This is a genomic window from Thermodesulfobacteriota bacterium (assembly GCA_040754335.1).
Lineage (GTDB): Bacteria > Desulfobacterota_D > UBA1144 > Nemesobacterales > UBA2774 > 2-12-FULL-53-21.
This window is the reverse complement of the sequence record JBFMCV010000006.1, coordinates 1-57,671: the sequence shown is the minus strand read 5'-3', so window position 1 is coordinate 57,671 and position 57,671 is coordinate 1. Positions and strand designations below refer to the sequence as shown.

General features: G+C 51.3%; 56 protein-coding genes (1 of these 56 running past the window's edge). 26 read left to right on the top strand and 30 right to left on the bottom strand.

Annotated elements, in window-relative coordinates:
- A protein-coding gene (locus AB1598_12800; protein MEW6145886.1) for an ATP-binding protein crosses the window boundary here: on the top strand, nucleotides 1-1,607 show its 3' portion. Its footprint begins 835 nt before the window's first position; only the last 1,607 of its 2,442 coding nucleotides appear in the window; the start codon falls outside the window, past its left edge; it ends in the stop codon at nucleotides 1,605-1,607.
- A 10-nt stretch (nucleotides 1,608-1,617) separates the two neighbouring features.
- On the opposite strand, the gene AB1598_12795 is transcribed toward AB1598_12800, so the two are convergent.
- From AB1598_12795 to AB1598_12770, 6 genes are all read right to left on the bottom strand, one after another.
- Entirely contained in the window at nucleotides 1,618-2,364 is a 747-nt protein-coding gene (locus AB1598_12795; protein ID MEW6145885.1) for a gamma-glutamyl-gamma-aminobutyrate hydrolase family protein, read from the bottom strand.
- A gap of 137 nt (nucleotides 2,365-2,501) precedes the next feature.
- A complete protein-coding gene (locus AB1598_12790; protein MEW6145884.1) occupies nucleotides 2,502-2,825 on the bottom strand; it encodes a DUF962 domain-containing protein in 324 nt (107 codons plus the stop codon).
- 211 nt (nucleotides 2,826-3,036) lie between these two features.
- Nucleotides 3,037-3,492: an adenylyltransferase/cytidyltransferase family protein gene (locus AB1598_12785; GenBank protein ID MEW6145883.1), complete on the bottom strand. Its 456-nt coding sequence runs from the start codon at nucleotides 3,490-3,492 to the stop codon at nucleotides 3,037-3,039.
- A gap of 151 nt (nucleotides 3,493-3,643) precedes the next feature.
- The gene (locus tag AB1598_12780; GenBank protein ID MEW6145882.1) at nucleotides 3,644-4,279 is read right to left on the bottom strand and encodes an SGNH/GDSL hydrolase family protein; all 636 of its coding nucleotides are present in this window, start codon (nucleotides 4,277-4,279) and stop codon (nucleotides 3,644-3,646) included.
- A gap of 60 nt (nucleotides 4,280-4,339) precedes the next feature.
- Nucleotides 4,340-5,047 carry a leucyl/phenylalanyl-tRNA--protein transferase gene (gene aat, locus AB1598_12775; protein MEW6145881.1) on the bottom strand — a complete coding sequence of 236 codons (708 nt, stop codon included), beginning with the start codon at nucleotides 5,045-5,047 and terminating at the stop codon, nucleotides 4,340-4,342.
- Nucleotides 5,048-5,148: 101 nt separating this feature from the next.
- Entirely contained in the window at nucleotides 5,149-5,427 is a 279-nt protein-coding gene (locus tag AB1598_12770) for a SelT/SelW/SelH family protein (GenBank protein ID MEW6145880.1), read from the bottom strand.
- Between the two features lie 143 nt (nucleotides 5,428-5,570).
- Here AB1598_12770 and mscL point away from each other — a divergent pair, with 143 nt between their 5' ends.
- Nucleotides 5,571-5,996, top strand: a complete 426-nt coding sequence (mscL, locus tag AB1598_12765; protein MEW6145879.1) for a large-conductance mechanosensitive channel protein MscL — start codon at nucleotides 5,571-5,573, stop codon at nucleotides 5,994-5,996.
- 44 nt (nucleotides 5,997-6,040) lie between these two features.
- Here the strand turns inward: mscL and AB1598_12760 are convergent, their stop codons facing one another.
- On the bottom strand, nucleotides 6,041-9,367 hold the full coding sequence (locus AB1598_12760; protein ID MEW6145878.1) for an AsmA-like C-terminal domain-containing protein: 3,327 nt from the start codon (nucleotides 9,365-9,367) through the stop codon (nucleotides 6,041-6,043).
- Nucleotides 9,368-9,608: 241 nt separating this feature from the next.
- Between AB1598_12760 and AB1598_12755 the strand changes: the two genes are divergently transcribed.
- The gene (locus AB1598_12755; protein MEW6145877.1) at nucleotides 9,609-10,415 is read left to right on the top strand and encodes a dienelactone hydrolase family protein; all 807 of its coding nucleotides are present in this window, start codon (nucleotides 9,609-9,611) and stop codon (nucleotides 10,413-10,415) included.
- 15 nt (nucleotides 10,416-10,430) lie between these two features.
- Here AB1598_12755 and AB1598_12750 read toward each other — a convergent pair whose 3' ends face one another.
- Together AB1598_12750 and AB1598_12745 are read right to left on the bottom strand one after the other, a co-directional pair.
- A complete protein-coding gene (locus tag AB1598_12750; GenBank protein MEW6145876.1) occupies nucleotides 10,431-11,567 on the bottom strand; it encodes a carbohydrate porin in 1,137 nt (378 codons plus the stop codon).
- Nucleotides 11,568-11,816: 249 nt separating this feature from the next.
- Nucleotides 11,817-13,532 carry a carboxylesterase/lipase family protein gene (locus AB1598_12745; protein ID MEW6145875.1) on the bottom strand — a complete coding sequence of 572 codons (1,716 nt, stop codon included), beginning with the start codon at nucleotides 13,530-13,532 and terminating at the stop codon, nucleotides 11,817-11,819.
- A gap of 167 nt (nucleotides 13,533-13,699) precedes the next feature.
- Here AB1598_12745 and AB1598_12740 point away from each other — a divergent pair, with 167 nt between their 5' ends.
- Nucleotides 13,700-13,930 carry an antitoxin, RHH family protein gene (locus AB1598_12740; GenBank protein ID MEW6145874.1) on the top strand — a complete coding sequence of 77 codons (231 nt, stop codon included), beginning with the start codon at nucleotides 13,700-13,702 and terminating at the stop codon, nucleotides 13,928-13,930.
- Nucleotides 13,931-14,203: a type II toxin-antitoxin system RelE/ParE family toxin gene (locus AB1598_12735; protein MEW6145873.1), complete on the top strand. Its 273-nt coding sequence runs from the start codon at nucleotides 13,931-13,933 to the stop codon at nucleotides 14,201-14,203.
- A 41-nt stretch (nucleotides 14,204-14,244) separates the two neighbouring features.
- Here the strand turns inward: AB1598_12735 and AB1598_12730 are convergent, their stop codons facing one another.
- From AB1598_12730 to AB1598_12665, 14 genes are all read right to left on the bottom strand, one after another.
- Nucleotides 14,245-14,742: a zinc ribbon domain-containing protein gene (locus AB1598_12730; protein MEW6145872.1), complete on the bottom strand. Its 498-nt coding sequence runs from the start codon at nucleotides 14,740-14,742 to the stop codon at nucleotides 14,245-14,247.
- A 95-nt stretch (nucleotides 14,743-14,837) separates the two neighbouring features.
- Nucleotides 14,838-15,863: a metal-dependent hydrolase gene (locus AB1598_12725; protein MEW6145871.1), complete on the bottom strand. Its 1,026-nt coding sequence runs from the start codon at nucleotides 15,861-15,863 to the stop codon at nucleotides 14,838-14,840.
- 39 nt (nucleotides 15,864-15,902) lie between these two features.
- Nucleotides 15,903-16,664 (bottom strand): glucose 1-dehydrogenase, encoded by a 762-nt coding sequence (locus AB1598_12720; protein ID MEW6145870.1) that lies wholly within the window; start codon nucleotides 16,662-16,664, stop codon nucleotides 15,903-15,905.
- 387 nt (nucleotides 16,665-17,051) lie between these two features.
- A complete protein-coding gene (locus tag AB1598_12715; protein MEW6145869.1) occupies nucleotides 17,052-17,717 on the bottom strand; it encodes a glutathione S-transferase N-terminal domain-containing protein in 666 nt (221 codons plus the stop codon).
- An 83-nt stretch (nucleotides 17,718-17,800) separates the two neighbouring features.
- The gene (locus AB1598_12710) at nucleotides 17,801-18,430 is read right to left on the bottom strand and encodes an alpha/beta hydrolase (GenBank protein MEW6145868.1); all 630 of its coding nucleotides are present in this window, start codon (nucleotides 18,428-18,430) and stop codon (nucleotides 17,801-17,803) included.
- Between the two features lie 8 nt (nucleotides 18,431-18,438).
- Nucleotides 18,439-19,371 (bottom strand): ring-cleaving dioxygenase, encoded by a 933-nt coding sequence (locus tag AB1598_12705; protein ID MEW6145867.1) that lies wholly within the window; start codon nucleotides 19,369-19,371, stop codon nucleotides 18,439-18,441.
- A 26-nt stretch (nucleotides 19,372-19,397) separates the two neighbouring features.
- Complete coding sequence (locus AB1598_12700; protein ID MEW6145866.1) at nucleotides 19,398-19,748, bottom strand: hypothetical protein; 351 nt, start codon at nucleotides 19,746-19,748, stop codon at nucleotides 19,398-19,400.
- Between the two features lie 24 nt (nucleotides 19,749-19,772).
- Nucleotides 19,773-20,144 (bottom strand): nuclear transport factor 2 family protein, encoded by a 372-nt coding sequence (locus AB1598_12695; GenBank protein MEW6145865.1) that lies wholly within the window; start codon nucleotides 20,142-20,144, stop codon nucleotides 19,773-19,775.
- A 36-nt stretch (nucleotides 20,145-20,180) separates the two neighbouring features.
- Nucleotides 20,181-20,879 (bottom strand): DUF2461 domain-containing protein, encoded by a 699-nt coding sequence (locus AB1598_12690; protein MEW6145864.1) that lies wholly within the window; start codon nucleotides 20,877-20,879, stop codon nucleotides 20,181-20,183.
- Between the two features lie 94 nt (nucleotides 20,880-20,973).
- Nucleotides 20,974-21,585: a hypothetical protein gene (locus tag AB1598_12685; protein MEW6145863.1), complete on the bottom strand. Its 612-nt coding sequence runs from the start codon at nucleotides 21,583-21,585 to the stop codon at nucleotides 20,974-20,976.
- 3 nt (nucleotides 21,586-21,588) lie between these two features.
- Nucleotides 21,589-22,527, bottom strand: a complete 939-nt coding sequence (locus AB1598_12680) for an NAD-dependent epimerase/dehydratase family protein (GenBank protein ID MEW6145862.1) — start codon at nucleotides 22,525-22,527, stop codon at nucleotides 21,589-21,591.
- 657 nt (nucleotides 22,528-23,184) lie between these two features.
- Nucleotides 23,185-23,721 carry an RNA 2',3'-cyclic phosphodiesterase gene (thpR, locus tag AB1598_12675; GenBank protein MEW6145861.1) on the bottom strand — a complete coding sequence of 179 codons (537 nt, stop codon included), beginning with the start codon at nucleotides 23,719-23,721 and terminating at the stop codon, nucleotides 23,185-23,187.
- Between the two features lie 65 nt (nucleotides 23,722-23,786).
- Nucleotides 23,787-25,046 carry a hypothetical protein gene (locus tag AB1598_12670; GenBank protein MEW6145860.1) on the bottom strand — a complete coding sequence of 420 codons (1,260 nt, stop codon included), beginning with the start codon at nucleotides 25,044-25,046 and terminating at the stop codon, nucleotides 23,787-23,789.
- A 126-nt stretch (nucleotides 25,047-25,172) separates the two neighbouring features.
- Nucleotides 25,173-25,757, bottom strand: a complete 585-nt coding sequence (locus tag AB1598_12665) for an HNH endonuclease (GenBank protein ID MEW6145859.1) — start codon at nucleotides 25,755-25,757, stop codon at nucleotides 25,173-25,175.
- A 163-nt stretch (nucleotides 25,758-25,920) separates the two neighbouring features.
- On the opposite strand from AB1598_12665, the gene AB1598_12660 reads away from it, so the two are divergent.
- The 3 genes from AB1598_12660 (at nucleotide 25,921) to lnt (ending at nucleotide 28,716) form a co-directional block, all read left to right on the top strand.
- On the top strand, nucleotides 25,921-26,064 hold the full coding sequence (locus tag AB1598_12660; GenBank protein ID MEW6145858.1) for a hypothetical protein: 144 nt from the start codon (nucleotides 25,921-25,923) through the stop codon (nucleotides 26,062-26,064).
- Nucleotides 26,065-26,068: 4 nt separating this feature from the next.
- Entirely contained in the window at nucleotides 26,069-26,872 is an 804-nt protein-coding gene (lgt, locus tag AB1598_12655; GenBank protein ID MEW6145857.1) for a prolipoprotein diacylglyceryl transferase, read from the top strand.
- A 266-nt stretch (nucleotides 26,873-27,138) separates the two neighbouring features.
- Nucleotides 27,139-28,716 (top strand): apolipoprotein N-acyltransferase, encoded by a 1,578-nt coding sequence (lnt, locus tag AB1598_12650; protein MEW6145856.1) that lies wholly within the window; start codon nucleotides 27,139-27,141, stop codon nucleotides 28,714-28,716.
- On the opposite strand, the gene hisC is transcribed toward lnt, so the two are convergent.
- Nucleotides 28,678-29,781, bottom strand: coding sequence for a histidinol-phosphate transaminase (hisC, locus tag AB1598_12645; GenBank protein MEW6145855.1), 1,104 nt, complete (start codon nucleotides 29,779-29,781; stop codon nucleotides 28,678-28,680). The genes lnt and hisC overlap by 39 nt on opposite strands.
- Nucleotides 29,782-29,813: 32 nt before the next feature.
- Nucleotides 29,814-31,130 (bottom strand): histidinol dehydrogenase, encoded by a 1,317-nt coding sequence (gene hisD / locus AB1598_12640; protein ID MEW6145854.1) that lies wholly within the window; start codon nucleotides 31,128-31,130, stop codon nucleotides 29,814-29,816.
- Between the two features lie 207 nt (nucleotides 31,131-31,337).
- On the opposite strand from hisD, the gene AB1598_12635 reads away from it, so the two are divergent.
- The 7 genes from AB1598_12635 (at nucleotide 31,338) to AB1598_12605 (ending at nucleotide 40,451) form a co-directional block, all read left to right on the top strand.
- Nucleotides 31,338-31,802: an SRPBCC family protein gene (locus tag AB1598_12635; protein ID MEW6145853.1), complete on the top strand. Its 465-nt coding sequence runs from the start codon at nucleotides 31,338-31,340 to the stop codon at nucleotides 31,800-31,802.
- 141 nt (nucleotides 31,803-31,943) lie between these two features.
- Nucleotides 31,944-33,230 carry a hypothetical protein gene (locus AB1598_12630; GenBank protein ID MEW6145852.1) on the top strand — a complete coding sequence of 429 codons (1,287 nt, stop codon included), beginning with the start codon at nucleotides 31,944-31,946 and terminating at the stop codon, nucleotides 33,228-33,230.
- A 215-nt stretch (nucleotides 33,231-33,445) separates the two neighbouring features.
- Complete coding sequence (locus AB1598_12625; GenBank protein MEW6145851.1) at nucleotides 33,446-34,204, top strand: hypothetical protein; 759 nt, start codon at nucleotides 33,446-33,448, stop codon at nucleotides 34,202-34,204.
- Nucleotides 34,205-34,308: 104 nt separating this feature from the next.
- Nucleotides 34,309-35,304 carry an SLBB domain-containing protein gene (locus AB1598_12620; protein ID MEW6145850.1) on the top strand — a complete coding sequence of 332 codons (996 nt, stop codon included), beginning with the start codon at nucleotides 34,309-34,311 and terminating at the stop codon, nucleotides 35,302-35,304.
- Between the two features lie 32 nt (nucleotides 35,305-35,336).
- Nucleotides 35,337-37,715, top strand: a complete 2,379-nt coding sequence (locus AB1598_12615; protein ID MEW6145849.1) for a polysaccharide biosynthesis tyrosine autokinase — start codon at nucleotides 35,337-35,339, stop codon at nucleotides 37,713-37,715.
- A gap of 95 nt (nucleotides 37,716-37,810) precedes the next feature.
- Nucleotides 37,811-39,034 carry a tetratricopeptide repeat protein gene (locus AB1598_12610; protein MEW6145848.1) on the top strand — a complete coding sequence of 408 codons (1,224 nt, stop codon included), beginning with the start codon at nucleotides 37,811-37,813 and terminating at the stop codon, nucleotides 39,032-39,034.
- 310 nt (nucleotides 39,035-39,344) lie between these two features.
- The gene (locus AB1598_12605; GenBank protein ID MEW6145847.1) at nucleotides 39,345-40,451 is read left to right on the top strand and encodes an O-antigen ligase family protein; all 1,107 of its coding nucleotides are present in this window, start codon (nucleotides 39,345-39,347) and stop codon (nucleotides 40,449-40,451) included.
- A 40-nt stretch (nucleotides 40,452-40,491) separates the two neighbouring features.
- Here the strand turns inward: AB1598_12605 and AB1598_12600 are convergent, their stop codons facing one another.
- The gene (locus AB1598_12600) at nucleotides 40,492-41,967 is read right to left on the bottom strand and encodes a hypothetical protein (protein ID MEW6145846.1); all 1,476 of its coding nucleotides are present in this window, start codon (nucleotides 41,965-41,967) and stop codon (nucleotides 40,492-40,494) included.
- A 475-nt stretch (nucleotides 41,968-42,442) separates the two neighbouring features.
- On the opposite strand from AB1598_12600, the gene AB1598_12595 reads away from it, so the two are divergent.
- The 11 genes from AB1598_12595 (at nucleotide 42,443) to AB1598_12545 (ending at nucleotide 55,033) form a co-directional block, all read left to right on the top strand.
- Nucleotides 42,443-43,339: an ABC transporter permease gene (locus AB1598_12595; GenBank protein MEW6145845.1), complete on the top strand. Its 897-nt coding sequence runs from the start codon at nucleotides 42,443-42,445 to the stop codon at nucleotides 43,337-43,339.
- A gap of 1 nt (nucleotide 43,340) precedes the next feature.
- Nucleotides 43,341-44,645 (top strand): polysaccharide ABC transporter ATP-binding protein, encoded by a 1,305-nt coding sequence (locus AB1598_12590; protein MEW6145844.1) that lies wholly within the window; start codon nucleotides 43,341-43,343, stop codon nucleotides 44,643-44,645.
- A 239-nt stretch (nucleotides 44,646-44,884) separates the two neighbouring features.
- Nucleotides 44,885-45,706, top strand: coding sequence for a polysaccharide deacetylase family protein (locus AB1598_12585; protein ID MEW6145843.1), 822 nt, complete (start codon nucleotides 44,885-44,887; stop codon nucleotides 45,704-45,706).
- 1 nt (nucleotide 45,707) lies between these two features.
- Nucleotides 45,708-46,721, top strand: a complete 1,014-nt coding sequence (locus AB1598_12580; GenBank protein MEW6145842.1) for a glycosyltransferase — start codon at nucleotides 45,708-45,710, stop codon at nucleotides 46,719-46,721.
- Nucleotides 46,706-47,824, top strand: coding sequence for a glycosyltransferase family 4 protein (locus AB1598_12575; protein ID MEW6145841.1), 1,119 nt, complete (start codon nucleotides 46,706-46,708; stop codon nucleotides 47,822-47,824). The genes AB1598_12580 and AB1598_12575 overlap by 16 nt, the downstream gene beginning before the upstream one ends.
- 181 nt (nucleotides 47,825-48,005) lie before the next feature.
- Nucleotides 48,006-49,175, top strand: a complete 1,170-nt coding sequence (locus AB1598_12570; protein ID MEW6145840.1) for a glycosyltransferase — start codon at nucleotides 48,006-48,008, stop codon at nucleotides 49,173-49,175.
- Nucleotides 49,176-49,213: 38 nt separating this feature from the next.
- On the top strand, nucleotides 49,214-50,122 hold the full coding sequence (locus AB1598_12565; protein ID MEW6145839.1) for a glycosyltransferase: 909 nt from the start codon (nucleotides 49,214-49,216) through the stop codon (nucleotides 50,120-50,122).
- 58 nt (nucleotides 50,123-50,180) lie between these two features.
- Nucleotides 50,181-51,614: an O-antigen ligase family protein gene (locus AB1598_12560; protein MEW6145838.1), complete on the top strand. Its 1,434-nt coding sequence runs from the start codon at nucleotides 50,181-50,183 to the stop codon at nucleotides 51,612-51,614.
- A 131-nt stretch (nucleotides 51,615-51,745) separates the two neighbouring features.
- The gene (locus AB1598_12555) at nucleotides 51,746-52,927 is read left to right on the top strand and encodes a glycosyltransferase (GenBank protein ID MEW6145837.1); all 1,182 of its coding nucleotides are present in this window, start codon (nucleotides 51,746-51,748) and stop codon (nucleotides 52,925-52,927) included.
- 38 nt (nucleotides 52,928-52,965) lie between these two features.
- On the top strand, nucleotides 52,966-53,898 hold the full coding sequence (locus tag AB1598_12550) for a glycosyltransferase (GenBank protein ID MEW6145836.1): 933 nt from the start codon (nucleotides 52,966-52,968) through the stop codon (nucleotides 53,896-53,898).
- Nucleotides 53,899-53,914: 16 nt separating this feature from the next.
- Nucleotides 53,915-55,033 carry a glycosyltransferase family 4 protein gene (locus tag AB1598_12545; GenBank protein ID MEW6145835.1) on the top strand — a complete coding sequence of 373 codons (1,119 nt, stop codon included), beginning with the start codon at nucleotides 53,915-53,917 and terminating at the stop codon, nucleotides 55,031-55,033.
- Nucleotides 55,034-55,095: 62 nt separating this feature from the next.
- Here AB1598_12545 and AB1598_12540 read toward each other — a convergent pair whose 3' ends face one another.
- The 4 genes from AB1598_12540 to AB1598_12525 form a co-directional block, all read right to left on the bottom strand.
- On the bottom strand, nucleotides 55,096-56,247 hold the full coding sequence (locus AB1598_12540; GenBank protein ID MEW6145834.1) for a glycosyltransferase: 1,152 nt from the start codon (nucleotides 56,245-56,247) through the stop codon (nucleotides 55,096-55,098).
- Nucleotides 56,248-56,484: 237 nt separating this feature from the next.
- Nucleotides 56,485-56,748, bottom strand: a complete 264-nt coding sequence (locus tag AB1598_12535) for a hypothetical protein (GenBank protein MEW6145833.1) — start codon at nucleotides 56,746-56,748, stop codon at nucleotides 56,485-56,487.
- Nucleotides 56,749-56,859: 111 nt separating this feature from the next.
- Entirely contained in the window at nucleotides 56,860-57,051 is a 192-nt protein-coding gene (locus tag AB1598_12530) for a hypothetical protein (GenBank protein ID MEW6145832.1), read from the bottom strand.
- A gap of 284 nt (nucleotides 57,052-57,335) precedes the next feature.
- Entirely contained in the window at nucleotides 57,336-57,635 is a 300-nt protein-coding gene (locus AB1598_12525; protein MEW6145831.1) for a hypothetical protein, read from the bottom strand.
- Nucleotides 57,636-57,671 lie beyond the last annotated feature (36 nt).

The following is a 57,671-nucleotide window of genomic DNA, read 5'->3' as shown; positions in this document are numbered from 1 at the left end:
ACAACTTCCTCCCCGACAAGAGCGCACAGCCGGCCGGGCTGCCGTTCGCGTTCAGAATGCCGGCACAGCAGCAGCCGACGTTCACGGAATACAAGGTCAACGTGTTCATAGACAATTCGCTCACGGAGGGGGCGCCTGTAATATTCGAAACGCACCCTACGTACACGAACCTCTTCGGCTCTATAGAGAAAGAGGCGAGGTTCGGAGCGCTGTTCACGGACTTCACGATGATTCGACCGGGTTCTCTAGCCAAGGCGAACGGCGGCTACGTCGTGCTCGAAGCGCTCGATATGTTCAAATTCCCCTTCGTATGGGACTCGCTCAAGAAAGCCATTGAGAACCAGGAGCTGAGGATAGAGGATATATATCAGCAGTTCGGGTATTCGAGCACAATAGGACTGAGACCGGAGCCCATAAAGCTCGACGTGAAGGTGATAATCGCGGGAAACTCGTACCTCTATCAAATGCTGTACGCATACGATGAAGACTTCAGGAAACTCTTCAAGGTGAAAGCCGACTTCGACACCGTAGTCGACAGGAACGACGCTACGCTCTCCCAGTACTCCTGCTTCATAAAGTCGATATGCGAGAGAGACAACTTGAACCCGTTCGACAGGAGCGGACTCGAAACCGTGATCGAGTATTCATCGAGGCTGTCGGGGGACCAGCGGAAGCTTTCGGTACAGCTCGGCTCCATAACCAAGATACTGAAAGAAGCCGACTACTGGGCGAAGCTCGAAAGCTCGGACGGGCTCACAAAGCGCCCTCACGTGGAGAAGGCGATCGAGGAAAAGATCTACAGGTCGAATATGGTCGAGGAGAAAATCCAGGAGCTCATCGCGAAAGGGATATTGCTCGTCGATACGGAAGGCACGGTCACGGGTCAGATAAACGGCCTCGCGGTGTATAACATGGGGGACTATGCGTTCGGCAAACCGTCACGCATAACGTGCGAGACCTTCATGGGCACGGAAGGGGTCGTGAATATAGAAAGGAAATCGAGGATGAGCGGCAACATCCACGATAAGGGCGTCCTGATACTGAGCGGGTACTTAGGAGCCAAGTACGCGCAGAACAAGCCCTTGAGCCTTTCGGCAAGCATAGGGTTCGAGCAGAGCTACGAAACTATAGACGGGGACAGCGCGTCGGCCGCCGAGCTGATAGTGCTGCTGTCGAGCCTCTCGGGCGTCCCCATAAAACAGGGCCTTGCTATCACGGGCTCGGTGAACCAGAAGGGCCAGGTACAGCCCATAGGCGGTGTAAACGAAAAGGTAGAGGGGTTCTTCGACGTGTGCAAGGCTAAAGGCATCACGGGCGAGCAGGGGGTCGTTATCCCCTACCAGAACGTGAAGAACCTGATGCTCAAGAAGACCGTCGTGGAAGCGGTCAAGCACGGGAAATTCCACATTTACCCGGTCGAGACGATCGACCAGGCGATCGAGATCATGACGGGGAAAGAAGCGGGGGCGAGGGGGCCGAGCGGGAAGTTCAAAAGGGGCAGCATAAACTACCTCGTGGACAAGAAGTTGAGGGAGTTCGCCGAGGACTACAGGAAATTCGGGAAGCAGCTCGCGCCCAAGAAATCGAACAACTCGAACGAGAAATAGGCCGATATCATTATCTCGAAGGGAGGGTCTTCCGTTTTTTATTGAATCCGAAGAACCCGATGAACCCCGCAAACGCCCTGTCGCTGAGCTCCTTAAGGCGGGGAATGTATTCGGGGGTTTCCTTTCTTATCCTTTCAGGATCGATCTTCCCGTTTAATTCCTCGATCTCTTTTTTATTCCCCGGTATGCGGAGCCACCTCTCGACCATGGGCTCGTCGACCTCGAGATGGAACTGGAGGCCGTAGACGTTTTCCCCGTAACGGAAGGCCTGATTCCTGCAGAGGGGGGAAGAAGCGAGGAGAACCGCCCCTCCGGGTACGTCGAAAGTGTCGCCGTGCCACTGGAATATCTTCTCCGTGCCCGAGAAGTGAGAAATGAGCGGGTCCTTCCGGCCGGCCTCGGTCGGGGAAAGATCGTACCAGCCTATCTCCTTCTCACGGTTCTTATACACCCTGGCGCCGAGCGCTTTTGCAATAAGCTGCGACCCGAGGCAAATGCCCAGAACGGGCATGCCCGACCTCACAGCCTCGCGGATCATTTGCACCTCATAGGCGAGATTCGGATATCTGTCTACCTCGTCCACGTTCATAGGGCCTCCGAGCACGATAAGGCCGTCATAGCCCTCGAGGCTCGGCTCGAAGCCGGGATGCCGCTCGAAATTGACGTACTTGATCCTGAACCCGGAACCCCTCAGCAGGGGGTCGAGCGTTCCGAGAATCTCGTGAGCTACGTGCTGAAAGACAAGGAGTCTTGGCATTGCGGATATTTCGACACCCGGTCGCGGAAATAGAAACGGGTATGAATGATTCTACCCAGTCAAGCGCTGTTTTGTAAACAAGATATGCAGAATATCCGGCAAATAAGATATATAAGGAAAGCTGTCCGAGGGTGAAACTAGAGCTTCAATTTCCCTATCATGATGTCCTTGAACATGACCCAGTCGCCCATAAGGCTCCAGAGCGGGTGTTTGAACGTGGCAGGGCTGTTCTTCTCAACGAAATAATGCCCCGCCCACGCGAGGCCGTATCCGAATAGAGGGGCGAAAATGAGGAGGGTCGGCTCCCCGGCGAGGAGCGCCGTAAGGACGACTATCAGCACCAGAATACACCCCGCAAAGTGGAGGCGCCTGTTAAGAGGGTTCGCGTGCTCCGAAAGGTAATACGCGTAAAACTGATGAAAATTGCTGAATTCTTTTTCGTTACGATTAGACTCTGTCATCCGATTCACTCAAGTACTCCATTTTACATCAATATTATAATCTCGTTTTTTGGAACAGGGACACGGAACATTCAGTTCATCCTAAGGTAGCGGCAAGAGGAGGGCGTAGCTCCATTGAAGAAAAACCCGGAAAGGATAGCCGGGGGCCGTCCTTCCGGGTATTCAATCTCGATAATTATCAGAAGAATATAGAGGGGTTACGTAGTGAGCGTCAGCCTTTAAGATACCTGACGACGTCGTCCTGAATGGACTCGTCTACGAGCTTCCGCCAATCGTCATTGCCTTCGGATATTGCGTTCCTGATTTTTGTAGCCGAGATGAAGCCTATATCATCGGGCGGGAAGAATTCGTTCATCTCGTAACCGACTCCCCTTCCCCAGTTGACGGACTCTATATCCGGGATGATCATGACCACGACATCGTCCCCCTTGCTCGCATGGTATTTTCTTATCATGTCCACGGTCTGCTCGGTCGTGAACGGGTTCTGGGGGTCGGGCGGGATGTCCCTCACCATGATGAGGCAGGGAATGCCCTTGTCGAGCTTCTGCCTGACAAGGCTTATGTGACCCATGTGGTAGGGCTGATACCTGCCGATGAAGATGGCCCTTCTATCCTTTGAGGGTTTAATATCCGGGTGTCCGTGATTTACAACCTTCCAATCGCTCATTAAAGAACCTCCTTGCGCATATTAATCGATTCGCTGATTTCCGGATTTTAATTATTCAGGCTCTGGCCAGTTTTATATACCAAAAAACGGTGTTCATTATACATGCAGTCCGTCAATTTTCAATTTTAACGCACCGGGCCCAATGCCGTACTCATTTTCCAGCGAGAATCGAGAGGACTGACTTTTTCACCCCCAGGGCGAGCTTCCTCTGCCCGGGGGCGTCCAGGTGAACCCCGTCGATCCTGCTCGACTTCACGTATTTAGACGCGTCAAGGAAGTGACTGCCGGTAATACCGGCCGCTTTCCTGTACTCTCCAGCGAGCGCCCTCGAGACCTGCGCCCGGCCTTCGAAATAAAACTTCATAAAAGGCGAGAGCGGGCCAAGCGGCTGAGGGGCTATGAGCAGTATCTTAGGGACGCCGTACGCAGGCCCCGCCATTGCCTTCTGCACGGTCCATATAAGCGACATGCAGGACGCTGCTATGTCCGAGGCTGAGAGGCCGAGCGGTTTCCAGAGGTCGTTCGTGCCGAGCATCAATATGAAGAGATCGACGGGCAAGTGGCTCTCGAGCACGAGCGGGAGGGACTTTTTTCCGTTCCTGTCCGGGAGATAAGGGCTGTCTATGCTCGTCGTCCTGCCCGGCAGAGCTTCTTCTATTACCCTGTACGCCTCTCCGAGCTCCGTCTGCAATATCCCGGGCCACCTGTCCGCGAACGGGAACCTCGTCCCGTCTGCGGGGTTATAACCCCATGTTATGGAATCCCCGTAGCATAATATAGATTTCATACTCCTCCTCCTTGACGGATGATTTCGGCTCATGCCGGGAATAATCCGCAAAGATGTTACTCAGAGCCTCTCTAATTTCAAATTCCTGTTATCCGTCCACTTCCCGAGCGGGGTCTTTTTATTCACCGCATCCCGGAGCATTACAAGGAAGCTCTCTCTCCCGACCTCCCTTCCTCCCATCCTTTTCATATGAGTGTTGGGCACCTGGGAATCTATGAAATCGAAACCGAGCTCGCGGAGCTTCTCCACCAGGTGATAGAGCGCGACCTTCGACGTGTCGCTGACGATGTGGAACATGGATTCCCCGAAAAAGACTCCGCCTATCGCGACGCCGTAGAGCCCTCCCGCGAGCTCCCCCTCGTGATACGTTTCGACGGAGTGGGCGTAACCGAGTTCGTGGAGCTCCGTATAAGCGCGGATCATGTCTCTCGTGATCCAGGTCCCTGTCTGCCCCTTCCGGCTGACAGCGGAGCAGCTCCTTATGACATCGCCGAAAGCCGTGTCGAAGAAGACTTCGAATTGGGCTGATTTCAAGACCTTCTTTAACTTCCTCGAAACGTAGAGATCCTCAAGAGTGAGAACCAGCCGGGGGTCTGGGGAAAACCACAGGATCGGATTGTTTTCGGAGTACCAGGGGAAGATGCCGCTCCTGTATGCCAAGAGTAGCCTCGGGACGCTGAGGTCCCCTCCCACGGCGAGAAGCCCGTTCGGCTCCGCGTGCATGGGATCAGGGAAGACGAGCGAATCGTCGAGAAGGTATACGGGCATGGAGGAATATTATACACAGACGAGGAAACCTGGTGCACCAAACGAGCTACGGAACGAGGACAAAGGCAACACTACGTACACGAGGCGTTCCCGTATACGTTTTATCCGTCCGAGTGGCCGAGGTCCCTGCCGGGGGCTACCCTGTCTCTTACGAGCTGCTTGAGCTCTTTTATATCTGGGAACCTCCCCCTCTCCTTCCGTGACCAGACGAGCTCGTCCCCTACCCTGACCTCGAATATCCCGCCCGTGCCGGGCACGAGAGCTACCTCGCCGAGCTCGACGTCGAACGTCGTCAGAAGCTCCTGGGCCATCCAGGACGCCCTCAACAGCCAGCGGCACTGCCTGCAGTACGTAATTTCCACCCTCTTGCTGTCTTCCATATGAGACGCGGCCCTCAAGGCCTTTATTTTATCAGCCCGCTTATCCCGAGTCTAATTCCCGGCAGTCCGGGACGAATAAATCATTGATATTAAAAACGGCGTGTGAGATACTAGAACCAAGTCCCGGATAGCGGATATCAATTATGCTTAAGGAATTTAAAGAATTTGCCATGCGGGGGAATGTCGTCGATATGGCCGTCGGCATTATCATCGGAGCAGCATTCGGGACGATCGTCCAGTCTCTCGTTAACGACGTGATGATGCCCCCCATAGGGCTCGTCCTGGGCGACGTCGATTTTTCGAACCTGTTTTTTGTGCTCAGGGAAGGGACGCCCCCGGGCCCCTACCCCGCGCTTTCGGACGCCGCGAAAGCGGGTGCCGTGACCATAAATTACGGCAAGTTTATAAATACGATAATCAGCTTCCTCATAGTAGCTTTCGCTGTATTTATCCTCGTGAGGAATATCAACAAGCTGAGAGAAGAGAAAGAGACCGCGCCTGCCCCGCCCGTGCCTTCGAACGAGGAGAAGCTGCTAGCGGAGATCAGGGACATACTGAGAAACAAATGAACGATACCATACATCGCTGAATGCCGAACGGATGGTGGTATAACTCATCGGTTGAGTCCGTCGCTGTTTAATGACTCCGCCGGATGGCCGGTAGGTTGATTTTCGTCCGCCAGGTCTTTCCCGGAGCTCTCCTTTTTATCCCCCGCATCCCCGTTCCTGCTCACGGGTTTGAATATCGTTACGGGTATGTTGAGCGTTTGCTTTATGAGGCCGAGGAGCCCGAAGCTGACAGCAGTAGGGGATATCGTCGTCACATGGGGATCGGATATGTCCCCCGTCACCTTTATCGGTATAGAGACGAAGTTTTTCCCGAGGAGGAAATTCACGAGCGGTATCTTTTCGATCACCGAATCCACGGCCATCACGGGAATGACGAGGAGCTCAAGGTCGAGCCTCATGTTCACGAGATCGATGAACCCCTCGCATACGACTTTGATCGAAGGGCCGTCCATTACCGCCTCCCTGATCTGAATCTTTCCCTCCTCTACGTCCGCCTTGGCCGTGAGTTTATCGTAGGGGAAGCCGTGCTTTTCGAAATCCGGCCCGTCACCCCTGAACAGCTCGCCGAAATTGAGCACCGTAAAGAACTTCGCGAGACCGCCGTATTTCTCCACGCGACCGCTCCGCGAATTGAGCTCCACGGTGCCCTTGAGGTTATTGTATAGCTCCCGCCCGGGGCTGCCGTCGGAAGATATGGTTGCCTGGAGATCGAGGTCGCCCGAAATGATGCCGGCTTTATCGAGGAGGCATTTGATGACCGAAGCGATCTCGCCGCCGGTCGCAGCGGGCTTGAATTCGAACCTGAGCCCGGGCGGGTTTATCCGCAGAAGACCGGGCGTCGAGATACCGCATAGTTTAGCGCTGTTGACGTCTATATTGACACCATGGTCGAGGAACGTGATTACGGAATCCACGGAGTCCCAGTTGAGTTTTTTGAATTTAAAATTCTGCGATTTAAGGTTTACCGCCCCCAGTACCGGTGAATTCCACTCAGCGCTCCGCGGGGGCTGCTGATTCTGAGGGGCGTCCTTGGGGGAATCCTGCCATTCGAGGTTATCTGTCTCGATATTGAGGGTAAGGCTCAGTTTTTTGCCGGGATTTTTCACGGGAGTGCCCGAAGGACCGAGCGCGCCGGCTCCCGGTTTTTCTCTTCCGTTACCGAGTACGAGCGACGAGTCTTTCACCGAAAGCGGGCTCGTAAAAACGAGCTCCTCGGGCAGGTCGATGTAGCCCGACAATTCGTCCATGGCCGCGGGTTCGAGGGTCCCGGAGAAATCCACCCTCATCTGGAGCAGGTCGGTTAGGTAGTTGCTGAGTGCCATCTCCATCGTGACCACGCTCCCGCGGAGCGACACGGCGGCATTCGATATCGAAAATTGACCCGGGGTCGATCTGATATCGGCGCCGGTTACGGTTATCAAGTCGCCGAAACCCGCAAGCCCGAGGCTCACAGCCCTGAGCTCCCCTTCCCCGCTGACATCCCAACCTCCGGGATTGGAAGGCGCTCCTGAAAATTCGAGTGTTTTGAAGAAAGCCGTTCCGGAGGCGGATTGAATTTCCCCGAGGCCGGGTTTCAGGGAAGCGAACGACGAGAGCCACGGATGGAATTCGCCCAGGTCGAGCGAGGTGTCGGCCGATGCGACGCTGAAATAATCGTTGTCTCCCCATTCATAGGAACCGGACACCAGAGTAGAGCTCGATTTGCCCATATCCGCGGCGACGTTCGCGACAACGATCTTATTATTCTGATAATCGAATGTGCCCCCCTTCACGCGCACCGGAAAGGGGAAGCGGCCGTCGTATTCGGCTGTGAAGTCGAAGCCGGAAACACTGATCTTGGCCTTCGTTGCGCGCTTCTTCTCGCCTAGAACAAGCCTGCCCGTAGCCGTACCCCGGACATTCTTTATAAGCCGCATCTCGTTCTTAACACTCTCGTCACGGACGAACTGCTCGATAACCGGGGGAACCTGAGAGGGGTCGGCGTCTATCATTATATCGAGGGTGAAAGGCCCGTCAGGCGGCTCGCCGAGCCCTAAAAGGAGGGTCCCGTCATGGCCCTTCGAATTCCCTAGTTTGCCCGAGAGGTTCGTGCCCTTGAGCAAACCGCCCTCAATGACCGCGTGCCCGTTCGCTTCGACTATATCGAACTCGGCGGGGGGAATGTATATGCGGCCGTTCACCATATCGCCCTCAATCCTGAAATTACCTTTCTTCCATAACTCCCCGAATGAAGGCGCCTCCGCATCGAGCGTGACTTGCGGGACCGTTCCGCCCCTCACGACTTCGAATATTGAGTCGGTCACTTTACGCTCCCCCGCAATGAACAAAGCTCCATTCCTGACGGAGACCACGTCCACGTTCTTCCCCAGGAGCGACAGGCTTACCGTGGACAGTTTTTTATCGACGGTATATTTCCCGCTGAGGTCGAGACCGGGGTTTATGAGCTTTGCTGATTCGAGGGAGAGCACCTGCTTCACGTCGTCGAAATAAAGATCGGCGTCGATGTCCGAAGCGCTGAGGTCGAGCTCCTCGCCGCCGCCTGTCAATACCAGTTTAGGCACGGACGCACTGAGCGTGGAGTGGAATACATTCAAGTCCCTCGTGTCGAATTTCAAAGCAAGATTAAGGCCCGAGTCGGATACTATCTTTTTGTCAGGCAGGTAGAAGTCCATGAACCTGTGGGGTTTCCCGCCCCTGATGTGGAGGCTCCCCGAGCCCTGATGATTTTTCACGTCTATCCACGCCCTGAAGTCGAAGGAGTCCCAGAGATTGGATGCGCTCTTCACGCTTATCCTGAGCTTATCGTCCGGCAGCGTGAGATCGGCGTTCATACCGCTGAAGCTCAATGCGGGCGCAGAGTCCTTTTGCAATACGAGCGTCCCGTCCTCTATCCTGGCGTTGAGCCCGCTCCCGTGGGAATCGAGGTTGTCCAAGGCCCCTTTGAGGTTATCTTTCAAGATCCCGAACGAGAAAGAATCGTCCGACCCGGGGATTTCTTCGGCAGGCGGCTCATGTACGAAAATTTTAATTTCGGGCCTGATAATTTTCAGTCTCGATACTTCGACCCTCCCCTTCAGCAGGGGCAATACTTTCGGATAGACGATGAGGGTCTCGAAGCTCCCTTCCATCCTGCCGGGAACGGAGAATTGACCGTCTCTCAGCACGACGTGGGGACCGGGCATGTAATTTATCTCGACACCGCCGAATTCGACCGTCCCTCCGATCTTGAGAGAGAGATACGCACGCAAATCCTCTTTTACCCGCTCCGGGCTCACGAGCCTTTTGACGAACAGTAGAGAGAGGACCGCCAGGATTACTATTAACCCGAGACCGCCGACCAATAATGCAGATACTTTTCTATATTTATTCAATAAGGAAATCCGAGCCGCAATCAACTGCCGGCGTTAATGAGAATCAGAGGCGAATGTCGTCGTTACAGTAAGATTAACTAAATTATACGGCTTCCACAATGAATATTTGCAAGCTCCGGGGAAGGGACGACATTTGCGGATGATCAAGACACCCGCCGCTTTACCGGTAGAAGCGAATATTGACTTCCGTTTGCCGATCATTTATCTATGAATGCATATACAATACCACAGGGGGGAGAATATGATAAGAATATTCGGTTTGATGGTTATGTTGATTTTTGTGTCCCTCACGAGCCAGGCCAACTCGAAGGTTGTGGGTGAGGTGGTCGAGTACAAGGCGGACGGAACAGTTCTCAAGGGATACATCGCATACGACGACAGCATCAAGGGGCAGAGACCCGGCGTCCTTGTAGTGCACGAATGGTGGGGGCATAACGATTACGTCAGGAAGAGAGCGGACATGCTCGCGGGGCTCGGATACACCGCCCTCGCAGTCGACATGTACGGGGAAGGGAAAAACGCCGACCACCCGGAAAACGCGAACAAATTCATGACCGAGGTCATGAACAATATGGGAATAGGAGAGAAGAGGTTCAACGCCGCGCTCGAGCTGCTGAAACAGCAGAAAACCGTGAACCCCGAAGATATAGCGGCGATAGGGTACTGCTTCGGCGGGGCGATAGTACTTCACATGGCGCGCACGGGGGCCGACCTCGACGGCGTCACCAGCTTCCACGGGAACCTGGCCTCGATGCATACAGCCGCACCGGGAACGATAAAAGCCCGGATACTCGTGCTTACAGGCGGCAGCGACCCGTTCGTACCCCAAGAACAGATAGACGCCTTCAAGAAGGAAATGGATACGGCGGGCGCCGACTACGAGCTCGTCATTTATCCCGGAGTGAAACACAGTTTCACCAACCCGGACGCGGATAAATACGGCAAGCAGTTCGAACTGCCCCTCGAATACAACAAGGAGGCGGACGAAAAATCCTGGGCGCAGATGAAGGAGTTCCTTAAATCTGTTTTTCAGACAGGCGGTAATTGACGAGGCCGGTCCCGCTCAAATATCAACCGATACCTGCATTCCCGCGACGAGAGCATCGGGGATGCTTCCGCTCCCGCCGGGGTGCACTATGAGCTGCACGTCAGGCTGCAAGCCCAGCCAGGGCGTGACCTGAAAAATATATGTGCCTTCGAGTCCGATCTCGTAGTCCTGGTCTTCGAGATCCCGGCTTAATTTACCGTAGGCGAAGCTGAATCCCGCGACGTCTTTATCCCTCCACGCGAATACCCCTTCATAAGCGAACCCGGAGGCGATAAAGAAGGGGAAGACATTTATTTCCTCCTCCGGAGCGTAAGTTGCCGCGGCCCATAGAGTCAGGCCCTGGCTCTCTTTGCCTGGCTCGCGGTAAACCATCTGGTCGGCTATGAGATAGAAACCGTAATTTCCCTCTCGCGTGTTCTCACTGTCGGCAAGCTCATTAAATTCCCCGGTATCATAATATGCCCCGAACTTGTAATCCCCCGGGAGTCCGGCGGAACCCGCGTTACTTCCGGGCGTATAGCCTATTTCGCTTATCAGTATCACTCCGTCATCGAAACTGAAATCGACGTCTATCGACACCCTCCGATTGACGGCCGCGTCGGGGTCGGCGTTATACACACCGGCCGCGATGTAAAGATCATTAACAGGTTTTACGCGGAAACGCGTCCCCAGAGCGGCATCAGGGTTGCTGAGATACGCCGGAATATTGTAGGTCAGGCTTATAGGGTTCGCGTTTATGACGGAGCTGACGTAAATTCCAAACACGTCTGCCGTGCCGAAATCATCCCCTATCCCCATGCGCCCGACCGCAAAAGTAAGCCTGTCCATCCAAACATTCGATTCGATGAAGCACTGGTATAGGCCTATGAACTTACCGTTGAAGACATTCGAAACGGTGAAAAAATTCCCTATATCCTTAGCGCTGAGATTCTCTCCGTACGCCCATGCGCCTGATACGACGAGCCTGGTCCCGCCGAGCTTCAATAGTTTTTCGAGGTCGAAATCGAGATAAACGTTTAGGAGCCCGGCGTACTTAATGCCCTTCCTCATGCCTCCGACCGGGTTCCCCTGTAGTGTTGCGCTGTAATTAGCCGTGGGAGTGAGCCCCCAGTTGATCAGCCTGTCCCTGAGACCGCCCCAGTCGCCGGTCATGTATTCGCGGGAAGAAAGGTTTGAGAAGAACGAACCGGCATCTTCACCGGAACTTTCACCGGCCCGGACACCCGGCATACCCGTAAATATAGAGATACAGAATAAGAAGGCCGCAATATGCTTCATGCGTAAACGGTTCTGATTTTCCCTGAAACTTTAACGAGACAGATAGGACATTCTACTGCGCTTACCGGGTATCTGTAAATATCCGTATCGAGACTGACGAGTGCGACGTCTTCATGTCCTCATCTAAAATAACCCCCAGAATGAATCCTTGAGGTTATATCCGATACCGTCCCAGAATTCGCAGTCGGAAGTCGTGTCGGGCTTGGCTTCTATAGCGTTCACAGGGGTCACAAAAATGAGGTTCAGGGAATAAGGATTGAATTCGGGCCACGCGTTTGTATTCCCAGCCGGACGCAGGCTCTTAGCAAAACCTGTCCAGTATCCGATCATAAGGTTGGAAAGTTCGTTTTCCCGAGGCGTGAAGTTACCCCTCCTGCTCTCCGGTGTATGGAACACGAACGAGAGCTCCGCTGCATGGCACACGGCATCGGCGCAAGCCGGAACACCGGGCCAGACGTTGAACGACAGTACGTGGTCGAATATATAAGACCATGTCTCGGGGGAACCTTTGGAAGCTGCATAGAGATTGGGACACGTGAATAGATACTCCGTAAGCACCCTCGATATTAGTTCGGTGTTGTCCTTCACGTCAGGAGGGTGCTTCTCGTATATTTTCTCGCGCAGGCCATGATCGCGGAAAATGAAATCCATCGTAAGCCTGTAATCGAAATCTGATACAGATTTCCATCCGAGCGCATTTTTTGCAAGCTCGACGAAAATTAGCGCTTCGTCCGCGTTCGTGCCTATGATAACGGGCTTGTTCATCCCGCCGCCTGCGGCCGCTTCGACCGGCTGCTCTATCAATACTTCCCCGTCGATCACAGGGGCCCAGACGAGCATGTCCCTTATGCCGTGAAATAGCGCGGGCCACACGAAGTCTTTCTGCTGCTGCGCGACGAGCACCACCTCGGGGAGCGCCGCCCTCATGCACCCTACGTCGTCCTCCGCACAGCCGAGATTGGAGGCGAATTCTTTCGCTATCGCGTGTGACTGTTTAAGGCTCTTGTAAGGGAGCCCGAGGGGGTTGCTCTCCATGATGCCCGCGCGGAAGAGCGGCTCCGACCGGGGAGATGAAAGCATGTGGAGACCGACGCTCATCGCGCCCGCGCTCTCGCCGTATATAGTCACTTTGCCGGGGTCGCCGCCGAAAGCACCTATATTGTCGCGCACCCATTCGAGCGCGAGGATCTGGTCGAGTATGCCGAAGTTGCCGTTTATTTCTTCGCCCGTTTTCCTGTCCTTGATCCCCGACAGGAATCCGAGAGCGCCCAGCCTGTAGTTCATGCTCACGACTACGACGTCGCCGTACGCGGCCGTGTACGCGCCGTCGTAGAGAGGGTCGGCGTTATATCCGTATATGAACGCCCCGCCGTAGATGAAGACCATAACGGCCCGGGGCTCGTTATAGGCTTCAGCCGGCGTCCAGACGTTTATGCTGAGACAGTCCTCGCTCTGCGGGAACATGTTGTCCGTATTTTGGGGACACGCGGGACCGAGTCTTGTAGCCCTGAGCGTGCCGTCCCACGCGCCCTTTGGTACAGGCGGCTTCCAGCGGTTCTCCCCGCCAGCGGATTCGGCGAACGGTACGCCGAGATATGCGTTTACAGCCTTCCCGTCCGATGTGCCTATCAGACTCCCGCAGAGAGAACCTTGCTTAATCTTTATTTCCGGCGTCGAGCACGGAGGTTTTTCAAAATCCGATGTGTCCTGATATATAGGGGGAGTGGGCGGAATTTGGGGAGACGCCTTCGGCTTGGCTGCTTCCCTGTGCGGGGCGCAGCCGGAGTAAATAACCAGGAATAAAAGGGACGCTAATAAAACAGCAATACGCCTATTCATTTTGAGATAGAACAATACACCAAACGCCTGCGGATGTTAATATAACGCCGGACGGCGGAGAAATTCGTCGTCGGTACGAAATAGAAACGAGGGAGAGAGGCATTTAAAAAGTGCATCACTTATGATACACTTTCTGAATAATAAATAAAAGGAAAGGGGATAGAGAGATGCCTGCCAAAAACCCGCGTATCAATATTGTTCTTGAAAAACCTGTATATGAAGCGATAAAAAGGATAGCCAAAAAAGAAGGTATATCGATTTCGCTTAAAGCCAGGGACCTCCTTCGGCTGGCGCTCGAAATACACGAGGATACAATCCTTCAGGATTTTGCGTCCGAACGGGAGAAAACATTTAAGAAGGATAAAGCACTCAGTCATGAACAAATCTGGAAGAAATAGATGCGTTACCGGATCCTCTACCACCCCAAGGTGCGCGATGACATTAAATCTTTTGACAAGAAGCAGAAGAGAGCAGTTGAGCGGGCTATCGAAAGCAGATTGAGCGTAGAGCCCGAGAAATATGGGAAACCCCTTGAAAGTTCATTAAAAGGGTACTGGAAATTGCGCGTGGGAGATATAAGAATCGTATTTAAAATCGCTAAAAACGAAGTGCATATTTTAGGGATTCTCCACCGCAGAATGGTCTACGAAAGCATAATCAAAAGATTGTAAATGAGACTAATGCAGGTGGTCGCATCCTTAACCTCGCAGCGTCATAGCTCATAGAGTGTTTCGTCCACTCTGGGTCTGGGTGATGTTTTTTTCGCGCCCTTTTTCTTTTTGGACTCGAACTGGAACGAATCCTCCCCGAGAATATCGCCGAGCTCCTCCTCTATCTTATCCGGGTCCTCACCCCTCTCCATCCGGGCGAGAGCTTCTTCCAGCCCTTCGCCCATGGAGATGCCGGCCGCGTCGGTGAGCTTTCTCATGAGGTCCGCCGCCTGAGCGGGGTCGTTCTCGTCCATACCCTCCGCTTCCCTCTCTATCATGGCCATCGCTCTTTCGAACTTCGATTCGTCTATGTCCGGCATGCCGGCCTCAGGGCCGCATTCTTTATCCCGTTTGCTCAATGTAGCGAAAGAAGAAAATATCCTTTCTAGCTTTACTCTCTTGCATCTGGGGCATTTGGGGACGGTGGCCGTGTCAATCGTCCGGGAATAGAACTTATAGACCGTATTGCACTTCTTGCAGTAGAACTCGTAGATGGGCATGTCCGTTTTCCAGATACCAATTATAACTCGAAACAAAGCCAAAATTTAGATACTTTACACTATCGGGGGGATACTCTTAATCTGTCGGGATTTTTCTAGTCCGCAGCGCCTGAATTCAACTCCCATCCCCGCAGCATGGTCAAGAATGCGTGCCAGTCGGAAGGGGTCACGGCGCGGTCGTAATCCGACATCCTAACATGACGGCCCGGATTATCAGGATCCGCAAGAATGCCCCAGATGGGCTTGGTGCCGTTCGGCAATAACGAATACCTCAAGTCTCCGATGACGTTCGGATAGCCGGGATATAAAACGAGATAGCCGTCCGAGAAGTGATTAAAACGAAGTACGTCGCGGTAAAGCACCGATTGGGGGTCCAGCCCGTGCAGGTCGTTTTCGGGAGTAAATTTATCGACAGGGCCTCCTTCATAAACCCGAGGCTCCGAAAAGAGCCCGACCCGGATCGCGTCTGCGTAATACTTACCGCCTGATCCATAAACGGAGCGCCAGAGAATCAGGTTGCCGAATGAAGGATGCACGAGCGCTCTCTCCACTTCATGCCCTCTTTTCTCCGCGATCGTCATCAATACGTCCTCCGCCTGTTCCCGCTGGTATAATCCGAGAAGGAGATAAATAACGGCAAAGGCGAGCCCTACCCTCGCGACAACGAGAGATTTCCTGACGAATGCGAAAACTACGAAGAAAGCCAGTGGCAGTGTGAACAGCGGATCGATTATCGATATTATGTTCCACGCGATCCTTGCGTCCGAGAACGGCCAGAGGAGCTGGGTGCCGTAGCTGGTAAAGGCGTCCATCACGCCGGCCGTGCCGTATCCGAGGATCGAATAAAGGTATATCTTTCCGAAGCCCTGACGCCGCCTGAGGAAAAGCCACAGGATACCTGCTGCTACGAATGCGCCAACGGGGATAAAGATTAACGAATGAGTAAACTGCCTGTGATAATCGAGCACGAGGAGCGGGTCTTCGGAGGAGCGGATCAGGATATCCAGGTCAGCAAGCGTCGCCGACAAGAACCCGGCCAGAGACGCCATACCAAGCTCTCTCTTGGTCGAAGCGCTCTCGGCCAAAACGGCTCCCACTAATCCGTGACTTACAGGATCCATTTTACACACCCATCTATATATAATTATAAGAAATAACGACTAGAGCGTCGTCCAGCCCCCGTCTATGACGAGGTCGGAGCCCGTGACGTACCTTGAATCGTCTGACGCGAGGTAGAGCACGGCGTGGCCCACCTCGACCGCCTCCGCGCGCCTCACGAGCGGTATCATGCCGGCAGCTATTTTGTCGAGCTGCTCCTCGGCGTCTGGAGGGTTGCCCATGAACTCGACGTCCATTTTGGTCTTTATGTATCCGGGGCAGACGGAATTCACGCGTATGTTGTCCTTCGCGTGGTCAAGGGCCATGCTCCTCGTGATCTGCCTCACGGCCCCTTTGGAGGCGTTGTACGCGACGCAGTTTTCCATGCCCACCATTCCGAGGACGGAGGAGTTGTTTATTATCGAGCCTCCGCCGTGCATGGCCATGAGGGGGACGACGTGCTTGCTCATGAGGAAGACTCCCTTGACGTTGATGTCGATGGTCCTGTCCCAGACTTCCATGCTGGTAGTCACGACCGTGCCGCCTTCGAGGATGCCTGCGTTATTGAACAGGATGTCTATCCTCCCGTACCGCTTGTAAAACTCGTCCACCACCCTCTTTACGTCCCCTTCTACGGAGACGTCGCCGTGAAGCGCAACGATCTCGCCCGGGCCGTCCGCTTCGGAAGCCACCAGGTCGAGCTTCTCTTTCGTCCTTCCCATTATTCCGACTTTAGCCCCTTCGCTGCAAAAGAGGAGGGCCGTAGCCCGTCCGATGCCTTCGCCTCCGCCCGTGATAAGCGCTGTTTTTCCTTCGAGTCTCATCTCTCATTGCCTCCATAGATATTCAAATGAACTTTTGAAATTCTACTTAGCTTGCGGGCGGGAAACAAACCGGGCTGTGTAAGATGAAAACGAGATTCCGAAACGAGTACATAATGACAGGTTAGGTTTGGCCCTTGGATGATCGCGGCAAGATGCCGCTCCTACGAACAGGATACAGGATTCACGATACAGGATGAGATTGCCGCGGTCAAAAAAAAGCTTTCCCTTGCAAAGACAGGAATATTATAAAATGTACCCCCTCACCCTATCCCTCTCCCCCACTTCAGGGGAGAGGGGATAAAAACTACGTCCTTCGACAAGCTCAGGACGAACGGATTTAAAAACAAATCCACCTATGATTGCAGACAGGTTGAGAATTCTCCGGAATCAGACGAGCAGTGACGATCCTCTCTTCTGCGCATCCTCTACGGTCTCTTTCTTCGACTTCGGAATGTCCATGCCCCTCGTGACCGCGGGACGGCGCCTGACCGCGGTCATCCAGCGCCTGAGATTTTCGAGGTCTTCGATGTCCACGCCAGCCCAGTTATGGAGCGCGATCCAGGGATATGTCGCCATGTCGGCGATCGAGTAAAAATCCCCGGCCAGAAATTCGTTATCCCTGAGGCGCGTGTCAAGCACAGTGTAGAGCCTCTTGGTCTCCCGCTGGTAGCGGCCTATCGCGTATTCGATCTTCTCGGGTGCATACCTGAAGAACACATGGGCCTGACCCTGCATGGGCCCTATACCGGACATCTGGAACATGAGCCACTGTATGACGGTCGAGCGGCCTTTGAGATCCGCAGGGAGAAATTTCCCCGTTTTCTCGGCTAGGTAGATGAGTATCGCACCCGACTCGAACACGGCGAAATCGCCGTTATCGCGGTCGACTATGGCAGGGATCCTGCCGTTCGGGTTAATTTTGAGATACCAGTCCTGTCTCTGCTCGAACTTGCTCAGGTGAAGGTGGATTAGATTATATGGAATCTCCGCTTCTTCGAGCATTATGGAGACCTTTCTGCCATTAGGCGTGGTGGAGGTGTAAAAATCGATCATAGGGCTTCTCCCTTCGATTTATTTGATGAGCCTAAAACGAGCTTCAACCATTAATGTTACTTCATAGATTTAGTTGTTGAAAACTATTCGAGGGATTCGATGAGGAACGACCTCGCGGCGGTTATTTCCTCTCGGGTGAGGCTGTGCCCGTTTTCCTGCCAGAAGACATCCACCCGGGCCCCCGCTTCCTTAAGGAGCCGCGCGAGGTTTTCAGTGTCCCCGGGGCTGACTATGGGGTCGTTCCTGCCCGCCGTGATCAGAACGCACGCGACTGAGAGATCGGGCAGACTCTCCGGCACGAAGGGGACCATCGGGTGGAAAAGCACGGCATAAGGAATTACGCCCGAATAGGTGAGGAGAACGCTCGCCGCTATGTTCGCCCCGTTCGAATACCCGGCCGCGACGAGCTTATCCCTGTCGAAGGAATAAGTCTCTGAGGCTTTGAATATGAAATCAGCGAGCTCCGCAGTCCTGAAACGCAAATCCTCGAGGTCGAAGACACCTTCCGCGAAGCGCCTGAAGAACCTCGGCATGCCGTTCTCGAGTACTTTGCCCCTGGGACTCAGTATCCCGGCGCCGGGGAGTATGCTCTCCGCAAGAGGGACCATGCTCTCCTCATCGCCCCCTGTTCCGTGGAGAAGGAGGAGAGTATTCCCCGCGGATGGGTTTTCAGGAGGTATGTATATATGAACGAACTCAGGCTCGATGCCCATAAATTCCTCTAATCTATCGGGGGGAGCGCACTTTCTATTTCATCTCTCCTCGACTCGAGCCATCCGGGGAGCTTCAACCCCCGCCCCAGGTTCGCCAAATCCTCATCGACGGTAAAACCGGGCGGATCGGTCGCTATCTCGAAAAGAACCCCTCCCGGTTCGCGGAAGTAGATCGATTTGAAATAATTCCTGTCGAGCTGGGGAGTGACGTTATAGCCCAAAGATATGAGCTTCTCCCTCAGAAGGAGCTGTTCCCCTTCATTAGCAGTCCTGAAAGCGATGTGGTGCACGGTGCCCCCGGCTACGCTCCCGCGCTGACCGGCGGGGAGGCAAACGAGGTCGATAATATTGGCGCTCCCGCTGTTTTTATTCACGAACCTGAAGCGGTTCACGCTCTCGTCATTCCTTTCGTAGCCGAAGACATCCGTCAGCAGTTTCGCCGTCGCCTCGTAGCCGTCGAGCGTGAGCGCCGCGCTATGGAACCCCCTTATGCCGAACTCAATCGGGACGTCGTCCGAGTCAAACGCTTTTCTCTTGTCCGCCGAACCGGATATGAGCTCGAGCTTGAGCCCGTCGGGGTCGAGGAAAACGAGAACCTTTTCTCCAAACCTGGGAGAAGGGTTGTTGTACGTGACGTTATGGCTCCTGAAGCGGTCGAGCCAGAAGCCCATGGAGTCTTCGGGAACCGAAAAAGATACAGTGGTCACCTGGCCCGTGCCGGCCCTGCCCTTCCTTATCCCCTCCCATGGAAAAAACGTCAGAATTGTCCCCGGCTCTCCCTTCTCGTTCCCGAAATAAAAATGATAGGTCGTCGGGTCATCGAAATTCACGGTCTTTTTTACGAGCCTGAGCCCGAGGACTTTCGTGTAAAACTCAAGGTTCTTCTTCGCGCCCGCGGCGATTGCTGTTATATGATGTATTCCGAGTATTTTCTCAGGCATGTGTCCCTCGCAGATGTATCAGTCGATTACCCAAGCGTCACGAAAACCGATCTCCGCGGCCTGTTATTTGTAACCCTCGTCCTGTGGCCCCTGCCGTCCACGTCCTCGACGAATATCACGTCCCCGCCGCGGAATATCCTTCTCTCTCCGTCGCCGACCTCTATCTCTATCTCCCCGTCGAGAAGCACTATGTACTGCCTCTCGGGGGCGTTATGCCAGTCGTAATCGTAGTCGGAGTCGTTTTCCCTGAAGATCATGGATTTCACCGGGAAACGCTCGGAGAGCCTGCCGATGGAGCCCTTGTCGCGGAGGCCGATCTCGATCTCTCCGAAATGGGATTCCCCGGAAGGGTCCGAGTAAACTCTCGTGATTTTCATTTTTATGTCTCCGGGGGACGCCGGTCAATACCTCGAGTATTCGGGGTCGAGGTATATGTAGAGGCGCTGTATCTTCCCGTCCCTTATCTCGAAGACGTCGCACCACTTGCTGTCCGACCAGCTCTCCCCCGTCTTGAGCTTCCCCTCGCTCGACCCTTCGGCGACGACCATGTCTCCCTGAATAATCCAGTTTATATAAGCGTGGTGGTGTGTGAACTCCGCTACGCGCGAGCCCAGGTCGGAAAAGAGTCTCTTGTATTCCGCCGCCCCTCTCGCGACTCCCCAGTTGGGAAAGAACACCTCCGCGTCTTCCGCGAAGAGGTGGAAGAAGTCCCTCCCGTAATCGAGACTCTTCAGATACTCTGAGGCTATCGATTTCCTTTCTTCGTCTGTCATTATTGCCTCCACTGATTCTTATAATACTCACTTGTATTATATATTATTGACTCTTCCCAGCCATCCCTGAAGCGGGGACATCTCCTTAAGAATACTGAAGCAGAAATCGACGAACCGTGAAGAATATATCTCATCCGGAAGCGCCCCTTCATAATACGTATAAAGCCCGTTATGGAGCAGCAGCCCCGCATTAGGATGATCAGGGTCGTAACCCCGCGGAACCCTCTTATAATGCCCGCCGCCTATCTTGTACGACTCGTTCGCGGTTATCTCGTCCAGAATTCTTTTCAGCTCCACGCCCCGTCTTGGATGGACGACGGAATCCCTGTACCGCCTCAGGAGGTCGGCGGTGAAACGGTATTCTCCGGCGCCCAAGAAGATCGAGGATTTATTGAGCTGGACGTAATAGTTCGGGTTCTCGAGCTTCTTCCTCGGGCCTTCCCAGAAGAGCATGCCGAGATGAGTCTTATAGGGAGTCTTGTCCGTGGAGAACCTCGTGTCCCTGTAAAGGCGGAATATCGATTTATCGATGAGCGGGATAGCCGATACGCGCGGGGATATGGTTTTGAGCCTGTCTCCCATCTCGACGACGAATTCCTGGGCGGGTCTGAGGACGAGGTCTTCGTAAATGCTGCGGCTTGATTCGAACCAGTCCCTGTTATTGTTCAACTCCAGATCCCTTAAAAAATCAAAAGTCCCTTTCGGGAACCCCTCGAATTTACCGTCACTGTCCATTCAATCATCCTCACTTATCCGATGTTGTATAGCAAGCATCAAGTTTACGTATAAGACAGCAATAAGCGGAGCGCGGCGAGATTACAAAATCGGATCAGATAAACTGATAACCGCGTTTCCAGCTTATGATCAGTCTTATGAAAATCACTATGTGCGTGAATATGATTACCGGGACTACGAAAGTCAGCAAAAGATTGAGCGGGAGCCTGAGCAGCTCGCTCATCGAGCCGGGCCCTGAGAACGCGAGCCTCGCCGCAGTCACGACTACGAATAATATATCGAGAAAGCCGAACAGGTTCCAAACAAGATAGAGAATCCATGCGGTTTTTCCCACGGGCTTAACGAATAAAACCAGGATTACGACTGCTGCGGCAGCCGCTGTGTCTCCCCACCCGCCGGGTACCGCGAAATCGTAGGGGAGCCTGCCCTGAGAATAAAGAATCAGGAAATATATGCCGACGAAACGCGTGAGGTGAAATAGCGCAAGCGCCCTCACGTCTACAGAGAGGCACCACCCCCTGAAGCCGGAGGAGAATGCAAAAATCAGGAGCTCGACTATTACGAGTCCGAGGAGGACGGCCTGTGGAAACGGGGGACGAAGGTTCGAGAAGATACCCGACGCACCGGCCATGACAGAGGCAAGGAGCCATATTATGACCGCTATTGTTACTGTCCTTGTACCTTGTGCGGGTTTCGAGCCTGTCATCGTCTAGAGAAGAAAGCCCTCCGCCTTCCAGTCATTAATAACCTGCGCGAAGCCTTCTTTGTAAGTCGGATACCTGGGCGTCCAGCTCGACGCCGCACGGAGCTTTTTATTCGAGGTATTCGTAGACGCGGTGAAAAAATTTACGGCATAGCTTCCCGCGAGAAAACGGCCCAGCCACAGAGGTATGCGGCGGGGAGGGGCGGCGCCGAGCTTTTCGGAGAATGCGCCCAGAAACTCACCCACCTTGACAGGCCCGTCGTCGACGACGTGCCAGACGCCATTGAGGTCTTCGAGTACAGCGGTCACGAAGGCGGATGCCGCATCGTCGACGTGGATGTTGGACCAGTAATTATTGCCGCTGCCGATAATGGGGAACTTTCTTTTTTTAAGTCCTTCCGCGATCGTCCTCGTATGAGCGGTGTCGGAGCCGTAAAAAAAGCCGCAGCGGAGGGAGATGCCTATAAAACCGTGTTTCTCGGCTGCCTGAAGCACAATATTCTCGCCGTCTATACCCGACTGCACTGATTCGTTGGGATTGACCGGGGAGCTTTCATCAAAATATGACCCGTCAGGCGGTGTGGCGACCCAGACTACGTTCTGGAATATCAGCTTCTTCACTCCGGTTTTAACGGCGCATTCAGTGAGTACACTGGTCCCTTCGCGCCTTATGCGGTCATTCAATGCGAAGTCAGTTTGCTTCATCCTCTCTTTTACGGGAATTGAGGTCGCGGCATGTATAACGACGTCGGAGCCTTCGACATCGGGAAGTAAGGATTTGGAATCGAAAAGTTCGGCGCGTGAGGGTATTCCGCCGAGAGACCTGACCGTATCCTCGCCCTTGGGGCTCCTCGCCATTCCCACGACCGTGTGCCCGCGGGAGACGAGGCCCTTCACGAGCCTCCTGCCGAGGACTCCCGTGGCTCCCGTTACGTAGATCTTCATATCTTCCCCCCTATACGAAGACAGGTGTCTACTATTATAGATTAAAAGTTTTCGATATTGGATTCAGTGCGATGGACATTTCATGAGGGAGAGAGAAATAAGGATGCGTCCTTCAACAGGTTCTGCACGAGCGGGGTTAAAATCCAAATCCTCCCTAATTTGGATTGACTACCCACGTTACTCCGATTAAGGCATTTCTTTGCCATATATCAGCACCGACCAATTTCTCTCTTGCTCGAAATTGTTCTCCTTTTTCTAAGGAGGGAATTAAAGATAAAGACGCATTTCTCCCGTTGGTCGAATTGATAAGAAAAAGATGAGATCCTGAACAGATCCCGTGTCATTGCACGGGACATGGTTCAGGATGACGGCTTGAAAGATGGATTTCTCGCGTACGCTCGAAATGACAGAATAAAACCAGATTCTCACCCGCGAACCTACAGTAGTAATACCCGTTCAACCCTTCGATCCTTCGACTTCGCTCAGGACAGGCGCGCAGTTTAGGATTATCTTGGCTTCATTATTTGGCCAAAGCTAAGTAGCCACAGAGGGATCATATACGAGCGCAGGTTCTGCGCCTCAGGGCGAACGGACTGGCTTTGTTGCTGGTTAGAGCAAAAGAGTTGGAAGGAATCATAGAATCACACTATGTGTGCTCTAGAGGAGATGAAAGATATGGAGGGGGGTGTAGACCGAGCCGTCTCTCCGTGTCTCGCTCTTCATAACTCCGATTTCGGATATGGAAAAATTACATGCCTCCGGCTGAGGCAGCGGTTCTTTAATCCGGATCCTGCTCTTGATCCTGCCGATAGTCACATGGGGGACGAACTTGTGCGTCTCCCTCGGGAATCCGAGGGGCTCTAGACTCTCTTCGATCCCGCTCTGAAACGAAGAAAGCTCCTGGTTTTCGGATAACCCTATATACAGGATGCGGGGGTTCCTGAGATCAGGGAAACCGCCGACGCCCGATATCGACGTCTCGAACGGCGAATAATTCCGGGAGAGGCCGCCTATTATCGAAGCTATCTCGGGCACCTTCGAATCTTCGACGTTGCCGAGGAATTTAAGAGTGACGTGGAGTTTATCGTTCTTTTCCCATTTCACACCCTCGCACAAGGGCATGACGGCTTCCAGATACTCATCCATCCGGGCCCTTATCTCATGAGGCAGGAGCGCCGCTATAAAGAGTCTCAATCATTCACCCGCAGAGCTGCATAGTCACGTGTCTACGAACGGGGGGAATCGTTATAACTCCGCTGTTACCTGCACCATGTGGGATAGGATTTCCCTCCGCCCTGGCTGAGGGGCCTCTGGTTCTCGCCGTTCATGTACATGATGTACAGGTTCTTGGCCCCGCTCCGCGTCGAGCTGAACGCGATGTAATGGCCGTCGGGCGACCAGGCTGGGGTCTCGTTCCTCCCGGCGGACGTAAGCCTTTCCTCGCCCCCGCCGTCGGGACTTACTGTGAAAATATTGGCGCCCCCTCCCTCCACCTTGACGAAGGCGATCTTGTTGACCTGCGGGCTAGGCGACCACGAAGGGTCGGTGCTGTACCCGCCCCCGCTTACCTTTCTCACGCCGCTCCCGTTCGAGCTCATCACGTATATGCCCGGGTTCCCGCCCCTGTCGGATACGAACGCTATCCTGTTGCCGTCGGGAGACCACGTGGGGGATACGTCGATGGATGTGCTCCGCGTAATATTGACGGGTTTTTTCCCGCTCGGGTCGGAGATATAAATGTCGCCGTTCGCGCTGAAGGCTATAAGGTTGCCGTTCGGGGACCACGCGCCTGTCTGCTCGAGCTTGAACGCGCGCGTGAGCCTGCGCTCGGAAACGGCCGGGCTGAGTGTCATGATGTAGAGGTCCTGATCCCATACCTTGTCGGAATTGAATATTATCTCGTTGCCACTGGGAGAGCAGTCGGGGGACATCACGAGCGAGCTGTGCCTCGTGAGCTGTCTCATATTCGCTCCGTCGTAGTCGGAGATAAAGAGGTTCCTGCTCCTCGTCCCTCCGAGGACAAATGCGATCTTCGACGTGAAGAAGCCGTCGTTGCCTGTGATCTGCTTCATCACGAGGTCGGCGAACCTGTGTGCGGCTTCCCTGACCTTGCCGGGCGTGGCCTCGTACGACCTTCCGAGAATCGGCCTCTCCTCCCTGACATTGAAGAGCTGGACGGCGTACTTTAATTTTCCGCCGACCGACTGGTACTGCCCCGCCACTAAATAATCCGCGCCCGCATCGAAGAACGCCTGGAAGCTTATATTATTTACGTCGCCTGTTATCGGACCGCCCGCGCTCACTTCGAAAAGGGCCGCGTTCTCCAAGTCGTTCCTCAGCACCTCTGCGAACTCCCGCCCCCTGGGATCGGCTGATCCTATGCTCGACAGGTCAGGGATGAATATGGGTATCTTCTGTATTATCGGTCCAGTGACGTCAGGCAGTTTGATCTGGGACCAGGCTCCCGCTGTTATGGTGAAAAAAACGGAAATCGACATCAGGAAAATTCTGAAAGCCATCGTGCTCCTCCCTATGAATCCTTGTATAGATTATTGGAACGATAACATTATTAATCGAAAATAAATTTAGCCTATGGGAGAATGAAATGCCAGCTTATTTGAGATTATCCGGTAAATAGAGGGAATTTATTCCTCGAGCTCGACGTTCCAGTAGGAGATATCGACGAAGTTGAGATAGGGCTCCCATTCCTTATACATTACAGCCTTGATGTATATGTTGGAGAACGGGTCCCAGAGAGGCTTCTTGGGCTTCCTCTTGAGCTTCATCCTTGCCTGCTCGGGGGTCCTGCCGCCCTTTTTCCTGTTGCAGTCGACACAGCAGCAGACGACGTTGTCCCAGACGCTCCTCCCTCCCTGCGAGCGGGGAATGACGTGGTCTATAGTGAGCTCGGAGCGGGAATATTTTCTCGCGCAGTACTGGCACGTGCCGCCGTCCCGCCTGAATATATTTATGCGGTTGAACTTGGCCTCTTTCCTTATGACCCCTTCATACCTCACGAGCACTATCACGCGCGGCGTCAGTATGACGGCGTTCACCGTCCTTATCACGTCCTCGTCCTCTTTCATCGCGGAAATCTGCGACCAGGACTCGAAATCGAAGGTCTCGAAATCCGAGCCCACGGCCTTCGCCACGCCGCTGTACATCAGCACGAATGCCCTTTTGACGCTTGTGATTGTGACCGGGACGAAGTAGCGGTTAAGGACTAACACGGGGGCGGTTAGCATATGGTATGTGAATTTACCTCTTTTTAATGTGCTATTCAAGTAAAAATGTGTTAAAGTATCGTTAAGATGTAACTTTTTATAAAAATGGCCTAAAAACAGAAATTACTTGACTTATAGGTTCCTCCGTTCAAAGTATTAAGGGAAATCAATGAATACGCTCGTAACCGCATTTCTGATCCAGCTGGCCCTCTCGGCGATACTCTTTGCGATGCTTTATTATTTGATAGCGGCAAACACAAGGCTCAAGAAAGAGATCGAGGCCGAAAGGCTAAAGGGTCCCACCAAGAGTTAGCCGAATGTATCCGGAACTTATCAAAATCGGGAACTTCTCCATATCCTCGTTCGGAGTGATGATAGCACTCTGCTTCGTAGCAGGGTACTGGGTGATAACGCTCGAAGCCAAGAGGAAGAAGCTGAATGAAAAGCTAGTAGGGAATTTGTTCCTCGCGACGATGGCTGGCGGGATTATAGGAGCGAAGCTGTTATATGTATTCGAGAACGTGCCGCTTTCGGAGCTCCTGAGACACCCCCTCGACAACCTTCTCTCGCGGGGCGGGCTCACCTATTACGGGGGGTTCTTCGGCGCGATAATCCTTACATGGATCATCGCCCGGAGGAACAAGCTCAGCATGTGGGTCGTGGGCGACCTTGCTTCTCCCGCGCTGGCCCTGGCATACGCCATCGGACGCATCGGGTGCTTACTCGTGGGGGACGATTACGGGGTCCCGTCAGACCTGCCCTGGGCAATGCCGTTCCCTAAGGGGCTTCCGCCGACGGACGTGCCCGTACATCCGACCCAGCTCTACGAGATCATTATAATGTCGGTCGTTTTCGTGTTCATATGGAAGATAAGGAAGCTCGAGAGGCCGGCGGGATGGCTCTTCTCGATATATCTCATACTGGCCGGACTCGAAAGGTTCTTCATCGAATTTCTCAGGAACACGACGCCTAGCCCCATACCGGGACTCTCACTGGCTCAGCTCATGGCAGTATTTATTATCATAGTCGGCGCGGTAAAGCTCTACAGGCTCCGCTCGGCTGGAGAGACCGAGCTCGCACCCGCAAGCCCCAAACAATCCGCAAAGAAGAAAAAGGCGTAATTTTAGGACCCCTATTCACACGTTACGATCAAACATTGCCTGATCTTCGAAAAGTTTGCACAGTATCCCGGCTAAACATACGCACTTCGACACGCTTCCGTCTTCGCTAAAGCTACGCCGGACAAGCAGGACGAACGGGTCGGGCTTCGTTGTTGAATTAATCGGAGGAGTTGGAAGGAATATTAAAACACACTATGTGTGTGCCTGCGGGTGTTCACCCGCACCTTCCTTCTCATAATTAGCGCATTGGGTATCTTTTATCCACCATGAACAGGATAGGCAGTAACGACGTCGTCTTGGCCGCGCTCACGGGGGTGCTTTATCCACTCACGTTCATGATCCCCTACACAGGGTTACTCGCCTGGGTGCTCCTCGTGCCGCTCTTTTGGGCGATCGAGCAGAAGTCCGCGAAAGACGCATTCAAGCTCGGACTCCTCGCAGGGCTCGTCTCGAACTTCACGGGGACGTACTGGCTGATAGGCACGCTCAGCAGGTTCGGGGGGTTCCCCATAATCGTGAGCGTCCTCTTCATTATTGTCCTGAGCGCGTTCTCCGGCTTATCCTACGCGATATTTTCATACATAGTCACGAAGCTCGGCTTCTTAAAGAGACCGGGCGTCGTATCCGCATTGCTCATAGCCTCCGTGTGGACGTCCGTCGAATACCTCTTCCCGTTCCTCTTCCCCTACGGGATCGCAAACTCGCAGGCGGACTACATACCTGTAATACAGGTCTTCGACCTCCTGGGCGTCTATCTCCTGAGCTTCATTATAGTGGTCGTCAACGTGACGCTCTTGAGAATTATTAAAAAGTTCACGGAAGGCCGCCGCTACCCCGTACACGAGATTGTATTATCGGCGGTTCTTATTATCGCCACGCTCCTCTATGGATATTACAGGATAGCCGAGGTCGACAGGGAAATCGCAGAGGCTCCCAAGCTCAGGATAGGCATGGTTCAGGCGAATTTCGATTTCCTCGAAAAGTCGGAGAGCCAGGAAGAGGTGGTCACCGAGAGGCATAAGGAGATGTCCAGGGTACTTAAGTCGGCGGAACTCATTATATGGCCCGAGACGGCTATACAGGCATGGTTCCCGACGGAATCCGATTATCTCCTGGTGAGGGAGGAAATGGGCGTCCCCCAGATGGACGGTAAATACTTCATAGTCGGGGGCATGTCTTTCACTCCCAAAGAACCAGACGCCGAGGTGCTGACGGACGAGAACCTCATCAAATACAACACCGCTTTCCTCACCAACTCGGACGGCGTGATAATGGGAAGGTATCATAAAATAAAGCTCCTCCTCTTCGGCGAGTACCTCCCGTTCACGAACCTGATCCCCGCGCTCAGGAATATAAGCCCGGCTTCGGGCGACTTCACGCCGGGCAGCGAGCTCAACCTTTTCGAGATCGAGGAAAAGGGGGCGAGGATCGCCCCCATAATCTGTTACGAGGACATCATCCCGTCGTTCAGCAGGAGGTTCGTCGAGAAGGGCGCCAACCTGATAGTCAACATCACGAACGACGCATGGTTCGGGAGGACCGTAGCCCCTTATCAGCACCTCTTCGTATCGATCCCGAGGACGGTAGAGACGAGGAGATACCTGCTCAGGTCGACAAACACCGGAATCAGCGCCGTTATAGACCCGGTCGGCAGGGTGGTCGCGAAAACCCCGATCTTCGTCAAGACCGACCTCGAGAGCGAGGTGGGGCTCATGAACGGGGAGCCCACGATTTACACGCGCGTGGGCGACGTCTTTCCCGCGGCGTGTCTCGTGTTCTGGATAGGGTTTGCGGTCGTTACGAAGCTAAGACGAAAGAATAGCGCCGAGGGCGTCGAGGAATGAGTCATTTTCAAACGGAGTGCCGATCGTTACCCGCATGCAGTTCTCGAGCCTGCCCGGCCTGTTGAAATTTCTTATGAGCACGTCCCGCCCGTGAAGGGCCTTGAAGACCGAGTCCGCGTCCCTCACCCTGAAAAGAATAAAATTGGCGTCGCTCGGATATGCATCGACCCCGGTCATCCCGGAAAGGGCGTTGAATACCCTCTCCCTCTCCCTCACGATGAGCTGTATGTTCTCGTTCACGAATTCGTGGTTCCTGAGTATGACCTCGGCCGCTCCCTGAGTGAGTGAGTTGATGTTGTAGGGATACCTGACCTTGTTTATCTCGTGAACGAGGCTCTCCCGCCCGTAGAGTATGCCGAGCCTGAGTCCGGCGAAACCGACCTTGGAAAGGGTGCGGAGTATTATGAGGTTCTCGTGCTTTTTGATTAAAGGCAAAAACGTATAGCCGCTGAAATCGGAGTACGCCTCGTCGACTACGACCACGCCCTTCGACAATCCTATTATTTCCCTTATCTTACCTGCTGAATATGCATTGCCCGTCGGGTTATTGGGGGAGGCGAGAAAAATGATGTCGGGGTCTTTTTTCTCGATCAGAGACGCGATTCTGTCCATGTCGAGATCGAAATCACGGTCGAGCTCGGCCTCGAGAAGCTCCTTCCCGAGCGCGAGCCCGGTGATCCCGTACATGGAGAACGTCGGCGTGGGATAGAGGACGCTCCCCGTGCCGCCAGAAAATGCGGTAATGAGCATGCCTATGAGCTCGTCAGAGCCGTTGCCGAGGAGAATACCGCCCGGGGGGAAACCGTTTATCCCCGCGATAAGCTTTCGCAGCTCCAGGGCCTCGGGGTCGGGGTACCTGTTTACGTCGACCGAGCGCAGCTTATCGATTACCTTTCTACCTACTTCGGCGGGGAGGGAAAACGGGCTTTCGTTTCCGTCGAGCTTAATGCGGGCCTCGAAGCGGGGTACAGAATAAGCTGTGAGGCTCCTGATTTCTCCCCCGACTCTTGATTCGAGAAGGCCCTTACCCTTCGACTTTCCCTTTTCCTTTACTTTGTCAGACATATTTAGCGGCAGGGAATGCGTATGTCATATTTTTACGATTCCGGCTTCCGTGACGACTTCTTTCCGTTGAGCCTTACGGCCACCGAGAGGGCGTGGGCTTCGAGCTCTTCGCTGTAGGCGAGGTTCATGACGGAGGCGGAAAGCGAATCGAAACCCTTCTTCGAGATGGAGATGATACTCGGCATGCGTAGGAAGTCGAAAACGCTGAGCGGGGATGAAAACCTGGCCGCTCCTCCGGTAGGCAGGACGTGGCTCGGACCCGCTATATAATCTCCGAAAGCTTCGGTCGACATGGAGCCCAGGAATATCGCTCCCGCGTGATTTATCTTTTTAAGCACGGATTTGGGCTCTTTCACGCAAAGCTCGAGGTGCTCGGGCGCAAGCGCGTTCGCAAGACCCACGGCCTGCTCCATGTTTCCCGTGACGAATATCCTGCCCTGTTTCCTTACAGATTCCCCGGCGATCGCCTTCCTCTTGAGCCTCTTGAGCTGCCGGGAGACCTCTTCCTCGATTTCATTCGCGTAAACGCGGGAATCGGTGACGACGATGGGAACCGCCATTTCGTCGTGCTCCGCCTGGGCGAGCAGGTCGGCCGCTACCCATCCGGCGGGGGCGCTGCCGTCGGCGACTATGAGCACTTCGCTCGGCCCGGCTATCATGTCAATATCGACCTCTCCGAAGACGAGCTTCTTCGCGATGGTTACGTAAATGTTTCCGGGACCGACTATCTTATCCACCTTGGGGACCGATACGGTACCGTAAGCGAGGGCAGCAACAGCCTGGGCTCCTCCGACTTTGTATACCGCGTCGACGCCAGCAATCTCGGCTGCGGCGAGAACAGCCGGGTTTAACTCTCCGCCGGGGCATGGCGTCACGAGCGCGAGCTCGCTCACGCCGGCTACTTTCGCGGGTATCGCCGTCATGAGCACGGTAGAGGGGTATGCCGCCTTTCCGCCGGGGACGTACAACCCCGCCCTCTCTATCGGCCGTATCACCCAGCCGAGCTCGTTCCCGAGAGTGTCCCTGAAAGTGATTTCGGAAGGGAGCTTGAGCCTGTGAAAATCCCTGATGCGCTTCCCGGCCCTAACGAGGTCGTCCATTAATCGTTTAGGCACCGCCGAGCGGGCTTCGCGGAACTCTTTTCTCGAGACCTTTACCGTTTTACCGGTGAGCGATACCCTGTCGAACCTCTTCGTATACTTGAAGAGAGCCTTGTCCCCGTTTTTCCTGACGTCCTCTACTATCTTCCTGGTCGAGTCTTCGAGGCCGGGATCGGAAAGGGAGGAACCCCTCCTTAAGCCCTTTAATTCCTTCTCCAGATTGCGATTATTTATTTCGATTATTTTCACGATGAGAGAGGATTATACATAGGAATGTCCTTTATCAAAAGTAAGCGGTCCGGGCCGCGTTATTATTCGCCGAGTCGGCCGCGGATAATGAAGAGCTGCTTGTCCCATCCGGTAAACTAAATCATCGAGTGCTCGGTCTTTCGACCCCGAAAATCGAAAGCTGCGGCGGAGCCGGTCAGCATCCGCGGAACAGGACTTCGTAACCGTATGAAATTACACGTATTGGAGAGAAATCTCGACATCCCTGTAACCCTGATGGAGGCCTGGGAATTCTTTTCCAATCCTCGAAACCTCCCGCTTATCACGCCGCCCGGGCTCGGGTTCAGGATGAAGTCGGAGGCCCCCGAGAGGATATATCCGGGGCTCATGCTGACCTACACAGTTACGCCCTTCTTCGGCTTCCCAGTAGATTGGGTTACGGAGATAACCCAGGTGAGGGAGCCCGAGTTCTTCGTAGACGACCAGCGCATGGGCCCGTACAGGCTCTGGCACCACGAGCATGCGTTTGAGGAAATAAGGGGCGGCGTCCGGGTCCGTGACCTGGTGCACTACGCGCTTCCCTTCGGGCCGTTAGGACGCATCGCCCACGATCTCGTGGTCAAGAAGCAGCTGAGAGAGATATTCGATTACAGGAGCGCGTACCTGTCGAGCAAATTCGGGAGGATTTCCTGATACGCAGTTACAGGATACGCCGGGCGCTAAGAAGCGGCTCGACAGATTGCCGTGAACTTCACTCTACAGAAAAACGCGCGGCAGGCCCTCTGGGCGTATGACAGTTTGACAGCTCAGGGAGCGAAAATATAATTTCTTCACATGGAAGACAAGGTAATAAATATCGCGCAGTATAAATACGACCAGGCAGAGAACGATCTCCGCATGAAGCTCGTCGAGTACTCGGAGCGCCCGGAGATCCAGTCCCAGATAGGGGAGGCCTTTTACATATGGAAGGACGACCCCGACTTCATCCCGGACGAGATAACGGACTCGGAGATCGATGACCTCACTTTCGAGAAATTCTTCGACTGGTTCATCCATGACTTCAGGCTCCTCGATACGGGCGAAAGGGTCATAGAGAGGTTCTGTCATGATGAAACCGCAGCGCTCACCCAAGCGGAGGAAACCATCCTCAAGGGATGGCTCGACAGCGTATTCAGCTTTTTCGAGGTCGGCGAGGTAGCGCCGGGGGAATACTGCGACATAAAGGACCTGTTCCTGAATGAAGAATTCAGGGTCCATGACTCCTCATCGTCAAAGAAGCTGAAGACATCCGACATCATCGGGGCGAGACCCCTGCGCGCCGGAGACAATACATATTTCTCGGGTGTCGTATCGGCCTACCCTGCAGCGTTCAAGAATATAATAATCGAGCACTTCGAGAGCGGGTTCGACGAATACAGGAAAGCCCGCGGAGACCGGGGCGATAAGAAGGGATACCTCAGGGACCTGGGATTTCAGATCTCGAGCTATCTCGAGGACCTGGCGAGCAACCCGCATTTCATCACTCCCGAGGGGGAGGACCTCGTACTTGCATCGGCGGTTTATGAGGTCAGCGACAGAGACGCGGCGCTCAAAAAGCTGGGCGAGAACAAATTATTGAAAGAGATAAGCGGGCCCGGCGACGAGATAAGGGTATTTATCATGGACATAGGCGGGAGGAGCAATATATCCGGCACCCTCGAGGTCGATGACGAGAGAATCGGCATAGAGACATACTCCATCGAAATGCTCGAGAGAGCCAAATCAGTGATCGAGAGGGAGCTTCAAGGTCTTATAGTGCATTTCGAAGACAAAACGAAGGGGATGGAGTCGTATACCGAGAAAAGCAAGAAGGCTAAAGCTAAATTGCAGAGGCTCCCCCCAGGGGTTAAAAGCAGGAAGGAGCTTGACAGGAGCCTCGACGAATACTACGCATCCTGGGTCGACCGGCCGCACCCGTCGCTGAACGGACTCTCGCCCAGGGAGGCGGCGAAAACGGCTGAAGGGAGGAAGGGACTTGATATCGTATTGAGCGAGCTCGAAAATATTTACAAACACGCAGGCCTCCGCGGCGAGCCCTATTTCGACGTCGCGAAGTTAAGAAAAGAGCTTAAGCTCATATAAGGGATAACACGTTAAGAGCAATCCCGGTCGTCAGCATATCGAGCAAAAATACGATCCGATATGAGCGGTATTAAGCGAATATCATACTAAAGTATGAATCGATTTGTTCATATACATACTTTCTTCCTATCAAAAGACCTACTTAAGTCTCGTTGACTGTACATAACCCCATCCCTATACTATATTATAGATTTAGGAGAGGAGGGTATACCAACATGACACGAACTTTAAAGAACGCATTCACGATTGTAACGGCGCTGTTGTTGTGCTATCAAGCAATATCCCCTGTTTTTGCGCAGACATCGCTCGATGCCCAGGTATCGCTAGGAACGATGAAGGTATCCGATGAAGTGAAGGTTATCCTGATCGACGGGAGCGAAGTCACTTTAAAGGACGAGACTTACCCGATATACCCGGACATGATTATAGATACCCTCGACAACGGAAAAGCGACTCTGATCGTCAACGGCGGGAAATACGTAATAGAGCCCAATTCAATCTTTAAGGTACAATCAATCGGCGACGGTTTTACCGGGCTTTTGCTTACTCAGGGGGATAAGGGAGAGGTCTGCTATTGCTTTAATCCGAAGGCGGGGTTCCTCGTAGATACGCCTGAGGCGGATACAATCCCTCCCAGCGAGAGCGCGATTAAAGCGGGATCGCCGCAATATGTCGACGGCAGAACCAATGTTACCGACAATATCACATCAGCAGTCCAGTACGACGGATACGCCGATTTCAAAACCAATATGACCACTCAAACACTCGAACCCGGAGACGCTGCATCGAATCCCGAGAAGCAGAACCCGTACGATTCGTTCGAAAACAAATCCGGGTGCTGCTCTCCGGCTGCAGCTCCTCTGCTTATACCGGCGTCCGTTGGAGCGGCTGCGGTTACGGGAGCCGTCTGCGGTGCCCTCTGCGGCAACTCTGAGGATCCAAACGCCAGCAACGTTCTCAGGTCGGCCGAATAGAAAATTTACGGTCAAACGCGCAAAGTAAACAATTTCACTATAAAGATTATGCTTCGCTCAAATTGAGGGTGTATAATTAATTTATGGGTCAGGAGGGGTATAATTTGAACAAGCGTTTCGTGTGGGGCATAGCATTAGTGATGCTCGCCGGCATCATGCATACCGGGTGCTTCGGCGGATCCAAATCGGGAGAGTCCGTTACATTGCCCCAGGCAAAAAGGGACGTGAATCCCGAGACAGAGGAGCTGAACCGCAAACTGATTCAGGAATCTTTCAGCTCGGACGTTGCGACGGATTACCTGATCGGACCGGGAGACCTCCTCGGCGTCGAGGTGTTAGAAGCCCCCGAGCTTAACACGGAAGCCAGGGTGAATTCCCAAGACACTATTTCGTTCCCTCTCCTCGGCAAGGTGGAGGTCGGAGGGCTTACGGCCCAGGGTGCGGAGGAACGTATCAAGGAAGAACTGACCGCAAAATACATGCACGACCCGCATGTCGTTGTCGCGATAAAGGAATTCAAGAGCCAGAGGGTGGCCGTTATAGGCAGCGTGAAAAACCCGGGCACCTATGAGCTCCTCGGCAAGGGTAACCTGCTGGACGCATTGGCTTTGGCGGGGGGATTGAACGATGATGCAAGTGAAATCGCATACGTTACGCGCAAGAGCAAGCAGGGACAGGAGAAATCGGTACAGATCGACCTCAACGAACTTCTGGATGAAGGGAAATCCGATCTCAATATTCCTATAAATATGGGAGACGTTGTATACATACCCGAAGCGGGTGTAGTATATGTGGATGGAGCCGTGAACGATCCCGGGACATTCCGCATAGAGGACGACATGACGGTAAGCCAGGCGATCACCGCCGCCGGCGGAGTCTCGAGAGTTGCCGAGGAGTCGGACGTAAGCCTGATCAGAAACAAGAAGGGACAAATGCAGGTCACGGAAATAAACCTGGATGAAATAAAGGAAGGAAAAAGCCCGGATATAGTTTTAGAGGATCAGGACGTCGTGGTAGTGGGTAAAAACGCCATAAGAAACTTCTTCGACACTATCAGGCTGGGATTGTTCTTCCCGCCGTTCAGCGTCGGCGTTCAGTAGCATCAAAACGAATCAGGAAGAGAAAACGTAAAATGGAAAACGGCAACAGGGATAATATGATTGGAGATAACAAGGGGAGGAATCTTGTACCCGATAATGAGGAGAGGGCTCTGCGTACGTACCCGAATACGCCCGATATACTGAGGGCTTATCCGGTTGACGAAGAGAGTCCGATTCACCGCTATCTGGAAGTCGTGCTCAGGCGGAAGAAAATCATCATCGCCTTTTTCGCCATAGTATTGATATCGACCCTCATATCCACACTAATGACGAAACCTGAATTTAAGGCCACGGCGAAGCTCGAAATCTCGCTTGAAAACCCCAAAGTCGTAAACTTTGACCAGGTCGTCGAGCTCGAAACGAAATCCGAAGAGTTTTATGAAACTCAGTACCTCCTCCTGAAAAGCCAATCCCTTGCGAAACTGGTTGTCGAGAAGCTGAACCTGGCCGAGAGGCTGGAGCTCGAGGCAAAAAACAACAAGCCTAACATCGTATCGAGAGCCGTGTCGAGCGTCAAGGGCCTGATACGAAGCACTATCGGCGGAATAAAGAAGATGATCGTCAAGCCGTCCAATACAGGCCCTGCACTTTCCCCCGCGGAGGCGGCGGCCCTCGCCGAAGTGAGCAAGCAGGACTCGGTGATAAACACCTTCATCGGCGGTCTTCAGATCGCACCCGTCGGGAATTCGCGCCTTGTCGAGGTGAGCTACGTATCGAAAGACCGCAAATTCGCGGCTGACGCCGTAAATACGTTGGCCAATACGTTCATAGAGTGGATACTAAACAGGAAGCTGGATGCTACGAAGCAGGGCAGGGATTTCCTGAGAAAACAGATCGAACAGGCACAGGCAAACCTCGAACAGTCCGAGGAGAGACTCAACGAATTCGCCAAGAAAAACGACATCGTTTCTCTCGACGAAAAGATGAACATTACCTATCATACGTTCTCGGAGCTGAACGACGCACTGGCAAAGGCCGAAACCACGAGACTGGAAAAGGAGTCGCTCTATAAGCATGTACAGGACGGCAACATAGAAGCACTGCCAATGGTTTTAGGCGATCCCTATATACTGGGTCTCAAAGGAGAGCTCGCCAAAGCGAACTCCGAGTACAGCCAGTTAAGCGCTACATTCAAATCGGGCTATCCGAAGGTTAAAGAGCTCGGAGCCAGGGTGGCGGAATTACAAAGAAAAATCAATGAAGCCGAAAGCAGTGTGGCTTCTTCCATAAAGTCGGATTATGAAGCGGCGTTAAAGAAAGAAGAAACTCTCAGGGAGAGTTATCAGAAACAAAAGACGCTTGCCTCGGCGCTGAATGACAAGTCGATCCAGTACAACATATTAAAGAGAGAGGTCGAATCGAACGAAACCATATATAACACCCTTCTACAAAGGCTTAAAGAAACCGAAGTTTCCTCAGCTATCAAGGCAAGCAATATTCAAATAGTGGATTACGCCCAGATACCGGTCATTCCGTTTAAGCCCAACGTGACTTTAAATCTTCTGTTCGCATTTATCATAGGCTTGGGCGGTGGAGTGTTCCTGGCATTCGTCATGGAGTTTTTCGACAATACAGTGAAGACCTCCGAAGAGGTAAGAGACAAGCTGAGACTGCCCGTCCTCGGCGGGGTATTCGAATCGAGTCCGACAGACAGTCTTGGCTCACCGGTAGAGAAATCGTTCCTGCTCGACCCAAGATCGCATATCGCCGAATCGTTCAGGACCATAAGGACATCCCTTTTACTTTCGACCCCCGGGAAGCCCCCGCGCACAATCCTGATAACCAGCTGCTTCCCCGCAGAAGGAAAAACGACGGTGTCTATTAACCTCGCGTCTTCCTTTGCGCAGGCCGGCAGTAAAGTACTTCTGCTGGAGGCAGACCTCAGGCGGCCGAGGATAGGAACAGTTCTCGGTAATAACGGGAACGGACTCAGCAGCTATCTGACCGGCAATTCGAATCTGAACGATGTTATATCACAAGGGGAGATACCCAATCTGTACGTACTACCCGTAGGTCCTTTACCCATCAACCCCGCTGAGCTCCTGGGCTCTAACCGCATGAGAGAGTTGATTCAGTCATTAACAGGTGAATACGACTATATAATAGTTGACGGCCCGCCGGCACTGGGTTTCGTCGACTCGCACATAATATCGAGCATGGTCGACGGCGTAGCAGTGGTCGTAAGAGCCGGCAAGACACCAAAGAATTCCATAAGGGAGCTCATAGACAGGCTGTGGAGCTTGAAGGCGAATTTCCTGGGCGTTATCGTCAACGGAATTGAGCTCAACCAGAACAGTTACTACTACAAGTCTTACAATTATTATTACGGTGAAGACGAGGAGAAGAAGAAGCTCGCAGCCGCAAAATCCGCCGAGAACTTGAAACAGGACGATTTGGGTAAATCCATATAGTTTATTCAAGTCTCGGGGATATTTTCCCGTTATCAAGTTAACTTCACCTGCAAAAGTCACTTATCCGTATACAGCTATTTAATTCAGCTTGTCATATGAAATTTACGATAGGTTCGAGGCTTTCTCTATATATATCCGTACTACTGACAATATCGATAACGCTGTTTCTAACATGGAACTCCGCAAAGGGCTGGCTTTCCTATGTTTACGCCGAAGACCCTCCCCCGGCCGGGTTAAATGAAGCCATCCAGGTAGAGAGTGAAAACTCGCAATTATACTTCCTCCTGGCCCAGTATTACGAGAATTACGACTTCACGGCGCCTCGCGAAAAGATATTCGAACTTTACAGGAAAGCACTACAGCTCAACCCTTTGAATTACAACTATTGGTATTACCTGGCAGAATTCCTCTCGACGGAAGGCAAAAGGGAGAAAGCGTTATACGCTCTCAACCAGGCCACGCAGCTTGCTCCGGGTGTCGTATCCCTGAGGTGGGCCGCCGGTATTCTGGCTTCAAGGCTCGGGGACGAAGAAGCGCTTAAGAGAAATCTGCATGCGGTCATTGAATATGACACGGAAAGGCGGAGGAAGGCTTTCATTGTACTTTGGCAATCGCTGCGGAATGGAGACAGCATACTGCCGGTTATTCCTGAAACAGCCCTCGACGATTATCTGAACTTCCTGATGGACACCGATAGGATATCCGAGGCCCAAAAGGTCTGGGGGAAATTATCAGATACCGACGAAATCTCGGAGTATACATTCCTTAGATACGTCAGCACACTAATCAACAAGAACATGGCGAGGAGCGCCAAAAATGCCTGGGCCGGGAAATACGGAGACTGGGAGGGTATCTGGAACGGGGATTTTGAGAAAGGGCTCACCAATAGCGGTTTCGATTGGACTTTCAGCAGCGTAAAAGGGGCTCAAGTCAAGCTGGAGACGAATAAAGATAGGGGAAACTCCGTCAGGATAGAATTCGACGGAAGCACCAACATTGATTTTTACCATTTTCGGCAGAATATACCTGTAGAGGAGCATACCGAGTATAAGCTGAGTTCATTGATGAGGAGCAGGGACCTGCCCACAAAAAACGGTCCTTTCTGGGAAATTTATTGCATACAGACAAGTGAATTAAACGTAAAATCAGAGGAAATTCTGGGCACGACGGACTGGCACCCGGTCTCGGTAACATTCGAAACGCCTCGCGGCTGTGAACTACTGAGTATCGTTCTGCGTCGTTACACGAGTAGCCGTGTCTATGGGAATATAGCCGGAACGGTTTGGATAGACGACGTAAGTTTGAAAAAAATAAGATAGAGCGGAATCGACATAAATGCGATTTGTAAACGAAAGACTAATTCCCTTTTTAATCACGTGCGGCATCATAACGATACTTGCCTCGCCACTCCCGTATGGGAATGTCGAGACATGGTCCGTTTCGTTGATCGAGATAATCTCTTTTTTGACATCTGGCGTATGGTTGATCGGTGAAATACTCAAAAGACGCATACATATACTGCCTTCCCGTTTATATGTTTTTTTCGCACTTTTTTTCGGTATCATCCTGTTTCAGACCCTGGATCTCCCGGAGTTTATCCTCAGGCTCATTTCCCCGCACAAGGCGGAGTTGTTTCACGGAAGAAGCGAAGCCCTGAATTACATATTCGGCAACGGCGTCAAGCTGTCCGACGCGCTAAGCCTCTACCCGTTCTTAACGTATGAAAAACTTCTCCTATATCTCTCGTATGCGGCTTTTTTCTTTACGGTGTCAAGTTATATCAGGTCGAGCAAACGAATAAAAAGATTCTTCTGGATCGTATTCACGATAGCCATGGTAGAATCACTGATCGGGCTGCTTCAGTATATAATCAGCGGGACCAAGGTACCCGCATCTGGAACCTACATCAACCCGAACCACTTAGCCGGACTGCTCATCGTCGTAATACCTCTATTTCTGGGATACATTCTCTACTTAGGGTCGAATAAGGGCTCGGTCCCGAGCCGAAGGGCGGACAGATTGAAAATACACCTATCGACGCGGCTTATACTCTTATTCGCCACTTCCTTTTCCGCCATAAGCATGATCCTCGCTCAATCGAGAGGGGCCATCTTTTCATTCGTGGTGTCAATTCTCTCCTTCTACATACTGTTTTCCCGAAATAAAAAAAGCGGCTCGCTCAAAATTTTCCTGGGAGCATTCTTCGTGCTTGTAATCGTCTACTCTATATGGATAGGGTTGGATCCGGTTATTGAAAAATTTTCTGAAACTATCAAAGAATTGCCCAATCGCACCTCGATATGGAAAGATTCACTTAACCTAATAGCGGACTTCCCTTTATTCGGCTCCGGCCTCGGTAATTTTAACCTGGCTTATACGCTCTACAAAAAAGAAGCCGCGGGACCCTACGTCTATGACCACGCTCATAACGACTACATAGAGCTGATTGTCGAGACAGGCATCTTGGGTTTCGCTCTGGTGTTGACTGGATTGATATCGTACTTTATCACCGCTATCGGAGCCGTCAAAGATTTCAATCCGAAGAAAGACCCTCTTCGCTTTTATCTCACACTGGGGTGTTTAAGCGGGATGTTCGGAATGATGGCGCACGCAATCACCGAGTTCGTTTTCCAGATTCCTTCAAATGCGTATTATTTTACCTTTCTTCTTGGTCTGTCCGTGAGCATGACAGATCACTTATACAGGGTTATTCATAAAACAAACGAAGCATCCTGATTATTCAAGCATCGGCAGGATCCGCCGTCCGCGGAGGCGATCATATTCTTATTTCGTTCTTCTTTCTTATCGAGTACTGAGTCTCTAAACATTGTTTTAGACCTGCCTCCGAAATATAGCCCATGTTAAGAAGAACCTGACCTATCCAGCCGCCTTTTCTCTCCTGATACGCCAACGCTTCCTGTAATTGATCGTTTGTTATCATTTTAGAGGCTAACATAATTTCCCCTAATAAGAATTCTTTCTTCCGATTGGCGTCGACGACTTGTGCGTTTGCATTCCTCACTATCTGCAAATTCAGAAAGAAATTCAACTCCGGCTCCGATATGTACCCTTTTTCAATAAGTATCTCGCCCGTTTTCCCTCCGTATCTGCCTTGATATTCAAGCGCTTCGAGAAGCTGGGATTCTTTAATCGCACCGGATTCCAGAATTAATTGACCGATTATATTATCTATACTCTTACCGCGGAACGGCAACAATAATTCCAGGTAGCGAAGGGGTCTCATAGAGAGATATATGTGTAGCAAGAGGAGTAATATCCATATATAAGTCAGATAATACTCGGGTAAGCCCAACCATATCCCGCCGACACCCACGAGTCCCATAAAAAATGAGATCCCGAGGATTACGGCGGTCGCCTGACCGTCCGAGAGCCCGGCATACAAGAAGTGGTGGTGAAAGTGATGCCTGTCCGGATCGAACGGGTGCCGTCCCAAGCTGATTCTCCGCGCGAACTGCCCACAGATATCGTATATGGGAAGAGCCAGAAGCCAGGCGACAGAGATCGGCCGGATAACGGCTTCCTCCCCCTGCGATAGCCCTATGGTCAGCCATGCCAGAGTCAAGCCAAGGGCAAGGCTGCCGGAGTTCCCCAAGAAAACGCTGGCCCTTTTACGAAACCGGTGGCGTAGATTATAAACGAGAAACCCGGCAAGCGCCCCGGCCAGAACGACCGTATGGGACTCACCATCCAGACTCCCGGCATTAAAACTGCAAATACCCAACCACGCCACTATGATCAATCCCAGTCCTCCCGCAAGGCCGTCCAATCCGTCTATCAGGTTGACGGCGTTTATCATTAATACGATGGAGATGATCGAGAACGGAATAGCCATCCACCCGGTCCATAACATTCCCGACCCGAACAGGTCTCCGAGCTCGTAAATACGTAGATTGCCCGGTACGACGAGGAGTAAGGCCGCTATAATCTGAACAGCCAGTTTAAGCCATGCCGGAAGAGAATAACCGTCATCTACTACGCCTGTTATAAGTAAAAGAATCAACGCTGCGAAGAACCAGGCTTCAGACGAATTCACCCCGGTAAACATTACCATTACTATAAAAACCGGGAATATAGCCAATCCGCCAACCGGCGGAATCGCCCGCTCGTGCCGTTTTCGGCCTCCGGGTTGATCAAAAAACCCCATCTTGGACGCCAAACTGCATAAAAGCGGTATCGCTGCCAGGACAGCAAGAAACGAGATTAATCCGTCCAGTCCGATGGCTCCGAACATAGCATCCTCTTATCGGTGCTCCGACTTCCCTTTACAATTGCGAATTATTGAGCTATAAAGAACATTCCAATTCAAGACCCAGAATCTAGTAAACAATCAAGCTAACCGTATCCTTTCAAGAATTCCAGTGCAGCTGTAATAGCTTGTGGAAACATGGCTACTTATAACAATCCGGACCGCGGGACGATATATTTTGAGAGCCGGCATTGCTCGGACATATATAAACTACTACTTTAACCCGCCGATTTGATTTAATAAAAAGTCTATACTATATAGTTGCCTATACAAGGGTTATAACAGAAATATTACGACGGGTTCTGAGATCATTCGACTTTAATTCACCCTTGCCTATAAAGTTTTTACTTGTGACTGAGTTGCTTTATAATCGGTTTTTTTGCATTATAATTTTAGGAGTCTAAGTAACCGATTTCCCAATCATATTAATGGCTCTTAGGTCAGCATCAATATAATACTAATGCAGAAAACTAAAACAACATCAAAGATAATAAAACCGCAGCATGCGGAGATCTTGAAAGCGGTTGACCCGCAGCACAAAAACGCTCTTACGGTGCGGGAGCCGCAAAAGGGTCTGTCGCTGAGGTTGAGGGAACTTTATGAATACCATGAATTAATTTATTTCCTTATTTGGAGAGACCTAAAAGTCAGGTACAAACAGACAGCGCTGGGTGTTGCCTGGGCGGTGCTTCAGCCTTTCATGACTATGGTGGTGTTCACAATATTCTTCGGCAATCTGGCAAAAGTACCTTCTGACGGCCTCCCATACCCCGTCTTCTCTTTTGCTGCACTGCTGCCATGGCAACTCTTCGCAAACTCATTCACAAACGCTAGTAATAGCCTGGTCAACAATTACGACCTGATCACAAAGGTATATTTTCCGCGAATAATACTCCCCTGCTCCTCCATAATTGCGGGTTTGGTCGACTTCTGCATTGCATTCCTTGTATTGTTAGCAATGATATTTTATTATGGGATAATACCTTCGGCCGCGATACTGGCATTGCCTCTATTCATACTGCTCGCAATGGCGACAGCTCTTGCTGTAAGCTTGTGGTTATCCGCGCTAAATGTTCAGTACCGGGATGTTCGCCACCTCATCCCGTTCCTTACTCAAATATGGCTTTTCCTTACACCTATTGCGTACCCCAGCAGCCTCGTCCCGGAAAAATGGCGGTTCTTGTACGGTCTTAACCCGATGGCCGGGGTGGTCGAGGGCTTTAGATGGGCGCTTCTCGGTCAATCAAACGGAAGCTGGCCGCTGGTTATCGTATCGTCCATTATGGTAGTGTGCCTGTTAATAGGCGGTTTATTGTATTTCAGACGCATGGAGAGAACGTTTGCGGATGTGATTTAACATGAGCGATATAATTATAAAAGTCAGGGACGTAGGTAAAAAGTATCGAATAGGCGAGAGGAATCAGTACAGGACTATAAGGGACAGCATTACGAGCTTTACCTCAAGGGGCTATAACAAACTGATCTCAGCCTTTTACGCCAAGAGCGGACCGAACAGTTACGGACCCGGCACGGCTAACGGTAAAAATGACGCCTCCCAGAATTATTTTTGGTCCCTGAAAAATGTTAACTTCGACGTCAGCCGGGGAGAAGTAGTAGGAATTATAGGACGAAACGGCGCCGGAAAAAGCACACTGCTTAAAATTATAACGGGCATTACAGAACCTACTGAAGGGAGGATCGATATATACGGCCGCATAGCATCCCTGCTTGAAGTAGGCACGGGATTCCACTTCGAATTGACTGGGAGAGAAAATATTTTTTTAAACGGTGCGATACTCGGAATGAGGAGACAGGAAATTGAGAGGAAGTTCGATGAGATTGTCGATTTCTCGGAAATCCACCAGTTTATAGACACTCCTGTGAAGTATTACTCCTCGGGTATGAGGATCCGCCTCGGATTTTCAGTTGCTGCGCACCTCGAACCCGAGATCCTCCTCATAGATGAAGTGCTGGCCGTAGGGGACGCAGCATTCCAGAAAAAGTGTCTCGGCAAATTGAACAACGTGGCGACTTCCGAAGGCAGGACGGTGTTATTCGTAAGCCACGACATGGCGGCAATCCTTTCTCTATGTCAAAGAACTATTTTTCTCGAAAACGGACAGAAAGTTTGCGAGGGCTCGACCGATCAGGTCGTTCAACAGTATATGCAATCGATGAACTCGACCTATGAGCTCCCTTTAGACCAGAGACCCGACCACGAAGGTGACTGCAGCGTTACGGCAACATCGCTCAAGATCGAGAATTCGGAGGCCGGGAAACCTATACAGCCGGGATGCCGTCTGAAAATCAAGATCGGTTATACGGCCAAGAATCCGATACGTTACCCGCGCTTTATAATTAAGATCCGGGATTTCAGGACACGCATAAACATACTGCGCCTCGATAGCGATATTTTAAACGGGCTCCCGGAAATCCTTCCTCCGGTGGGAAGCGTCACGTGCCTGACAGAGGAATTATCCCTCACGCCCGGACGATGTGTCGCGGATCTCGAAATAAGAAGAGGTATGATCAGCGCCGATAAGATCGAGAACGCAGGGCACTTCGACATAGAAACGGAAGATATATACGGATCGGGCAAGATTCCTTCACGCGAGCAAGCCACTTCCCTTTTACAATACGAATGGTTAGTCGATGATAATTAGCCGGGGACGATGTATCGCGCACTTGAGTACTAACCAAAGCCCTCGCCTCAGCTCCGGAAAATAGAATGAATTAAAAAAATCCGAAATAATGACTACTCAGAATACTGATAAATTGATTGAAGAAGCGCCCGGCGAGCTTAAACAGTTCCGAATCCGGTAGAATTGGATTAATATGACTATACATACGAAATCCTGGTTGAAGGAAAGCCGCAAAGCGAGGCTTGCCACAAGATAACCCCATGAATCTCAACATTCCCATACTAATGTATCATCAGATAAGCCGTGAGCCGCATCCGAATTTCCTCGAATACACGGTCACACCGAAAGCGTTTGAAGCGCAGATGAAAGCTCTTAAGTTTCTGGGTTTTGTTCCCATCACTTTCAGCAAACTATTAGATTATAAGAACGGGTCCGCAAAACCGCCCTCGAAACCCGTCATAATCACATTTGACGACGGTTTGCAGGATGCAATAGATAATGCGGTACCGATACTTGAGAGTACCGGGTTCACCGCCGTATTTTACATCCCCACGGATTATGCAGGACGAAAAAGCAGCTGGATGATACCAGAAGTGAACGTCGAATTTCAGATCATCGACTGGGCGACGGTAACCATGCTGGACTCGATGGGATTTGAAGTCGCATCTCATAGCATGAGTCATCCGCGTTTAAGCAAAATCTCGTCAAATGACTGCTTTGGAGAACTCTCGGGGTCGCGCCGGAAGCTTGAGGAAATCCTGGGACACGAAGTCAGGCATATAGCGTACCCCTACGGCGATTACAACGAAAGCGTGAAAATATTGGCAAGTGAGGCCGGATATTATACGGCCTGCACCACCGAAGAAAGTTTCGTTGATTTGGACAACGACATGTTTGCGTTACCCAGGTTTAATATGGGCGTTGATATAAGTATGTTAAATTTTTTATGTAAGATAAATACGGCGGATTCCCCGATCGGAATAATGGCAAAACAAATGCTGGTCATGCAAAGCAAGGTGCCAGGGTCAGTTAAAAAAATTTTTAAAAGAATATTGCACAGCAAGAATATTTTACTTATATAGCATGATCAAGGTCAGTATAGTAATACCGACATATCAACGATGCGACTCTTTGAAACGCTTGTTGACCGCCCTGAATGCACAATCTTTCCCTCAACACGAATTTGAGGTAATAGTCTCCATAGATGGGTCTGAAGACGGGTCCAAGGAGATGATCGACAACTTTAAGGCCCCATATTTACTGCGCTACATATGGGAAAGGAACAGAGGAAAGGCAGCTGCGTGTAACAGCGGGATCCGTGCAGCAAGCAGCGACCTGGTGATCATATTGGATGATGACATGGAACCTTCGGCTGAATTAGTGGGCTCCCATTATGCAGCGCATCAGATCGATCCGCATGTTTGTATCGTAGGAGCCGCCCCTATCAAATTAGATCCGAACGCATCGCCGACGATCGGTCAAATTACGGATAAGTTCAATACTCATCTTGAGAAACTTTCGCGACCCGACTACAACTTGCGTATTTGGGATTTTTACGGCGGGAATTTTTCTATAAGAAAGAGCGTTATAACCGAAGTCGGCCTGTTCGATGAAAGCTATAAATCCTACGGTTACGAAGATGTAGAATTTGCATACCGGCTGCTGAACAGAGGCATAAAAATCATCTTCAACCCCTATGCCATGTGTATTCAGCATTATGATGATGACTTCAAAGGGCTCGCTTATAAAACAATTAATTCGGGAAAGAATGCCGTCCAATTAGTTAACTTGCATCCTGATACATTCAACGAGCTCAAGCTCATCGAATATAACTATACCGGATGGAAGTGGCGATCCCTCCGTCTATTCCTTATATGGACAAGCATGCTGATCCCGCCGGCAAGTAACCTCATAATCAGCATCATAAGCAAGACCGAGAGAAAAAACATCAAGGTTTTCGAGAGGCTATTTTCTTTAGCTATGGATTATTTCTTCTGGCTCGGGGTCTGGACCGCTTTAAGAAACGACAAAAACAGAAAACAATTAATCGCAAAAATCAAATCCGGCAAGAAACCCCAGATATGCCCAACACTATAGTTTATTATATCGACAGTCAAAGCTTCGGCGGCGCGGAACAGGTGTTATTCACAATTTTGAAAAAACTGGACCGGAATATTTGGCATCCGGTACTCGCGTATCACCAGAGCCCCGGCATTTCTTCCTTCATCGAAAATGCCGAAGCAATAGGAGTGCATACAATAACCGTGCCCGTTATACAAAGCTATTATGATTACAAAAATATCTTTCAATTCGGCAAGGTATTGAGAAGCATTCGACCGGCGATATTCCATGCGAACCTGAACTGGCCGCTCTCATGCAGCTACGGTATCCTTGCAGCATATTTCGCGCGGGTAAAGATCATAATTGCGACTCAGCACCTGTATTCGGAAGTCGGATGGCGCCGGGGCCGGATAGAGCAAAAACTGATTTCCTATCCTGTAAACAAATACATCGCAGTATCATACGATGTAGCAAGACAGCTAAGAGAGAGAATAGCCGTGGACAATAAAATCGAAGTCGTGCACAATGGAATCATCCTTGAGAATTACAACACCAGAGCCAACAACGTGTCCGGTGACGACGTTTACAGCTCTATCAGGAAAAACAGAGAAACTTGTCCTATCGTGCTCACAGTTGCGCGTCTGGACAAACAAAAGGGACACGTCTATCTATTACAGGCTGCGGCTGATGTCCCGGGAACGATCTTCGTATTCGTCGGAGACGGTCCCGAAAAGACAAACCTCGAGAATCAGGCATGTGAGCTGGGTTTAGAAGGCCGAGTGGTATTCCTGGGTAAGAGAAATGACATTCCGGAGTTACTGAGCGGATGCGACATATTCGTTCTGCCTTCTCTTTACGAAGGATTACCTTTATCCATCATGGAAGCTATGGCGGCCGGAAAGCCTGTGGTAGCATCCGATATCGGCGGGGTAAACGAATTGATCCGGGACAGGGAAACGGGGTACCTGGTCCCGCCGGGGGATACCCAGGCTCTGGCGCACAGTATTAACACACTCGTCTCGGACCCCGCTCTGGCCAAAAAGATGGCCCTGGCAGGAAAAACACTCGTGGAGAAGGAGTTCTCAGCCGACAGTATGGTAGCCGGCGTTACCGATATATATAAAAGACAATTGTCTTAGCCATCTCTGAGTGAACCACGGACTGAATCCGTAATTCCGGCGGAGCAGTTTTAACCTGCTTGACTGAAGCGGCGACTCGATAGCTCAAGCAAAGGCGATCGACACGAACATGCGTATCCTATTCATATCAAGATATTTTCCTGACGACCCGCGAACCAAGGTCCACGGGGTATATAAACGGATGGGAACGTTCATCGAGGCCCTCAAGGGACTGGCCGAACTGGACATGCTCTTTTACACCCCTCCAGGCTCTCATTACACGCCTGGCGAGACTTCGGAGCTGGAACGATCTTTAAGGAAGCATTGGAACGCTGAAATAAATCTTTTTCTCTGCCCAATGTCTGAGTACAAGAAAGGAACGTTGTTCGATAAAATAGTGTCTTTCGCGAAAGGTATATGCAGCATCTTCAACCAGTACGGGTATTCAGAGGTAAGCGGGAGGATGCAAGTCCTTGCCATGGAAGAATGCCTCATAAGAAAGCCCGACGCCATATTCGCTCACAGGCTTCCCTCGATGTGCCCGCTGATGCTGACTGATGCGAAGCTGCCTCCCGTTTTTTTTGATTTCGACGACATAGAGCATATAGTCCTGTCGAGATCGATTGAACAACAGAGAACCTTGAAAAGTAAGTTCCTGTACCTGCTCATACCGGCTTTGAAATCGGGAGAGAACAAAGCGGTAAAGCTGGCGACCGAGACCTACGTTTGCTCCGAAAAGGACCGCGCTTACATAGAGCGCGAGTTCGGACAGCCGAATGCGTTTATCATACCAAATACCGTAGAGATACCCGAATTAAGACCTTTCACGGCAGTACCGAATTTACTGTTCCTCGGTTCGGATTATGGAGCTAACATAGACGCAGCAGAGTTTCTGGCAGAGAAGGTATGGCCTTATATACAAGCCCGATTTCCCGGCTCGAAGCTGATAATAGCGGGAATACCGCCTGGCAAGCTGAAGAAACGCGGAGCATACGCCCCAGGCATCGAGATACCGGGTTTCGTAGACGATCTCGGCAGTCTTTATGACAGAGCCCGTGTAATCGCAACCCCCATACTCGCCGGAGGGGGAACGCGGTATAAGATAATAGAAGCCGCTTCATACGCGAAACCCGTGGTATCGACAGAGATAGGAGCCGAAGGTATCGAGTTCTCCCCGGGAAAAGAGATCCTCATACATGACAACCCGAAAATGTTCGCCGAGGCCTGCATAGAGCTGCTCGGAAACCCCTCGCTTTGCGAAAAAATAGGCACGGCAGCGAGGGCCAAAACGGCACAGCTTTACGAACGGAAAGCTGTCTTGAATCTGATAAGGGAACGAATCGTGAATAATATAAAATTATCTGCATCCTAAGCCGTCATTCCGATGTATAATTTTAAATGATGGTGAATGTGAGCGTTATTATACCGACATATAACCGTGCGAAATTACTTAATATTTCGATAAACAGCGTTCTTTCACAAACTTACAGGGACTTTGAGCTGATAGTAATAGACGACTGTTCCAAAGACACCACGTCCGCGGTGCTGGATGGTATCGCCGACAAAAGGCTGCGGGTTATAAAGAATACATCGAACAAGGGGATCGCCGCTGTCAGAAATATCGGCGTGACTCTCTCCCGGGGGAGATATATTGCCTTCTTGGACGACGATGACGAATGGCTTCCTGACAAGCTCGAGAAGCAGATCGATGTACTGGATCGAGGTACCACGAGCCTAGGGTGCGTTTACACGGGAAGCCTGGTAGTCGATTCGGCGGACGATCATGTACTGCAAACCTCGATTCCGCTATATCGGAATAACGTACTGAAAGAAATGCTGTTCCAGAATTTTATTACCACCTCTACCATCGCCCTGAAAAAAGCATGTTTTGACAAAGTCGGCCTGTTCGATGAGGGGATCCCCTACGGAGAAGACTACGATATGTGGATCCGCATCGCAGAAGAATATGAGTATGACTTTGTCAAGGAACCGCTGGCGAAATACCGCAGCCATCAGACGGCGATGACTAAAAATTACGTTACGGTCATAAACGGAGTCGAGAGAATATTGTCAAAACACCGGAAGCTGTTTGCAAGCGATAAGAGAGCCTACAGCAATCATATGCTTTTGCTAGGGGTTACTTACTGCTACCTCGGAAGAACCAAAGATGGCATTAAAACATTCGTCAGAGCGATAAGGGCCTATCAATTCGACGCGAGGCTGTATTATAACCTGGCGCTGGCGCTATTGGGAACAGAAACTTTCATAAAGCTTAAGGAAGCGAAGACCCGGTATTTTCCGCAGCGGATAAAGGCCTGAAAAAAAATATTTCCCAGATAGAGGGTTTTAAAAATACATACAGGCAAATGAGATTTCGATGCAGAGATTGAATCTAGCGAATTCAAACCTTCAATACGTTTTTATATTCTCCGGCATAATAATCGGCGCCCTAGTAGGCTATTATATAGGTCTTAACGGAGTTTCCAAGCTGCTCATTGCCGGCCTATTAGGCGGAGCTTACCTCTTATTGACCATTAACAGACCATGGATCGCAGTGTCGATCTTTTTCGCACTGGTGCCTATGGAGACCCTGTTCGTATTGCAGGGCAGCGTGACGGCCACATTGACCAAGATGGCAGGGGCATACCTTGTATTTCTCGTCATCATTACCGGATCCGTCAAGTACCTGCATGACGTATTCTCGAGCCAGAAGGTTCTGGTCATGATCCTGTTCGGAGGGGCGGCGATTCTCTCGGTCATGGTATCAGGCCAGCCGTCTTTCAGCTTATCATTGTTATTGACGCTATGGCTGTCGATCATCCTTTGTTTCGTCCTGATACTGATGATCAGGGATACGAGAACGCTTTACCTGGCGACGTGGGCGCTGCTGTTAGGAGGTTTTTTCTCGATCATCAGCCCGATATTCTTTCAATTCGGCAGGGCGACCGGCTACGATCTAATGCGTTACGGAGGGTTATGGGGAGACCAGAATGAATTCGCCGCATTACTCCTGGTCATGATTCCGCTCTCTGTTCTTAATATTATCATAACCCGGAATAGATTATATAAAATCGCCTCCATAGTAATTTCCGCAACGATAACTCTGGGTGTAATTCTCACTTATTCGAGAGGCGCGTTCCTTGCCCTCTGCGCAATGCTGATTTTGGCTATTTTCAAACTATCCACTGGAAAGAACAGGATCAAGATTCTTGCCGTTTCGATCCCGTGCATGATCTTGGCGTTCGCATTGATCTACCACTTCTTCTCGGAAGACATAATAGCCAGAATGGAAACGCTGAAAGTGCTGTCGAGCAAGGAATCGGTCGTCAAGGACGAGTCTCTTAATTTGAGATATTATTTTTATTTCGAACTTACACCGAAGATTTTCAGCGAATATCCCATATTGGGCGTGGGACTGAGACAAATCATTCTCCACAACCCCTATCGCTTTTATGCTCACAATACGTATTTTGAAGTGTTGACAGGCACCGGACTCGTGGGATTCATACCATTTATGCTCATACTGTATCTGACTTGGAAGGAAATAAAGACAGTCGAGAGATTCAAAGGGGATAACAGTTTTTATTTGCGTGCTTACGCCTCAGCCCTCGAGATTGGTTTTTTGGGATACCTCTTCACCGCACTCTTCGTCTCCCTCGATCTGAATAAGATGCTATGGCTGACGATATCGATCGCATCGGTACTGTTCAACCTATACAGAATCCAGGCTCGGGCCGAATACGGATCAGATAACGGCTTTGGGTATCGGGGTAGATATGATGACCGAAGGTCCGTATACCTGAACCGCTAGCCGCAGAATAACATTAACATTATACGGGTTCCGGGGAATATTCTGCATCATTACCGGATAGAGAGATATACTTATAGCGATCCAACAGCGGTTTGATGATGCTGTAAAAACGAATTTCACAAGAGAATATTATGATATATCTGATACTTTTTTTAATTTTTCTAATCATTGCGCCCTACCTGTTCTACCCGGGAGTTATGATCGTCCTCGGTTTTTTAATCTCTAATAAAGGGAGGTGGAACTCCGGACGGACGCCGAGCGTAACGATTATAATACCGACATTCAACGAAGAGAAAGTGATCGCCGAAAGGGTAAGGAACCTGGACACCCTGCTGTACCCGAGGGACTTGATACAGGTGATAATCGTCGATAGCGGCTCGAAGGATAAAACGTTTGAGCTGGCTAAGGAAACAGTAAGAGCTTCGAGTCTCGACCATATCGTGCTCAGACAGGAAGAGAGGAAGGGGAAGGCAAACGCGGTCAATCACGCAATACAATTCGCCAAAGGCGAGATAATTCTGGTAAGCGACGCAAACGCCCTTTTCGAGAAGGACAGCATTCAGCAAATAGTTAAGCCGTTCGCAGATAAAAAAGTTGGCGGAGCGGGAGGTAGGTTCATCACACTGGGAGCTAACCTCGTCGGGAAAGGCGAGGAATTATACTGGTCGATCGAGGGAAAGATCAGAGAAGCCGAGAGCGATATATACTCGATAACAAATTTTAGCGGAGAATTCAATTCATTCAGGAAGGATCTGGGCATCTTACTCGACGAAAAATCGCTAGCCGAGGATTTCGACCTGTCGCTCCAGATAATAGAGAAAGGCTATCGGTTGGTATACGTACCGGAAGCCGTAGTTTACGAGCCGGCCGTCGAACACTCACACGATCTGATCAAACAAAAGAAGAGAAGAGCCGTGGGAACAATACAAGTACTATTCAAACACATCGGAATGTTCGCGAATCCCAAGCTGTTTGTGTTCGACCTGCTTTTGTTCTTTCACAAGGTCCTCAGGGTTTTCACGCCGATAATCGCAATCGCCATAATCATAACTCTTTGTCTTTACTTCAACTCACTCGATTACGGCTACAAGTATGAAGCGCTCGGAATAAGTGCTGTTGTTATATTGGCGCTGATCGGAGTAATCGAGGTCGTATTCAGGAAAGGGTTTCTGCGTAAACTCTATTACTTCCTCCTTGTCCAGTATTCATATATCCTGGCCTGGATAGAGTTCATAACCGGCAGGTATAAGGTTACGTGGGATAAGACCGACAGCAGCCGAAACCTCAAGAACGTGATGGACAAAGTGAAATAAGCCTGCTCGGCCGAGTACCGGAGAGGTGTAAACTAGACATGAGAACATACGCAGCTATCCCCACACTCTTTACAAGAGAAAAGCTCAGGGATGTAATCGCGAGTCTCGAAAATCAAACCGTCAAGCCCGATAAGATCGTACTGATCACACCCAAAGGGGAGCTGCCAGAGGACTGGAGAGAGTTCCTGTCGAAGCACGTCGAGATCGAGGTGCACTACCTCGAAGACTACACTAGACAGGAGGTGCTTAATAAAAAGAAAAACAGTATGGTAGCTTCGCGGAACCATGCGCTCTCGAAGGCGAGGGAGACTATGTCGGACGAGGACCTCGTAATATTCCTCGACGATGACGGGCCACTCGACCCCAACTGGATCGAGGTCGCCAGAAAGAATCTAGGAGACAGTGAAAACGGCGGATTCACGGGCAGGATAATACACTATAGAGACAGCGGCAGGCTGAGGAAATTCGAAGAGGCCGGACTTAACGTGATAAAATATCTATTCGGGACGGACAGGGTCGGGACTATCACGGATTGCGGCTTCGTCTCTTCGAGACTTGACAGCCCGTGGAGGTGTGAAGTCATGCACCTACCCGGCATCGTTGCCTATAAACTCGGAGCCGTGAGAAGCATAGATTTCGACGAGAGTTACGGGGGCAATTGCTACAGAGAGGAAACGGATTTCTCCGTCAGGGCAGGCAGGAACCGGAAGCTTATATACGATCCGGCGACGACTGCCCACCACTTTGTCGGAATAACCAGGAGAGACAGGTTCTCGATCTACTATAAGAATTACAACCACATCTACTTCTGGAAAAAAAATTTTAAGTTCAGATTCTGTTTTTTTCTGCGCGAGGCATTGGAGGCGCTCCTGCTCCTCGGCGCATCGCTCCTTTCTTTTAAAACCGATTACCTGTACGGTATTAAAGGGAAGATCGACGGCTACCGCAAGTTTCTCTTAGCGGGAAAGTAGGCATCCACGAACCGGAATGAAAATACTGCACGTTTACACCGGAGGGGGCGAGATATACGGGGCGGAAAGGGTTATATGCAACCTTGCCTGCGAGCAGATCAAATCATCCATGAGTCTCGAGGTGGTATATTTCAAGAGGCCAGGCCGGAATTCGTTCCTCGAACTCCTTAACGACAGCCGGATACCTGTTCATGTCGTCGACTCACGGAGCAGGCTGGATACAGGCGCGTTTCTGACACTAAGGAGCATATGCCTGCGAACCTCGCCTCACATACTACATTCCCACGGCTATAAAGGCGATATATTTCTCGCGACATTGAAAAGAACACTTAAAGGGCCTGTTATCGTATCGACGAAGCACGGGTCCACTGACGCGACGTCAAGAACCAGTTTTTACGAACGCTTGGGAGACATGTCTTTGAGATATTTCGACAGAGTTGTAGCCGTTTCCGAGTATACGAAGAAAAAACTCATCGAACTGCATGTCCCCGAACGAAAAATAGAGGTAATCCACAACGGTATTGACGTTTCGTCGTTCTCGGGGGCTGAGATAGGTTCACTGAGACAGAGCTTAAACATCTCAGAGGACTCGAGGGTGGTAGGCTTTATCGGGCGCCTGGGCCCGGAAAAAGGGATAACGTACCTACTGGAGGCGGCCGACAGGATATGCCGATCGACGAGAGACGTATATTTTGTATTGATCGGCGAAGGTATATTAAAAAAAGAAACGGAGAACTTCGTCGAATCGAGAAAGCTAAGGGACCGAATCATTGTCCTCGGCTGGAGGAAAGACGCCACGGACATTCTGCTTGACATGGACATGCTGCTTCTGCCCTCGTTAACTGAGGGAACCCCTATGGTAATACTTGAAGCCATGGCGGCGGGTGTACCTGTTATAGCATCCGACGTCGGTGGCATAGGAGAGATAATCGAGGATTCGAGAACAGGGCTCCTGATAAAACCGAGAGACCCGGTAGCGATAGTCGAATCCGTAAAGGCGTTATTGGATGACGGAGGGCTTGCGGAACGCATATCGCGGAACGCGGCGAGAGAAATCGAATCGCGCTTCAGCGCACGCCGCATGTCGGAAAAGTACGAAAAAACGTACCTTAGCCTCATGAAGGCTAAGGTGTGATTACCGGCATCTCACCCTCTTTGCGACATCCGTAATGCCGGCTGGGAACGAATTCGGGTCAACTACGCGGGATTAAGTTTTGCGCGGGAATAAACTTCCTGCGTAAGCCGTGCGATACCCGACCAGTCAGGAATAGAATTTGCCAAAGCCCTTACAGCCTGCGCGGCACGTACACGAGATGAGGTATCCATAATAAAGGGATACAAGGCCGCAGCTAACGCCTGAGGGTCATCCGGCTGCACCAATGCGCCGTGAGTCCCGTCACGCAGCAGTTCATCAAACATTCCAAGTTTGGAAGCAACGATCGTCCTGCCTACGCCGATAGCCAGCGTAAGAATACCTGAAGCATCTATAACGCGATAAGGAAAAACCTGAATGTCCGCGCTTTCCAACACCGTGTTGACCTCGCCGTCAGGAACAAAACGCAGATCGAATGTAACCTGTTCCGAGATGCCCAGCGAATCCACCAAATCAAATAACGGTTCCATGGGCATACCCGGCTCTCCGACAACACGCAGACGGCAGGCATTACGCGCTTCCTGGGGCAATAAAGCGATTGCGCGGAGCAGAACGTCTACGCCTTTACGAGGCGTGATGCCGCCGAACATCAGCAGATTAACACACCCGTCTCCTCCGGTATATGGCGCTGATTCCTTCGGCTCCAACAACAACCCGTGCGGTACGATGTTGATTTTCTCGCCAGCAACGCCGTAACTTTCCAGCCTGGCACGCGCCGATACTGTGTGGACGATCAACTGATCGAATAGTTTCATAATCTCGACAGCGCCCAGATATTGCAGTCGTGTTCTGGCATTATTGTTGAAAGGTATCGAATCGTGCACGGTCAGAACTATAGGCGCGATGCACCGGAACAATGGAATGAAACGCATGTCCACCACGGCCAGAGGTGCCCATTGAAAATGAATAACGTCGGGCCGCACGCGGTGAAGAACCCACAAGAGCCGTATCATGGATTCGATATGGCTAATACCCTTTAAAACAAGAAATGCCCGTTTCGGCAATTTATGAATCGCCGGATGCGCAAGGCCCGGATAAAAATGGCGTTTCAGGAAACGCCTGTCCGTGCCTGTGAAGGGTTTCGGCAGCTCAGACCCATATATAGCGACGTCATGACCGATTGAAGCCAACCCCTGCGCCAGCCTCACATCGTAGAGCCAGGTATAAACCGAGGGATCGATAAGTGCTATTTTCATTAAGCTTTATTTATTCGCAGGTAGATATAACATGCCGTTCTTATTGGAAGCGCTGTCATATCGGTTGGTTTTTATATTATAAAATATAGCACAAATGCAGGTCGCATGAAACAATGGGTCATAACGCGCTCATGCCGCCCGAAAGTTTATACTCAATTAAACAGACAGGCACCGGCTCTAACCGGTGCCTGCTATATATTAAACAAGTATTAAACTCTCACGCAGACCTGTGATCGACTAGGGAAATACAAAAATCTTTCCTTTCTTTGGACCGAGCGTGACGCTGTTCACTATGCTTCCCGTTTGCACGTCTTTATAATTGCCCCCTAGGGAGACCGTTACGGTCTTCGTATCGTTGGGGTTTACGACTATCTTGCCGCGCTCCCAGTTGCGCTGATACGCTCCGCTCAAATAAACCATGGACTGGATAGGCTTCCCCATATCTAGGCTATTGAGTTTTTGCAGCACAACGTCGCTGTACATGGTCTGCGACCAGATCATGCCTTAACCGTTTTCCCTAGCGGCGAGGACTATCCTCCGCCAAACATCTTGCGAAACGGGCAAACCGCTGAGGTTGCACGTCCATGCCTCGAACATGGCGTATTCAACATACTACATAAGCATTGGATAGACATTCCTGTCGAAATATAGTGCCTCTAAATCATTATACACATTCGCTATGAACTTCATACCGATTGCTCCGTATCGGCCAGATACCTTAGCCTGGCGTATAAGTACCCTTCCTTCTTCCGCTTGCTTCAGTATGAAAGCAATTTGCTGCTCTGAGAACTTGCTTCGCTTCATAGAAAAATCCTCCTCTGGGATTGACAGTTTCAGGGATGAGTGTTTAAATACCTATGGTTTATGTCTCTTGACGACGCAACGGATTCAGATCCTATTCGGCGGTAGATAACACGAGCCGGAGTATTATGCGAGAATCATTTTAAAAAGTCAGAAAGCTTTACTTCACCCGGTTCAGCCTTTTAATGAGGGTCAAAAAAACCAAATATTCTCAGCATGTTGACCATAGCTCGAGGTGAGTCCCGTATCCAATAATCTATGTTATACTATGACTCTATTATAGGGGGTCAGGTCAGTATTATATATAATGCCTCAAAAAACTGGCCTAAAGTGGACGTAATCAATTCTATAAACTGTTCACCACAAATGTTTAGAGTGATGGAACCTGCAACTGACAATAGGAGAGAGTCGATTGTGCTATTCATACTGCTGGCTTTGTTAACGGTTAATTCTCTACTTAACGGAAGCGCTGCTCCTGATACTGGTACATCCTTTAATATGCCGATGACATTTGCATGTACTATGTATAGTGCATCAAAGCCGTATCCCGGTAGTTCCTCGGATGTTGCAATGATGAATACGTACAAATCCTACTGTACGATAGTCATGCAATGGTGGTACAA

What these genes read in the sequence shown, in the direction of transcription:
- AB1598_12795 (MEW6145885.1), bottom strand. Translation starts at nt 2,364, where the DNA reads ATGCCAAGACTCCTTGTCTTTCAGCACGTAGCTCACGAGATTCTCGGA.
- AB1598_12790 (MEW6145884.1), bottom strand. Translation starts at nt 2,825, where the DNA reads ATGACAGAGTCTAATCGTAACGAAAAAGAATTCAGCAATTTTCATCAG.
- AB1598_12785 (MEW6145883.1), bottom strand. Translation starts at nt 3,492, where the DNA reads ATGAGCGATTGGAAGGTTGTAAATCACGGACACCCGGATATTAAACCC.
- AB1598_12780 (MEW6145882.1), bottom strand. Translation starts at nt 4,279, where the DNA reads ATGAAATCTATATTATGCTACGGGGATTCCATAACATGGGGTTATAAC.
- aat (MEW6145881.1), bottom strand. Translation starts at nt 5,047, where the DNA reads ATGCCCGTATACCTTCTCGACGATTCGCTCGTCTTCCCTGATCCCATG.
- AB1598_12770 (MEW6145880.1), bottom strand. Translation starts at nt 5,427, where the DNA reads ATGGAAGACAGCAAGAGGGTGGAAATTACGTACTGCAGGCAGTGCCGC.
- mscL (MEW6145879.1), top strand. Translation starts at nt 5,571, where the DNA reads ATGCTTAAGGAATTTAAAGAATTTGCCATGCGGGGGAATGTCGTCGAT.
- AB1598_12755 (MEW6145877.1), top strand. Translation starts at nt 9,609, where the DNA reads ATGATAAGAATATTCGGTTTGATGGTTATGTTGATTTTTGTGTCCCTC.
- AB1598_12750 (MEW6145876.1), bottom strand. Translation starts at nt 11,567, where the DNA reads ATGACCGGCGACTGGGGCGGTCTCAGGGACAGGCTGATCAACTGGGGG.
- AB1598_12745 (MEW6145875.1), bottom strand. Translation starts at nt 13,532, where the DNA reads ATGAATAGGCGTATTGCTGTTTTATTAGCGTCCCTTTTATTCCTGGTT.
- AB1598_12740 (MEW6145874.1), top strand. Translation starts at nt 13,700, where the DNA reads ATGCCTGCCAAAAACCCGCGTATCAATATTGTTCTTGAAAAACCTGTA.
- AB1598_12735 (MEW6145873.1), top strand. Translation starts at nt 13,931, where the DNA reads ATGCGTTACCGGATCCTCTACCACCCCAAGGTGCGCGATGACATTAAA.
- AB1598_12730 (MEW6145872.1), bottom strand. Translation starts at nt 14,742, where the DNA reads ATGCCCATCTACGAGTTCTACTGCAAGAAGTGCAATACGGTCTATAAG.
- AB1598_12725 (MEW6145871.1), bottom strand. Translation starts at nt 15,863, where the DNA reads ATGGATCCTGTAAGTCACGGATTAGTGGGAGCCGTTTTGGCCGAGAGC.
- AB1598_12720 (MEW6145870.1), bottom strand. Translation starts at nt 16,664, where the DNA reads ATGAGACTCGAAGGAAAAACAGCGCTTATCACGGGCGGAGGCGAAGGC.
- AB1598_12715 (MEW6145869.1), bottom strand. Translation starts at nt 17,717, where the DNA reads ATGATCGATTTTTACACCTCCACCACGCCTAATGGCAGAAAGGTCTCC.
- AB1598_12710 (MEW6145868.1), bottom strand. Translation starts at nt 18,430, where the DNA reads ATGGGCATCGAGCCTGAGTTCGTTCATATATACATACCTCCTGAAAAC.
- AB1598_12705 (MEW6145867.1), bottom strand. Translation starts at nt 19,371, where the DNA reads ATGCCTGAGAAAATACTCGGAATACATCATATAACAGCAATCGCCGCG.
- AB1598_12700 (MEW6145866.1), bottom strand. Translation starts at nt 19,748, where the DNA reads ATGAAAATCACGAGAGTTTACTCGGACCCTTCCGGGGAATCCCATTTC.
- AB1598_12695 (MEW6145865.1), bottom strand. Translation starts at nt 20,144, where the DNA reads ATGACAGACGAAGAAAGGAAATCGATAGCCTCAGAGTATCTGAAGAGT.
- AB1598_12690 (MEW6145864.1), bottom strand. Translation starts at nt 20,879, where the DNA reads ATGGACAGTGACGGTAAATTCGAGGGGTTCCCGAAAGGGACTTTTGAT.
- AB1598_12685 (MEW6145863.1), bottom strand. Translation starts at nt 21,585, where the DNA reads ATGACAGGCTCGAAACCCGCACAAGGTACAAGGACAGTAACAATAGCG.
- AB1598_12680 (MEW6145862.1), bottom strand. Translation starts at nt 22,527, where the DNA reads ATGAAGATCTACGTAACGGGAGCCACGGGAGTCCTCGGCAGGAGGCTC.
- AB1598_12670 (MEW6145860.1), bottom strand. Translation starts at nt 25,046, where the DNA reads ATGGCTTTCAGAATTTTCCTGATGTCGATTTCCGTTTTTTTCACCATA.
- AB1598_12660 (MEW6145858.1), top strand. Translation starts at nt 25,921, where the DNA reads ATGAATACGCTCGTAACCGCATTTCTGATCCAGCTGGCCCTCTCGGCG.
- lgt (MEW6145857.1), top strand. Translation starts at nt 26,069, where the DNA reads ATGTATCCGGAACTTATCAAAATCGGGAACTTCTCCATATCCTCGTTC.
- lnt (MEW6145856.1), top strand. Translation starts at nt 27,139, where the DNA reads ATGAACAGGATAGGCAGTAACGACGTCGTCTTGGCCGCGCTCACGGGG.
- hisC (MEW6145855.1), bottom strand. Translation starts at nt 29,781, where the DNA reads ATGTCTGACAAAGTAAAGGAAAAGGGAAAGTCGAAGGGTAAGGGCCTT.
- AB1598_12635 (MEW6145853.1), top strand. Translation starts at nt 31,338, where the DNA reads ATGAAATTACACGTATTGGAGAGAAATCTCGACATCCCTGTAACCCTG.
- AB1598_12630 (MEW6145852.1), top strand. Translation starts at nt 31,944, where the DNA reads ATGGAAGACAAGGTAATAAATATCGCGCAGTATAAATACGACCAGGCA.
- AB1598_12625 (MEW6145851.1), top strand. Translation starts at nt 33,446, where the DNA reads ATGACACGAACTTTAAAGAACGCATTCACGATTGTAACGGCGCTGTTG.
- AB1598_12615 (MEW6145849.1), top strand. Translation starts at nt 35,337, where the DNA reads ATGGAAAACGGCAACAGGGATAATATGATTGGAGATAACAAGGGGAGG.
- AB1598_12610 (MEW6145848.1), top strand. Translation starts at nt 37,811, where the DNA reads ATGAAATTTACGATAGGTTCGAGGCTTTCTCTATATATATCCGTACTA.
- AB1598_12600 (MEW6145846.1), bottom strand. Translation starts at nt 41,967, where the DNA reads ATGTTCGGAGCCATCGGACTGGACGGATTAATCTCGTTTCTTGCTGTC.
- AB1598_12595 (MEW6145845.1), top strand. Translation starts at nt 42,443, where the DNA reads ATGCAGAAAACTAAAACAACATCAAAGATAATAAAACCGCAGCATGCG.
- AB1598_12590 (MEW6145844.1), top strand. Translation starts at nt 43,341, where the DNA reads ATGAGCGATATAATTATAAAAGTCAGGGACGTAGGTAAAAAGTATCGA.
- AB1598_12585 (MEW6145843.1), top strand. Translation starts at nt 44,885, where the DNA reads ATGAATCTCAACATTCCCATACTAATGTATCATCAGATAAGCCGTGAG.
- AB1598_12580 (MEW6145842.1), top strand. Translation starts at nt 45,708, where the DNA reads ATGATCAAGGTCAGTATAGTAATACCGACATATCAACGATGCGACTCT.
- AB1598_12575 (MEW6145841.1), top strand. Translation starts at nt 46,706, where the DNA reads ATGCCCAACACTATAGTTTATTATATCGACAGTCAAAGCTTCGGCGGC.
- AB1598_12570 (MEW6145840.1), top strand. Translation starts at nt 48,006, where the DNA reads ATGGGAACGTTCATCGAGGCCCTCAAGGGACTGGCCGAACTGGACATG.
- AB1598_12560 (MEW6145838.1), top strand. Translation starts at nt 50,181, where the DNA reads ATGCAGAGATTGAATCTAGCGAATTCAAACCTTCAATACGTTTTTATA.
- AB1598_12555 (MEW6145837.1), top strand. Translation starts at nt 51,746, where the DNA reads ATGATATATCTGATACTTTTTTTAATTTTTCTAATCATTGCGCCCTAC.
- AB1598_12550 (MEW6145836.1), top strand. Translation starts at nt 52,966, where the DNA reads ATGAGAACATACGCAGCTATCCCCACACTCTTTACAAGAGAAAAGCTC.
- AB1598_12545 (MEW6145835.1), top strand. Translation starts at nt 53,915, where the DNA reads ATGAAAATACTGCACGTTTACACCGGAGGGGGCGAGATATACGGGGCG.
- AB1598_12540 (MEW6145834.1), bottom strand. Translation starts at nt 56,247, where the DNA reads ATGAAAATAGCACTTATCGATCCCTCGGTTTATACCTGGCTCTACGAT.
- AB1598_12535 (MEW6145833.1), bottom strand. Translation starts at nt 56,748, where the DNA reads ATGATCTGGTCGCAGACCATGTACAGCGACGTTGTGCTGCAAAAACTC.
- AB1598_12530 (MEW6145832.1), bottom strand. Translation starts at nt 57,051, where the DNA reads ATGAAGCGAAGCAAGTTCTCAGAGCAGCAAATTGCTTTCATACTGAAG.